Source organism: Stenotrophomonas sp. 05N37 (assembly GCF_056397365.1).
Genome location: NZ_JBFTNG010000004.1, coordinates 168,343 through 226,013, shown reverse-complemented (window position 1 = coordinate 226,013; position 57,671 = coordinate 168,343). Strand labels below are relative to the sequence as shown.

Below are 57,671 nucleotides of genomic sequence, written 5' to 3'. Positions count from 1 at the left end.
AATCTGTTCCTGCAGGACGGTCGCTGGAATGCGGCCTACCTGCCCGGGGCGGCGGCCAAGGGGCCGTTCCTCATCGGTTTTCAGGAGAGCCGGATCGATGGCGCGCTCACCCGGGAGGCGGTGCTGCACGTGGACCTGGAGCATCCGCGCGTGAATGCGACGCAGGGGGAGCCGGTGTTCCTGCCGCAGGGGGGCAACACGCCGTATCTCGAACATATCGCCGGCGTGCTGCGCGGCATTCACGATGGGCACGCCTTTGGCGCGGCGATGTTTGCCGCGCTCGATGCGCACGGGCTGATCCAGCCACTCACGCTCGACGTGCAGATCGATCCGCAGCACCGGGTCGGCATCAACGGCCTGCACGCCATCGACCGTGACCGCCTGGCGCTGCTGGACGGTGCCGCATTGGCCGACCTCAACCGTGCCGGCTATCTGGAAGGTGCGTACCTGATGCTGGCCTCGCTGCACAACATGCGCCGGCTGATCGCCGAGAAGCAACGGCGCCTGCGCATGGCCGACGCCGCCGTCGCTGCCGGCAGGAACTGACCGGTGCTGGACGGCGTAGCCATGCGGACACTGGACGGCGTTGAGCCCACTGCGTTGCCGCTGGAGGCGCTGGTGGCCGCCGGGGAGCCGGTGGTACTGCGCGGGATCGCGCGCGACTGGGCACTGGTGCAGGCCGGGCTGCGCTCCACGCACGCGGCCATGGCGTATCTGCGCGGCTTCGAGGCGGGCGTGCCGGTGCCGTATTCCTTCGGCGGCCCGGAGATCGACGGGCGTCCGTTCTACACCGAGGATTTCACGCAGTTGAACGTCGAGGTGCGCCGCGGGCTGCTGACGCAGGTGCTGGATGCAATTGCAGACACCCTCGAAGACCCACGGCCGCCCACCTACTATGTCGCGTCGCTGCTGATCGACCAGGCGCTCCCCGGATTCGCGCAGGCCAACGACGCCGGCCTGGCCGGGCAGGGCATCGAGGCGTCGGCGAGCATCTGGATCGGCAACCGGGTGACGGCCTCCTGCCATTTCGATACCCCGCAGAACCTGGCGTGCTGCGCCGTGGGCCGGCGTCGGTTCACCCTGTTCCCGCCCGAGCAGATCGACAATCTGTATCCGGGTCCGCTGGAACCCACCCCGGGCGGGCAGGTGGTGAGCGTGGTGGATATCGACCACCCGGACGTCGCGCGCCATCCACGATTCGCTGACGCGCTGGCAAGCGCGCAGACCGCCGTGCTGGAACCGGGCGATGCGATCTTCATCCCGAGCATGTGGTGGCACCACGTGCGCAGCCTGGAGCCGTTCAACGTGCTGGTGAACTACTGGTGGCGCACGTCGCCGCGTTTCCTGCCTTCACCGTTGCCGGCGCTCCAGCATGCGATGTGGGCGCTGCGCGATCTGCCGGCGCGCGAGAAGCAGGCCTGGGCAGAGATCTTCACGTACTACGTGTTCGGTCCCGGCGATCGCGCAGGGCAGCATCTGCCCGACGCCGCCCGGGGTGAGCTGGCGCCGTTCGACGAGACGCAGGCACGGCGCACGCGCGCCCAGTTGCTGGCTCGACTCAATCGCTGATGGGAGCATCGCTTTGAACGTGGCGAACACAACAGAAGGGCGGATCCGCAAGGTGGTCATCGCCGGGGGTGGCACGGCGGGCTGGCTGGCCGGCTGTGCGCTGGCCCACCAGTTCCGTGACCAGCTGGAGATCACGCTGGTGGAATCGGAGCAGATCGGCACCGTGGGCGTCGGCGAATCGACCGTGCCCCCGATCCGGGCGTTCCATCGCTTTCTGCAGATCGATGAGCAGGCGTTCCTGCGCGCGGTCGCCGGCACGTTCAAGCTCTCGATCTCGTTCGAGAACTGGCGCCGCCCCGGCGATCGTTTCATCCATCCGTTCGGCACGATCGGGCAGGGGACGTGGGCCACGCCGTTCCACCACTTCTGGCTGGACAGCCAGCGCCGCGGCATGCCCTCGGCGCTGGGCGACTTCTGCCTGGAGAGTGTCGCCTCGCGCGGCGACCAGTTCTCGCTGGACACGCAACCGCAGGTCAACTACGCCTATCACTTCGATGCCGGGCTCTACGCGAAGTTCCTGCGAAGCAAGGCCGAAGCGCATGGCCTGCGACGGGTGGAAGGCAAGATCCGCGAGGTTCGGCAACACGCCCATGACGGCGCCGTGGCGGCGCTGGTGCTGGAAGACGGGCAGGTCATCGAGGGCGACCTGTTCATCGATTGCACGGGGTTCCGTGGCCTGTTGACCGAGCAGACCCTGCACACCGGCTACGAGGACTGGCACGACTGGCTGCCCAGCGATCGCGCCGTGGCGGTGCAGACCGAGTCGGTCGCACCGCCGGTGCCATACACGCGCGCCATCGCGCACGAGGCCGGCTGGCGGTGGCATATCGCGCTCCAGCACCGGGTCGGTTGCGGGCTGGTGTTCTCCAGCCGCCACATGTCCGACGACGAGGCGCACGCCAAGCTGCTGCGTGACATCGACGGCCCGCCGCTGCGGGACCCCTGGCTGGTGCCGTTCCGCAGCGGGCGCCGGCTGAAGGCGTGGAACAGGAACGTGGTGGCGCTCGGGCTTGCCAGCGGCTTCATCGAGCCGCTGGAATCGACCAGCATCCACCTGACCATCAGTGCCGTGGTGCGCCTGATCCAGCTGTTCCCGTTCGACGGCATCAGCCCGGCGCTGGTGGCGTTGTACAACGACGTCAGCCGCCAGGAGATGGAGCACGTGCGCGACTTCATCATCCTGCACTACCACGCCAACCAGCGTGACGAGCCCATGTGGGCGGCCTGTCGCGAGATGGCGCTGCCCGAGTCGCTGGCGCTCCGGCTGCGCGCCTGGCGCGAACGCGCACACGCCTGGCAGGACCCCGGTGAACTGTTCCGCGTGGACTCGTGGACCAGCGTGTTGATGGGGCAGGGGATCCAGCCGGGTCCGCCGCATCCGCTTGCAAGGGCCATCAATGACGCGGACCTGCGCACGCTGTTGGCGCGGATCCGGCAGCCGGTCCAGCAGGCGGTCGCGGCGATGCCGTCGCAGGCGGCGTTCATCGAACGCTACTGCAAGGCGGCGCCGGGTGTATGGCCACGGGCATCCGCGCTGGCATAACCGGCGCGCACGCTGTTGCACAGAAATGGTAGCGCTACCTTCAGGCATGGGCGGAGTGGAATACATGGATCTGGTTGCCGGAATCGACGCAGGTACGCAAAGTCTGAAAGTGGTGGTCTACGACCCTGCGGGGCGTCGCCTCGTGGCCAGTGCCAGCGCGCCGTTGAGCCTGGCGTCCGCCGCCGATGGCAGCCGCGAACAGTCGCCGGCCGATTGGGTCGCGGCCCTTCACGCCTGCTTCGGTGCGGTGGATCCCAAGGTGCGCGCCCGTGTTGCCGCGCTGGCGGTGTCGGGCCAACAACACGGCTTCGTCCCGGTCGATGCGGCAGGGGAGGTGCTGGCACCGGCCAAACTGTGGTGCGACACCAGCACCTCGGCCGAGTGCGTGCAGATCATGGACGCGGTCGGCGGGGCCGCGCGCACCATCGCGCTGGCGGGCAACCCGGTGCTGACCGGCTACACCGCCTCCAAACTGCCGTGGACGAAGACCCATCGGCCCGAGGCCTACGCGCGGCTCGCCACCATCCTGCTGCCGCACGATTACCTCAATTTCGTGTTGACCGGCCAGCGCTTCTGCGAGTACGGGGATGCGTCCGGCACGGGGTGGCTGGACGTGCGCAGCCGCACCTGGTCCAGCGAGCTGCTGCGCGCCACCGACCCGGCGCGCGATCTTGCCCAGTGCCTGCCGCGCATCGCCGCGCCCGAGGAGGTGTTCGACATCGACCCCGCCACCGCCGCGGCACTGGGGCTGCGCGCGACGGTGAAGGTGGCCGTCGGCGGGGGCGACAACATGATGGCGGCGATCGGTACCGGCTGCGTCGTCCCCGGTCGCCTGGCGATGAGCCTGGGCACCTCGGGCACCCTGTTTGCCTACTCGGACACGCCCGTGGTCGACCCGGACGGGGCGTGGGCCGCGTTCTGCTCGTCCACCGGCGGCTGGCTGCCGCTGATCTGCACGATGAACTGCACGGTGGTCACCGAGCAGGTGGCCGATGCCTTCGCCTTCAGTACGCGCTATGGCGATGGACACCTGCGGGCCACGCCGCCCGGTGCCGACGGGCTGGTGATGCTGCCCTTCCTCAATGGCGAGCGCACGCCGGACCTGCCGCTGGGCAAGGGGGTGCTGGCCGGTCTGGACACGACCAATATGACCCCGGCGCACTTCTATCGCGCGGCCATGGAAGGGGCGACGTACAGCCTCAAGTACGGGTACGACGCCTTTGTCCGCGCGGGCATGCGGTTCGACCGCATCGTGCTGACCGGCGGCGGCAGCAACAGCGCGCAGTGGCGGCAACTGGTGGCCGATATCTTCGGCCTTCCGGTGGACGTGCCCACCCAGTCCGAGGGCGCGGCATTCGGCGCGGCCCTGCAGGCGCTGTGGGCCATGGGGCACGCGCGCGGTGACGCCGCCTCCATCGCCGACATCGTGGACCGGCACGTTGCCCTCGACCCGCTGCAGTCCGCACAGCCGGACCCGGCGCGCACGCCCGCCTATGCCGCGGCCTACGCACGTTTCCTGCGACATCTCGACGCCATCACGCCGCTGTATCGCGGCTGATCACCCTCTTACGCGACCCCCGCACAACGACAGGAAGACGCACCATGAGCAATCAGCCCTTCATCGGCGCCAAGGAATATTTCCCCGGCATCGGCCGCATCCCCTTCGAAGGCCGCGGCTCGGACAACCCGATGGCCTTCAAGGTCTATGACGCGACCAAGGTCATCGGTGGCAAGACGATGCAGGACCACCTGCGCTTCGCGGCCTGCTACTGGCATACCTTCTGCAACGCCGGGCATGATCCGTTCGGTCCGGGCACCCGCCAGTTCCCATGGGAAGTCGGCTCGCCCATGGCGACCGCCGAGGCGAAGGTGGATGCCGCATTCGAGTTCTTCACCAAGCTGGGCGTGCCGTACTGGTGCTTCCACGATATCGACCTGGCGCCGGATGCCGACGATGTCGGCGTGTACGAGAAGAACCTGACGCACATGGTGGGCCTGGCCAAGGCACGCCAGGACGCAACCGGGATGAAACTGCTGTGGGGGACGGCCAACCTGTTCTCGCACCCGCGCTACATGAACGGCGCGGCGACCAATCCCGATTTCGCGGTGGTGGCGCGTGCGGCGGTGCAGGTGAAGGCGGCGCTGGAGGCGACGGTGGAACTGGGCGGCGAACATTATGTGTTCTGGGGCGGTCGCGAGGGCTACGCCTCGCTGGTGAACACGCAGATGAAGCGCGAGGTCGACCACCTGGCGCGGTTCCTCGGCATGGCCCGCGATTACGGCCGCAGCATCGGCCTGAAGGGGAACTTCCTGATCGAGCCCAAGCCGATGGAGCCGATGAAGCACCAGTACGACTTCGACAGCGCCACCGTGGCCGGCTTCCTGAAGGCGCACGGCCTGGACAAGGACTTTAAGCTCAATATCGAGGCGAACCACGCCACGCTCTCCGGCCATACCTTTGAACACGACCTCCAGGTCGCGTCCGACCACGGGCTGCTGGGCAGCATCGATGCCAACCGCGGCAACGGGCAGAACGGCTGGGACACGGACCAGTTCCCCACCGACCTGTACGACACCGTGGGCGCGATGCTGGTGGTACTGCGGCAGGGCGGGCTGGAGGGCGGCCTGAACTTCGACGCCAAGCTGCGCAGGGAATCGACCGACATGGAGGACCTGTTCATCGCCCACATCGGCGGCATGGATGCGTTCGCGCGCGGGCTGGAAGTGGCGCACGGGCTGCTGACCGACTCGCCGTGGGAGCAGTGGCGCACGCAGCGGTATGCCAGCTTCGACAGCGGCGCGGGCAAGGACTTCGAGAACGGCGCACTCGGCCTGCCCGACCTGGTGGCGCTGGCCAGCAAGGCCGGGGAGCCTGCGCAGGCCAGCGGCAAGCAGGAGCGTTACGAGAACCTGCTCAACCAGTACCTGCTGCGCTGAGCGTGAGCGCGCGCAGCGATGACACCGAATCGGGGAGGAGCACAGCAGTGAACCAGGCGATGAGCGGCGGCGAGAACACCCGGCTGATCATATTGATCAGCGTGGTGGCGACGATTGGCGGATTCCTGTTCGGGTTCGACAGCGGCGTGATCAACGGCACCCAGGACGGCCTGCACCAGGCGTTCAGGTCCGGCGAGTGGATGCAGGGGTTCGAGATCGCCTCGATGCTGCTGGGCTGCGCGGTCGGTGCGTTCAGCGCCGGCCGGCTGGCCGACAGCCTGGGGCGGCGCAACGTGCTGATCATCTCGGCGATATTGTTCCTGCTGTCGGCGATCGGCGCGGGTGCGGCGTCGTCCTCGGCCATGTTCATCGTTGCGCGGGTGATGGGCGGCTTTGCGGTGGGGGCGGCCAGCGTGATCTCGCCGGCGTACATCGCCGAAGTCGCGCCGGCGCGCTACCGCGGGCGCCTGGCCACGGTGCAGCAGATCGCCATCATCAGTGGGCTCACCGTCGCCTTCCTGTCCAACTATCTGCTGGCGGCCACCGCCGGCGCCTCGACCGAGGCGCTGTGGGGCGGGCACGCGGCGTGGCGCTGGATGTTCTGGATGCAGGCGCTGCCCTCGCTGCTGTTCCTGGTGTTGTTGCTGACCATCCCGGAGAGCCCGCGCTACCTGGTGGCGAAGCGCCGCAAGGAGGCGGCGCTGGTCGTGCTCACCCGGTTGTTCGGCGCTGCCGGGGCACAGACCAAGCTGGTCGAGATCGACGCCTCGCTGTCGACCGACCACCATCGCCCGCGACTGTCGGACCTGCGCAACACGGTCACCGGCAGGATCCGCCCGATCATCTGGGTCGGCGTCGGCCTAGCCACGTTCCAGCAACTGGTCGGCATCAACGTGGTGTTCTACTACGGCGCGGTGCTCTGGCAAGCGGTCGGCTTCTCCGAAAACGATGCGTTGCTGATCAATGTCCTGTCCGGCGCGCTCAGCATCGGGGCCTGCATCGTCACCGTGCTGCTGATCGACCGTATCGGGCGCAAGCCGCTGTTGTGGGTCGGCTCGGCGGGCATGGCGGTGTCGCTGGCGCTGCTGGTGGTGGCATTCGCCAGTGGTTCGCTGGTGGACGGGCGCCTGCACCTGCCCGGGGGCATGGGCACGCTGGCGTTGGTGGCGGCCAATGCCTACGTGGTGTTTTTCAACCTCTCCTGGGGGCCGGTGATGTGGGTGATGCTGGGCGAGATGTTCCCCAACCAGATCCGTGGCTCGGCGTTGGCCGTGGCGGGTGCCGCGCAATGGACCGCCAACTTCGCCGTCACGGTGACATTCCCCATCCTGCTGGCCGGCATCGGGCTGGCGGCGACGTACAGCATCTACCTGGTGGCGGCGATCCTCTCGGTCTTCTTCGTGCTCCGGTACGTGCACGAAACCAAGGGCAAGGAACTGGAGCAGATGGAAGGATGAACACAATGACGAATCGACGCCTTGCGCGCGCCGGCAGTGGCGTCTTGCTGACCGCGCTGCTGCTGGCACTGGCTGCCTGCGCGAACGATGACACGCCCGTTGCAGCGGCGGTGGCCGAACCGGAGCCGCAGCCGTGGCCGCAGGTGGCCTGGCCGCTGGCCGAGGACGCCGCGCTCGAGAAGCGCATCACCGACCTCATGGCCGGCATGACGGTGGAGGAGAAGGTGGGCCAGCTGGTGCAGGGCGATATTGCCAGCATCACCCCGGATGACCTGCGCAAGTACCGGCTCGGCTCGATCCTGGCCGGGGGCAACTCCGACCCCGGCGGCCGCTACGACGCCGCGCCTGCGCAATGGCTGGCGCTGGCCGATGCGTTCTACGAGGCGTCGATGGATACCTCGCAGGGCGGCAAGGCGATTCCGGTGTTTTTCGGCATCGATGCCGTGCACGGGCAGAGCAACATCATCGGCGCGACCCTGTTCCCGCACAACATCGGCCTGGGCGCCACCCGCAACCCGGACCTGCTGCGCCGCATCGGCGAGGTCACCGCGCTGGAGACCCGTGCGACCGGGATGGAGTGGGCGTTCGCACCCACCGTGGCGGTGCCGCAGGACGATCGCTGGGGGCGCACCTACGAGGGCTATTCCGAATCGCCCGAGGTGGTGGCCAGCTATGCGGGAGCCATGGTCGAGGGCCTGCAGGGCAAGGTCGGCTCGCCTGCATTCCTGGACGGCCGCCATGTGATCGCCTCGGTCAAGCATTTCCTCGGTGACGGCGGCACCACCGATGGCAAGGACCAGGGCGATACCCGGATCAGCGAGGCCGAGCTGGTGCGCATCCACGCCGCCGGCTACCCGCCGGCCATCGCCGCGGGCGCGCAGACCGTGATGGCGTCCTTCAACAGCGTCAATGGAGAGAAGATGCACGGTCACAAGCCGTACCTGACCGATGCGCTGAAGGGCCGCATGCACTTCGGTGGCTTCGTGGTGGGCGACTGGAACGGCCACGGCCAGGTCAAGGGCTGCACCACCACCGATTGCCCGGCAACCATCAATGCCGGCCTGGATATGGCCATGGCGTCGGACAGCTGGAAGGGTTTCTATGAGACCACGCTGGCGGCGGCGAAGGACGGCACTCTCTCCGCGCAACGCCTGGACGATGCGGTGCGCCGGATCCTGCGGGTGAAGATGCGGCTGGGGTTGTTCGAGGCAGGCAAACCGTCGTCGCGCGCGGTCGGCGGCCAGTTCGCGCTGATCGGCGCGCCGGCGCATCGTGAGGTTGCCCGGCAGGCGGTGCGCGAGTCGCTGGTGCTGCTGAAGAACCAGGGCGGTGTGCTGCCGCTGTCGCCGACGCAACGCATCCTGGTGGCCGGTGACGGCGCCAACGATGTCGGCAAACAGTCCGGGGGTTGGACGCTGAACTGGCAGGGCACCGGCACCACCCGCAAGGATTTTCCGAATGCCGACACGATCTACGAGGGCATTGCGCAGCAGGTAAACGCCGCGGGCGGCCACGCCGAGCTTGCGGTGGATGGGAAATACGTGACCAAGCCGGACGTCGCCGTGGTGGTGTTCGGCGAGAACCCGTATGCGGAGTTCCAGGGCGATCTGCCCACCCTCGCGTACAAGCCGGGCGACGACACCGACCTTGCCCTGATCAAGCGGCTCAAGGCCGACGGCATTGCGGTGGTCGCGGTGTTCCTCAGTGGCCGCCCGCTATGGGTGAACCGCGAGATCAATGCCGCCGATGCGTTCGTGGCGGCGTGGCTGCCCGGGTCGGAAGGTGCCGGCATTGCCGATGTGCTGCTGCGCAGGGCGGATGGCAGCGTGCAGCACGACGTCAAGGGAAAGCTGAGCTTCAGTTGGCCGCGCACGGCGACGCAGTACGCCAACAACGTCGGGCAGAAGGGCTACGCCCCGTTGTTCGCGTTCGGTTTCGGCCTGACCTACAAGGACAACGGCGATCTGGCCGCGCTGCCGGAGGTCTCCGGCGTTACCGGCAACGAAGGCGCCGCCGGGGTGTTCTTCGCGCGCGGTGATGCCGGCGCCGGCATGGCCCTGCGGCTGGAGGGCAGCACGGGGCAGGGCGTGACCGTCACCAAGGTGCCGGAGTCCCTCGACGGCGGCCTGTTGGCGGTCACCGGCGTGGATCACCTGGCGCAGGAAGACGGCCGCCGCCTCGCCTGGACGGGCAAGGGTGAGGCGATTGTCGCGCTGCAGTCGCACACGCCGCTGGACCTGCAGCGCGAGAGCAACGGCGACCTGATGCTGTTGACCACGCTGCGGGTGGACGCCGCGCCGCGAGGCGAGGCGTGGCTGTCGGTGGGCTGTGGCACGGGCTGCTCGGCACGTGTTGCCCTCGGGCCGACACTGGCCACGCTGCCCGTGGGCCAATGGACCCGCGTGGGCGTGCCCTTGAAGTGCCTGGCGGCGGCAGGCGCGGACGTCGGCAAGCTGGATCGCCCGTGGTCCATCGGCACGTCGGGAGTGATGACGCTCTCGGTATCACGCGTCGCGCTGGGCGCGTTGAACGAAGCGGAGGCCACCGTCGCATGCCCGGGCGCGTGACCGTGCGTCGTGCGCCATCAGCGCTTGGGCGGGTGCGCGACCGAGTCGCGCACCACCAACCGGTGGGGCATGACGTGATCGGTCAACACGCGCGCTTCGTCGGGCTTGCGGCGGATGGCGCGCAGCAGGATATCGATGGCGGCATCGGCCATCGAGGCGATCGGTTGATGGATGGTGGTGAGCTCCGGCCAGACGGTAGTTGCGGCCGAGGTGTCATCGAAGCCCACCACCGAGAGGTCGCGAGGCACCTCGAGGCCGCGTCGGTGCGCGACGGAAATCGCGGCGGCGCCCATGTCGTCGTTGCTGGCGAAGATCGCGGTCGGTGGCCGGCGGTGCGACAGCAGTTTCTCGGCGGCGGCCAGGCCCGAGCGGTAGGTGTAGTCCCCCTGCTGGACGAGGCCGGGGTCGACCTGCAGCCCGGCGTCCTGCAGGGCGCTGACAAAGCCGTCGTAGCGCCGCGCGCTTGCGCTGAGGTCGTTGCGGCCCCGGATGAAGCCGATGCGGCTGTGGCCCTGCTGGATCAGGTGTTCGGCCAACTCCTTGCCGGCCTGGAGGTCGTCGATGCGCACGCAGGAGATGGCGTTGCCCAGGTGGCCCGGTGCGATCGCGACCACGGGGATGCCGGCCCTGACGAGCTCGGTCACGGCGGGCTGCGACTCGCACAGCGGCGGCGGCAGAATGACGCCATCCACGCGGCCGGCCAGGGCCCGCGCCGCCTTGCGCTCGGCGGCGGGGTCCAGGTCATCCCAGTAGTCGACCACCAGCTGGATGGCAGCGTTGGACGCGACACGCAGCAAGCCCACCAGCAGTTCGCGGAGGTAGGCACCGCTGGGATTGGTGTAGATCAGCGCGATGCGGGTGTGCTGCGCGGCCGCCAGCGAACTGGCCGCCAGGTTGGGCGTATAGCCCAGTTCGCGCACCGCGCGCATCACGCGCTCACGGGTGGCATCGCGCACCTTGCCCTGGTTGATCGCCCGCGACACGGTCATCGGCGACACGCCGGCCAACGCCGCCACCTCGTCGATCGTCACGCCGCTGGTCTTGCGGCGGACCGATTTCTTCGGCTTGTCCACTCCGTGCTCCCGTTCTTCTTTGTGACGCTGTCGCATCCAAAGCACGTCCGGAGCTTACAAGGTTTGCGGTCCGTGCTGCGGCCGCGTTCGGGTGTCGAGCGGTGTCATTGGATACTGGGTGCCGCGATGGTCCTGCTGGGCTGCATGGGCGAGGCACGCGCCGAGGATGGCTACGCACTTTGGATGCGCTACGTCCCGCTCGAACCCGCACTCGCGGCCGACTACCACGCGCGCCTCGCGGACGTAGTGGCGCCCGATCAGAGGCCCACCCAGCGTGCCGCGCGCGAGGAGCTGAGGCGTGGTCTCACCGGGCTTACCGGCAGCCCGCCACGGATGCAGGGTGACGCCAGCCAGGCGTCGCTGGTGCTGGGTACACCGCAGTCGTCAACGTTGATCGCGCCGTTCCGGGCGGAGATTGCATCGCTGGGCGACGAAGGTTACCTGCTCAGGCGCACCCGGATGGGTGGGCGCGACGTCGTGCTGGTGGCGGCGCGCCAGGATATCGGGGTGCTGTACGGCGTTTTCCACCTGCTGCGACTGCTGCAGACGGGCGCGTCACTGGACAGCCTGGACGTGCGCGAGTCACCACGGCTCCGGCTGCGCGTGCTCAACCACTGGGACAACCTCGACGGTCATGTCGAACGCGGCTACGCCGGGCGTTCGCTATGGGAGTGGCAGACGCTGCCGGAGTGGCGCAACCCACGCTACACCGACTACGCACGCGCCAACGCCTCGGTGGGTATCAACGGCACCGTGCTCAACAACGTCAATGCCAGTGCGCAGAGCCTTGCGCCGGCGTATCTCGACAAAGCGGCCACGCTGGCGGACATCTTCCGGCCCTACGGCATCCGCGTGTACCTGAGCGCGCGCTTCAGCGCCCCCATCGAACTGGGTGGGCTCGACACTGCCGATCCGCTCGACCCGGCGGTACAGCGCTGGTGGCGCGACAAGGCCCGCGACATCTACGCGCGCATTCCGGATTTCGGCGGCTTCCTGGTGAAGGCCAATTCCGAAGGGCAGCCCGGCCCGCAGGATTACGGTCGCTCGCATGCCGACGGGGCCAACCTGCTGGCCACTGCACTGGCCCCGCACGGCGGGGTGGTGATGTGGCGCGCCTTCGTCTATGCGCACGATGTGCCTGCAGACCGCGCCACCCAGGCATACGCCGAATTCGCCGGGCTGGACGGTGCGTTCCTCCCGAACGTGATCCTGCAGGTAAAGAACGGGCCCATCGACTTCCAGCCGCGCGAGCCCTTCCATCCGCTGTTCGGGGCCATGCCACGCACGCCGCTGATGATGGAAGTGCAGATCACCAAGGAGTATCTCGGCTTCGCCACGCACCTGGTGTACCTGGGGCCGCTGTACGAGGAAGTGCTCCGTGCCGACACCCGCGGCGGTCGCGGGGGCGCCACGGTTGCGCAGGCCCTGAGCGGCATGGCCGGCGTCGCCAATGTCGGTGCGGACGCCACCTGGAGCGGGTCGCACTTCGATCAGGCCAACTGGTACGCGTTCGGCAGGCTTGCATGGGACCCGCAGCACGCCGCCCGCGCCATCGCGGCGGACTGGGCCGCGATGACATTCGCGCCGGATCCCGAGGTGGTGCAACCCATCGTCGGGATGATGATGGCCTCGCGCGAGGCCGCCGTGAACTACATGACCCCGCTGGGCCTGCACCACCTGATGGCGCGCGGGCACCACTACGGGCCCGGTCCCTGGGTGGACGGCGGCCCCCGCGCGGACTGGACGTCGGTGTATTACCACCGTGCCGATCGCGCGGGCATCGGCTTCGACCGAACCGACCGTGGCAGCAATGCGGTGGGCCAGTACGCGCCCGGGGTGGCTGCCATGTACGGGGACCTGGCGCGGGTGCCGGAGCCGCTGCTGCTGTGGTTCCACCACGTGCCCTGGGATCACCGCATGGCCTCCGGCAGGACACTGTGGAACGAACTGGTCGGGCGCTATTCGCAGGGCGTAAGCCAGGTGCAGGCCATGCAGGCGACCTGGGACAGCCTGCAGGGCAGGGTGGATCGGCAACGATACGCCCAGGTCGCCGCCTTCCTCCGCATCCAGCGGCGCGAAGCACAGTGGTGGCGCGATGCGAGCGTGGCCTACTTCCAGTCGGTGAGCGGGCTGCCGTTGCCGGCGGGCGAAGCCGCGCCGCCACATCCGCTGGCCTGGTACGAAGCCCTGCAGTTCCCCTCTGCGCCGGGGGATGGGCGATGAACAGAACCTGGTGGCTGGGCGGCCTGTTGGCCATCGCCCTGGGGCACGGCGCTGCACCGTCCATGGCGCAGCAACCAACGACGCCGCTGCTGCATCCGCTGTTCCAGGACCACGCCGTCCTGCAGCGCGACCAGCCCATTCCCGTTTGGGGCAACGCGGCCCCCGGCATCACGGTTTCCCTGACATTCGCCGGCCAGGCGCTGACTACCCGCGCGGACGCACAAGGCCACTGGCAGGCGACACTCAGTCCCGCCCCGCCTGGCGGACCCCATGAAATGACGGTGCGGGCAGGGCAGGCCACCCAGAGCGTGCGCGACGTGCTGCTGGGCGATGTCTGGTTGTGCGCCGGGCAGTCGAACATGGAACTTCCCGTGCGACGCACGCTTGACGCAGACAGCGAGCTGGCCGCCGCCACGCGGCCGGACATCCGCCTGTTTACCGTGCCGAAGGCGGCCGCATTGACGCCCCAATCCGCGTTCGCCGCGCCGGTGTCGTGGCAGCCCGCGTCGCCGGGCACGGTCCGCGATTTTTCCGCCGCCTGCTTCTACTTCGCACGCGAGCTGCAGAAGACCGTCCGCGTGCCGATGGGGCTGATCCAGGCGGCGTGGGGCGGGTCGCGGATCGAGGCCTGGACCAGCACCGAGGCCCTGCGCACGCAGGGTGGCATGGCCCCGGCGCTGGACGTGCTCGCGCTGTATGCCAGCGATCCTGCTGCGGCCAATGCCCGATGGGGTCGGCAGTGGCAGCAGTGGTGGACGGGGCGCGAGGGTGCCATCGGCGGCGACACGCCGTGGCAACCCGGCGCAGGCGGCACGGGATGGCAGGACGCACCGCCCGGGCTCGGGGCATGGGAACGTTGGGGCGTGCCGGCGCTTTCCGAGTACAACGGCATGGTCTGGTACCGCACCCGGGTGACCCTGACCGCCGCCCAGGCGGGGCAGGGGGCGCGACTCGAACTGGGCGCCGTCGATGAGACCGACCTGACCTGGGTGAACGGCGTGGCCGTGGGCAGCCAGTACGGCCCGGGTGAGGCGCGGTCGTATCCGCTGCCCGTCGGCCTGTTGAAAGCGGGCGTCAACACGGTCGTGATCAACGTGCTCGACACCTACGGCGACGGCGGCCTGGCGGGCCCTGCACAGGCCCACAGCGTGCGACTGGACGATGGCACGCGGATCGCCCTGGACTCGCCGTGGCAGTACCGTGTGGCCCCCGCTGCATCGACACCGCCACTCGCGCCGTGGCACGCCGCGACGGGCCTGTCGACGCTGTACAACGGCATGATCGCGCCGCTGGGCCGCTATGGCCTGCGCGGCATGGTGTGGTACCAGGGCGAATCCAATACCGGCGACGGCGCCGCTTACGCCGCGCGGCTGCGCAGCCTGCGCGACAACTGGCGCGGGCGTTTTGGCGCCGACATGCCCTTGCTGGTGGTGCAGTTGGCCGGCTATGGCCAGCCGCCCAGTGCGCCCGGCGACAGTGGTTGGGCACAGGTGCGCGAAGCGCAGCGGCGGGTCGCGGCGGACGACCTGCATACCGGGCTCGCGCTGGCCATCGACATCGGCGACGCGTACGACATCCATCCGCCCAACAAACAGGAACTCGGCCGGCGTCTGGCGCGGGCGGCCCGGCATGTGGTCTACGACGATCGGTCCGTCGCCGCGTCCGGCCCCACGCCCCGCCAGGCGTCGCGCACCGAAGCCGGCGTGCGGATCGCGTTCGACAGCGTCACCGGCACCTTGGTCACCACCGGTGCGAAGGGCCCGATCGGCTTCGAGGTCTGCGATGCCGGTGCGCGGCACTGTGCCTATGCCGATGCGGTACTGGACGGGCGTGACGTCGTCCTGCACGGCCCGCCGCCCAGCCCTGACGCACGCGTGCGCTACTGCTGGGCCGATGGCCCGGTCTGTACGCTGCGTGACAGCAGCGGTGCGCCGGCGGGCCCGTTCGAGCTGTCCCTCACCACTGGAGAGGTGCCTTGATGCGTCTGCTGCTCGCCACGCTGGTCGTGCTGTTGTCCACCTCGGTGCAACCGCTGGGCGCCGCGCCCGCGCCACCGGTCTACTTCGACTGGTTCGAGTACGCCGGGCACGATACGGCCTTTGCAACGCCACTGCCCGCCGGGCACTACCGCAACCCGATCCTGGCCGGCTTCCACGCGGACCCGAGCATCGTCAGCGCGAACGGCCGCTTCTACCTGGTCAATTCCAGCTTCACCTACTTCCCCGGCATCCCGGTGTTCGAGAGCGTTGATCTGGTGCATTGGAAGCAGATCGGCAACGTGATCGAGCGTCCCACCCAGGTGGACTTCGATGGCCTGAGCGTGTCCCGCGGCATCTTCGCGCCGGCCATCACGTACCACGATGGCGTGTTCCATGTGGTCACCACGGCGGTCGACAGCGGTGGCAACTTCATCGCCACCGCGCGCGATCCGGCGGGCCCGTGGTCCGACCCGCACTGGCTGCCGGGCGTCGACGGCATCGATCCCTCGCTGTTCTTCAATGACGACGGCACGGTTTACCTGCTCAACAATGATGCGCCCCCGGGCCCGCCGCGCTACGAGGGCCACCGCGCCATCTGGATGCAGCAGCTCGATCTGGCCAACTTCAGGCCGGTAGGCCCGCGCAGGGTGCTGATCGACGGCGGCGTGGAGCCCGCAAAGAACCCGATCTGGATCGAGGGCCCGCACCTCTACAAACGCGATGGCTGGTACTACCTCTCCGACGCCGAAGGGGGCACCGGGCCGCAGCATTCCCAGGTGGTCCTGCGCAGCCGTGATGTCTGGGGGCCGTACATTCCGTATGCGCGCAATCCGATTCTCACCCAGCGCGACCTGCCCGACGACCGGCCGCTGCCGATCACCAACGCGGGGCATGCCGATCTGGTGGAAGGTCCGGACGGCTCCTGGTGGGCGGTGTTCCTTGCCAGTCGCAATTACCAGACGCGGCACTACAACACGGGGCGGGAGACCTATCTGCTGCCGGTGCAATGGCGTGACGGCTGGCCGGTGATCCTGCCGGCCGAGCAGGCCATCCCGTACGCGGTCGAGGCGCCGTCGTGGATGCAGGGCGAGGCATCGCAGGCGCCTGCCACCGGCAACTTCGTCGATCGCGACGACTTCGATGGACCGATACTCGGCACCGGCTGGCTGCGGGTACGGGTCCCCAAACAGGCATGGGCAGACCTGGGCCTGCGGCCGGGCGCCCTGGCCGTGCATCCGCTGGCGGAGAACCTGGACACACTGCGCAACCCGGCCTTCCTCGGGCGTCGCCAGCAGCACCTGCGGTTCGAGGCCAGCACCGCCATGACGCGCCCGGCGACGGGCGTGGCGGCCGGCCTTGCAGCGTTCCAGAACGAGGACTACTGGTATTTCCTCGGCGTGCGCAGCCTCGGCGGGGATCGCGTGGCGATCTTCCTCGAAGCACGCGACGGTAGCGGTGCGACCCGCACCCTGGCCACGCGCGACGTGGCCGCGTCCACGTCACTGGGCTTGAAGATCGGCGGCGACGAGGGCCGCTATGCGTTCGCGTTCGATACCGGCGATGGCCGTGGCTGGCAGACGCTCGCGGGCGACGTGGACGGAACGGTATTGAGTACGGATCGCGCAGGCGGCTTCGTCGGCGCCCTGCTGGGACCATTCGCGCGCGACGAGCGTGCCTTGAGGAGCAAATGATGATGCGTACGCCTTACCTGTGCAGCCGCCGTCGCGCCCCCATCTTCCGTACGTTGGCGCTGTGTGCCGCGATGGCGATGGCCACCGCAGGTCATGCAGCCGATGCGCAGCCGTGGCTGGACACGTCGGCCAGCTTCGAGACCCGCGCCGCGGCGTTGGTGGGGCAGATGACCCTGGAGGAAAAGGCCGCCCAGATGCAGAACGCCGCGCCCGCCATCGAGCGTCTTGGCGTGCCGGCCTACGACTGGTGGAACGAAGGCCTGCACGGCGTCGCGCGGGCGGGGCAGGCCACGGTGTTCCCGCAGGCCATCGGCCTGGCCGCCACCTTCGACGTGCCCTTGATGGGGCAGGTGGCCACTACCATCAGCGACGAGGCGCGGGCCAAGCATCACCAGTTCATCCGCGAGGGATCGCATGGCCGCTATCAGGGGCTGACCTACTGGTCGCCGAACATCAACATCTTCCGCGATCCGCGCTGGGGACGGGGCCAGGAAACCTATGGTGAAGACCCGTACCTCACCGCGCGCATGGGCGTTGCCTTCGTGCAGGGGCTGCAGGGCGACGACCCGGTGTACCGCAAGCTGGACGCCACCGCCAAGCATCTGGCCGTGCACAGCGGCCCCGAGGCCGACCGCCACCACTTCGATGCCCGCCCCAGCAAGCGCGACCTGTATGACACCTACCTGCCGGCCTTCGAGGCGCTGGTGAAGGAGGGCCAGGTGGATGCGGTGATGGGGGCCTACAACCGCGTGTACGGCGAATCCGCCAGCGCCAGCCGGTTCCTGCTGCGCGACGTGCTGCGCCGCGACTGGGGCTTCAAGGGCTACGTGGTGTCGGATTGCTGGGCGATCGTCGATATCTGGAAGCACCACAAGATCGTGCCCACGCGCGAGGCCGCCGCGGCGCTGGCGGTCAAGAACGGGACCGAACTGGAGTGCGGCCAGGAATACGCCACGCTGCCGGCAGCGGTGCAGCAGGGCCTGATCAGTGAAGCGGAGATCGACGCGGCGGTGACGCGCCTGTTCACTGCACGGATGCGGCTGGGCATGTTCGATCCGCCCGAGCGCGTGCGCTGGGCGCGCATCCCTGCGGCGGTGAACCAGGCCCCGGCACATGACGCCTTGGCCCTGAGGGCTGCACGGGAATCGCTGGTGCTGCTGAAAAACGACGGCGTGCTGCCATTGTCACGCACGCTCAAGCGGATTGCCGTGGTCGGCCCCACGGCCGACGACAGCATGGCGCTGCTGGGCAACTACTTCGGCACGCCGGCGGCACCGGTGACGCTCCTGCAGGGCATCCGCGATGCGGCCAAGGGTGTCGAGGTGCGGTACGCGCGCGGCGTGGACCTGGTCGAAGGGCGCGACGATCCCGGTGCGACGCCGCTCATCGAGGCGGCGTACCTGCGGCCCTCGGCCGACTCCCCGGAACGCGGGTTGCGTGGCGAGTACTTCCGCACGCCCGATCTCTCAGGGACGCCCGCGCTGGTCCGCACCGACGCCCAGATCGGCTTCCGCTGGGACCGCGGTTCCCCGACCGACAACCTGTTGGCGCGCGGGGAAGCGGCGCCGGGGCAGGGCATTCCCGGCGATGGTTTCAGTATCCGTTGGCAGGGCCAACTGCTGCCGCCGGTATCGGGCCGCTACCGGATCGAGGCCGCCGCCGACGACGGCTTCCGCCTGTACGTGGATGGCAAGCGGGTGCTGGATCATTGGACCCGCAGCGATCGCCTGCGCAGCGATGGGGTGGACCTGGACCTGCAGGCAGGCCGCGCCTACGACCTGAAACTGGAGTACTTCGATGCCGAGCGTGACGCAGGCGTGCGGCTGGGCTGGCGCATGCCCGGTGCGAAGCCGCCGTTCGAGGAGGCGCTCGATGCTGCCCGCAGCGCGGACGTGGTGGTGTTCGTCGGCGGCCTGACCGGCGACGTCGAGGGCGAGGAGATGACGGTCAACTACCCGGGCTTCGCCGGCGGTGACCGCACCGACCTGCGCCTGCCCGCCACCCAGCGGGCGCTGCTGGAGGCGCTGCACGCCACCGGCAAGCCGGTGGTGATGGTGCTGACCGGCGGGTCGGCGCTGGCGGTGGAGTGGGCCCAGGCGAATCTGTCGGCGATCCTGATGAGCTGGTATCCCGGGCAACGCGGCGGCACCGCCGTCGGCGAAGCGCTGTTCGGCGAGGTCAATCCCGGCGGCCGCCTGCCGGTCACGTTCTACACCGCGGACCAGGCGATGCCCGCGTTTGACGATTACGCGATGGAAGGCCGCACGTACCGCTACTTCCGCGGCACGCCGCTGTATCCGTTCGGGTTCGGGCTGTCCTATACCCGCTTCGACTACGCAACGCTCAGGCTCGATTCGCCCCGCATCGCCGACGATGGCGCGCTCCGGGTGGAGGTGGAGGTGGCCAACACCGGCGAGCGCGCGGGCGATGAAGTGGTGCAGCTGTATGTGCGGCGATTGGCGGCCGGGGCCGGCGATGCGCAGCAGACGCTGCGCGGCTTCCAGCGGGTGCATCTGGCGCCTGGCCAGCGACGCACGGTTGCATTCGCGCTGGACGCGCACCAGGCGCTGCGCCAGTACGACGAGGCGCGCGGCACCTATGTGGTGCCACCGGGGGCCTACGAAGTGCGGATAGGCGGCTCAAGCGCCGATGCCCGCGTGCAGGGCCGCTTCACCGTGGAGGCGGCGCGTGACTGATTCCCGCCACATGGACACCCCCGAGCACACGCTGTCGGTCCGCGAGAAGCTGGGCTACAGCCTGGGCGACCTGGCCGCCAACCTGATCTTCCAGACGCTGATCACCTACCTGGCCTTCTTCTACACGGATGTGTACCGATTGCCGCCCGCTACCGCAGCGGCCATTATTTTCGTGATCGGCCTGCTGGGCGCCTTCGTGTTCACCCCACTGATCGGCATCGCCGCCGACCGCACGGCCACCCGCTGGGGCAGGTTCCGGCCCTGGATCCTCTGGACGGCGATCCCGTTCGGCGTGCTGGCGCTGCTCGCCTTCAGCACCCCGGACCTGGGGCCGCGCGGCAAGGTCATCTACGCGCTGGTGACCTACGGTCTGCTGATGCTCGTGTATGCGGCCAACAACCTGCCGTATTCCGCGCTCAGCGGGGTGCTCACCGGCAGCATGGCCCAGCGCAACAGCCTGTCGGCCTACCGCTTCGTGGCGGTCATGATCGCGCAGTTCATCATCCAGGTACTGCTGCTGCCGCTGGTGCTGATCCTCGGTGACGGCGATCGGGTGCAGGGCTTCGAACGTGTGATGACGCTATTTGCGGTGGTGGGCACCGTGTTCTTCCTGATCACCTTCGCCACCACGCGCGAGCGCATCGTGCCGGCGAAGGAGCAGAGCAGCGGCGTGCTGCAGGACCTGTCCGACCTGCTGCACAACCGGCCGTGGAAGGTGATGCTGGCCCTGACGGTCCTGGTCTTCATCAACCTGGCGCTGAAGGGCGGCACCTACATCTATTACTTCCAGTACTACATGAGCGAGGCCGCCCTGGCGGGCTTTCTTGACCGCTCCGGCTTCAACGCGTTCATCGGGGGATTGAACGCAACGCTCAACGGATGGGGGCTGTCCGGTTTCACCTGGCCGAAGGATCCGGCCACCTCGGCATTCAGTCTGTTCAACGCCTGCGGCATCCTCTGCATGATCCTGGGCATCGGGGCATCGCGCCGCCTCGCCGACCGCTACGGCAAGCGCGATGTGTTCGGCGGCGCGCTGCTGGTGTCCACGCTGTTCCTGCTGGTGTTCTATTTCCTGCCGCCCACGGCAGTGGCCGTGGCCTTCGGCGCGTTCATGCTGCACGGGTTCTGCTACGGCATCACCATCCCCTTGCTGTGGGCGATGATCGCCGACGTCGCCGACTATTCCGAATGGAAGAACCATCGCCGCGCCACCGCGATCATCTTCTCGGCGATGCTGTGCGGGCTGAAAATCGGCCTCAGCATCGGCGGTGCGCTGGTGGCCGGCATCCTGGCCCATCACGGCTATCAGGCCGGCGCCGAACAGCAGGCCCAGCCCGTGGTGGACGGCATCCGCCTGACCGTGAGCGTCTATTGCTCCCTCCCGTTCCTGGCCGCGGTGGCGCTGCTTTTCTTCTACAAAATCGACAAGCGCATGGAGACCCGCATCGAACATGACCTGCATGTGAGACGTCAAGGAAGCACTCTGGAGCACCTCGCGGCACACGCCATCGCCCAACCGCTGGTGACCCACCTCTACACGGCCGACCCTTCGGCCCACGTGTTCGAGGGGCGCCTGTATATCTACCCGTCGCACGACATCGACAGCGGCGCGCCGTTCGACGATGAAGGCGGTCACTTCGGCATGGAGGACTACCATGTGCTGCGGATGGATTCGCCCGAGGGCGAGGCCACCGACTGCGGTGTGGCACTGCATGTCCGCGACGTGCCCTGGGCCGCACGGCAGATGTGGGCGCCGGACGCAGCCAGCCGCGATGGCCGCTATTACCTCTATTTTCCGGCCAAGGACGGGGAGGGCACGTTCCGTATCGGCGTGGCGGTGGCGGATCGTCCGGAGGGCCCGTTCACCCCCGACGCCGAGCCGATGGAGGGAACGTACTCGATCGATCCGGCCGTCTACGAGGATGACGACGGCACGCATTACCTCTATTTCGGCGGCATCTGGGGCGGTCAGTTGCAGAACTACCGGGACAACCGCTTTGACGCCGCGCACAAGGAGCCCACCGGCGATGCGCCTGCGCTTGGCCCGCGCGTCGGCCGGCTGGACCCGTGCATGACCCGGCTGGCAGAGCCCACGCGGGAGGTCATGATCCTGGACGAGCACGGCCAGCCGCTGCGCGCCGATGACCACGCGCGTCGCTTCTTCGAAGGGCCGTGGTTGCACAAGTACCAGGGGCGGTATTACCTGTCGTACTCCACCGGGGACACGCACCTGCTGTGCTACGCCATCGGCGACAGCCCGTATGGACCGTTCACCTATGCCGGGGTGATCCTCACGCCCGTCGTCGGCTGGACCACGCACCACTCCATCTGCGCCTTCGAAGGCCAGTGGTATCTCTTCTACCATGACGCCCTGTTGTCCGGCGGGGTGACCCACCTGCGCTCGGTCAAGTGCACCCCCCTGCACATGGAGGCCGACGGCAGCATCCGGACGATCGATCCCTATGGCGCTTGAAACGGCCTCACCCAAGGATGATGCGGAGGCGCCGCTGTCTGGTGGGCGCCTGTACTGGTTGCGGGCCGGGAGGCTGGAGGTGGCGCTTGCGCCGGACGCCGGTGGCCGTATTGCCCATCTGCGCTACGACGGCGTGGAGTGGCTGGTGGGCGAGGAGGAGGTTGGGGCGGCTGCGATCGGCTGGGGGTGCTATCCGATGGTGCCGTGGGCCGGGCGCATCCGGCAGGGGCGCTTCGTCTTTGAGGGCACGGCGTGTGAGCTGCCGCTGAACTTTGGCGCGCACGCGATCCATGGGGTAGGCTTTTCACGACCGTGGCATGTCGACAGCCTCGGTGCGGATGCCGCGACGCTGTCGCTGGCGCTTCCTGAGGATGCGTATTGGCCGTTCGGGGGTCGTGCCACGCAGGTGATCCGTGTGACGCCCCACTGTCTCGAGCTGCGGTTGGCCGTGCAAGCCGGCGACAAGGCGATGCCGGCGGTGCTTGGCTGGCACCCCTGGTTTCGCAAGCCGGATCAGGTGGTGTTCGCGCCGAGTGCGATGTATCCGCGGGACGGGGAGGGGATTGCAACATTGCCTTGTGTCCGCCCTGTGCCTGGGCCCTGGGATGACTGCTTCCTCAACCGGCAGGAGGTGGCAATGATGTCGGGGGAACAGGTCCTGCGTCTGCGCGCAGACACCGGCCACTGGGTGGTGTACGACGGCGCGGCGCATGCAACGTGCGTGGAGCCGCAGACGGGGCCGCCGGATGGTTTTACGTTGCTGCCGGACCGGCTGGGGCCGGGGCAGATACTGGAGCTGACGTTCGAGCTGCAGTGGGGCGATGGCAGTGGCAACGGCGATGAAGCCCGGTGAAACTCCAGTGATGCGCGCCGCCGGAGAATTCACGGCGGAGGAACTGGACGGCGGCGACCCTGTCAGGACCTCCCCTTGAAGTGAAGCGTCTCTTTCCATGTCCACAAAGCATCTCACCACGATCAATCCGCTGACCGAAGAAGTGCTCGCCACCTATTCCTACATGTCCGACGCCGAGGCTGCTGCGGTCGTCAAGGCAAGCCATGAAGCCTTCATGCAATGGCGTCTGCGCAGTCTCGATGATCGAGCAAACGTCATTGCGGGCATCGCCAAGGCCCTTCGCGAGCGCAAGGAAGAGTTCGCACAGCTGATGACCGACGAGGTCGGCAAGCTCATCGAGGACAGTCGCACTGAAGTCGAGCTGTGCGCTGCCATCTGTGACTACACCGCCAAGCAGGGGACTGTCGTGCTGGCCGATGAGGAGCGCGATGTGGAGGGTGCCACCGGCATTGTGACCCACGCCCCGATCGGTGTGGTGTATGGCATTCAGCCGTGGAACTTCCCGGCGTACCAGGCGATCCGCTATTCCATCGCCAGCCTGATGGCCGGCAATGGCGTCCTGCTCAAACACGCCGAGAGCTGCACCGGTAGTGGCTTGCTGCTGCGCGACATCTACGAAAGTGCCGGGCTGCCCAAGGGGCTGTTCGGCGTGCTGTTGATCAGCCACGACCAGTCCAATGACATCGTGGAAAACGATCTGGTGCGCGCGGTGACTCTGACCGGGAGCGAAGCGGCGGGACGTACCGTCGCAGCCAGGGCCGGTGCGGCCCTCAAGAAGACGGTGCTTGAGCTGGGCTCCAACGACGCCTATCTGGTACTGGACGACGCCGACCTGGATCTGGCCGTGGCAACCTGCGTCAAGGGCCGACTGTTCAACAACGGGCAGACCTGCGTCAACGCCAAGCGTTTTATCGTGACAAAGAAGAACTACGAGGCCTTCGTCAGCGCCTACGCAACGGCCTTCGAAGCGATCCGGATGGGCGACCCGAACGCCGAGAACACCCAGCTCGGCCCCATGGTCTCCAAGGCGCAGCGCGACAAGCTGCACGAACAGGTGACCAAGAGCGTCGCGCAGGGCGCACGTCTGGTGGTGGGCGGTGACGTGCCGGACCGCACCGGCTGGTTCTACCCGGCCACGGTGCTGGCGGATGTGGCACCGGGGCAGGTGGCCTACGAGGATGAGCTTTTCGGCCCTGCAGCGGCCATCATCCGCGCAGAGGATGATGAGGATGCGTTGCGCATCGCCAACGACAGCCGCTACGGCCTGGGCGGGGGCATCTTCAGCCGGGACGTGCAGCGCGCCCGGGAACTGGCGAGCAAGTACTTTGACACCGGCATGGTCTTCATCAACACCTTCGACGTCGCATCGCCAGCGCTGCCGTTCGGCGGTGTGAAGGCTTCCGGCTATGGTCGGGAGCACGGTTCGGAAGGTCTGAAGGAGTTCGTGAACGTCAAGTCGATCAAGATTCCGGCTGCAGCGTGGGCTTGAGTCCGGCATGGGCGCCGCGCGACGCCACATCGCGCGTGCGCATGACGTCCGGTTCGGGGGAAAACGGTTGCTGGACACATGGGTATAGGGGCAGCGCCAAGCGCCTAGCCACGGATGGCTAGACGCGGAGCTAGAGCGCTAGTTGTTCTATAGGAGAGGCGGCTCCCGAGCTACGCTTTACGCCAATCCCTCAGTTTCCTTGGTCCAGTGATAACGAAGATTTATCGGGGCAGAAACGCGTATGTCCGGCCGTCGCAGCGGATGTGCTTATGTAGCTCACCCCATGGCTCGCTTGGAGCGAGTGAGGCGTACGCTCTGTTGAAAGCAAAATGCCAATCGATCAGTGCAACTCATAAAGCGCGGGGAATGGAGCGACGCAAAGGGCGCACTGGACCGCGGGCAGCTTGAAGGGGTGATCGCACACTCCACCTTGGCGAGAATAGCTGCGATGTAAACTCAATCTTCCAAAAGACGGGCAGCGGGATTGGTGGCTGCGCCGGCTGTCTGGAGGTATCCCGCCACACTCGCCCCCCCCCTGTGCTCTGTCACCTGCATGATCGCGGTAGAGAGACACCCCGCCGGCTCGCTTCGGTCACGAACCACGGCCGCAGGCTGTGCTCACCAAAATCACCCCTCCAGCCCGCCGTAGGCCGCCTCGGCAAGAGGGAGGGCTGCTTCGGATCCAAAGCGAGGCATCCATCTGGCGTGCAATTGGGGGCCGGAGGTTCTACGAGGCCAATATTTCGTGAACTGGTCACAACTATAGAAGCAAGCGCGCGGGCAGAAGCTGAGAGTGGTCCAAGGAGCGCCGATGCTGCTAGCGAGGGGCGGAAGCCCCGCTCACGAAAGGATAGCGGGATTCTGCGCAGCTATTCGCGCCCTTGAACATGCGGCAGCAGAGAGCGTAGAGTGACTAAAACGGGGAGGGGGCATGGGAACTCTGTCTGCATCTTCAGCCAAGGAAGAGGGCCTCGGTGAGCGCATAGCTACGTACCGAGTGGCTCTTGATCAAGATGGTAACGAAGCGCAAACGCGCTTTCATGTCATTGACGAGTTCCTCACAAATGAGCTTGACTGGAAGAAGGACGCTATTCGCGTCGAGCCCTATATTGAGGGCGCGGGATTCGCGGATTACGCGTTCTTTAGCTCAGGTCGCTGTCGTGCCGTCCTTGAGGCGAAGAAAGATGCCCTAGAGCTTTGTTCGGTCAAGCAGACTGGCGTGGCGGTCGTTGCCCTTGACGGATCGGCGTTGAAGGGCGCCGCAGATGGAGTCAGTCAAGCTATTGGGTACGCGGCAAGATTCGGCTCGGCCGTGGGCGTCGTCACTAACGGCCGCCAGTGGATCATGTTTCTGGCCTCGCGTAGCGACGGCAAGCCACCGAACGAAGGGCTAGCCGTTGTCTTTCCGACGATAGAATCCATCCTCAACTCATGGGCCCAGTTCTACGACTTCATGTCCGAAGCGGGACTTCAAGAGCACAAGCTTGCAACCTATTTGAGAGAGCGCGAATCGGGTTCAACTTCAGTCCCCGCTTCCTACTTTAGAGCTGTTGACAGAAGTCAGAAGCGCGTTCCACAAGTTTCTGACCTGGCTTTCTCGCTAAGCGAGCTTTTTAGAAAATCGTTCATCAAGATCAACACCAAGTCTAGAGAAGCGCTCATCGAGTGTTTCGTTGAGACTCGGTCAAGCCGCGAGACAGACGTCGCCTTTGAGAAAATCGTCAACGAGCTTATAGATAGGGCACTTCGGCGCCTAGACACAATTGACGTCTCCAATCCCGACAACCTGCAGGGGCTACTTGAGACTTCGGTAGACCTTAGGACCGGTGAATTTGTTCTCTTGGTCGGAAATAAAGGATCCGGAAAAACAACATTTCTTGATCGATTCTTCTCAAAGATTCTTCCTGCCAGTCTCAAGGAGCGCGTCCTTCACTTGAGTGTGGATTTGCTTAAAAGTGAGGGCTCAGACACGCACCTTACAGCCTGGATGTCTGGCGAGCTAATTCGACAAGCGGAGCGACAGCTTTTCGGGCCAACGCCCACGTACGATCAGCTGCGAGGTGCGTTCTGGCCGATGTATAAACGCATGAGTACAGGGGAGCTCGCGCCCTTGTACAAGCGCGACCGCGATGCATTTAGACAGCGGTTTGGAGAGGACCTGGCATCGCTGCGAAGAGATCAGCCGCGCGAGTACCTCCTTGAGCTATTGAAGCGGTCCTTGGTTGGTCAGCAACGCTTGCCGATTCTTGTATTTGACAATGTCGACCACCTTCCTCGCTCCACCCAGGATAGGGTGTTTCAGTACGCGGTGGGACTGTCAACTAGTGTCGCATCCTTTCTCATCTGCCCCGTAACTGACACGACAGTTTGGTCGCTCAGCAAGGCTGGACCACTTCAGAGCTTTCATTCTCGCGCATTCTTTCTGCCCGTACCAAGCTTGAAGGATGTCTTTGCCAAGCGTTTAGACGTTCTGCAAGCCGAGCTTCGAGATACTGAAGAGGGAAAGGGAAAAAGCGCATTAGTCGGTCAGGGAATGCGACTTACGATAAAGGACCTGCAGTCCTTCTGTGCGGCCGTCGAGTCCATATTTGTTTCAACGTCCGACATAACCGCAGTAATCGGAAGGCTGTGCAACTACGACGTCAGAAGAAGTCTTGAGCTCTCCGGCGAAATTCTCTCTTCTCCGTGGATCGGCCTGGAAGAGCTTCTGAGGATGTATGTTGCGAGAGGCGAAGTTCGCCCGAAGAGAACGGCACTTATGACTGCCCTAGTCTTACAGAAGGGTACGCTGTATGACGAAGACAAGCACAATTTTCTGGTGAACATTTTCGCGCGCCCCGCCGGCGCCCTAGCATCGCCCTTTATGTCACTATATCTACTCCGCTTTCTGTCAATGGCAGACGACAAGGCCTCAACCACGCGCGATCGATTCATCAGCGTCTCCCAACTTTGGGACAAGTTTCATTCTCTGGGCGTCCACCGCGAGACCTTTCGCTACTACATCGACAGACTATTCTCGCGCGCGTTGATTGAAGCTTACGATCCATCGGAAAGGGCGCTGCGAGATGAGACGCTCGTTCGAATAAGCCCTGCTGGGGCTGCGCACTCTCGACTCGTTTATAGCGACAACGTATACATATCGCAAATGGCGTTGATTACACCCCTTGCCAATGAAGCGGCCTGCATATCGATTCGTGATGAATCTCAAAAGACCTTTCAGGGGTGGATGAAGATTTGCAATATTCTTCTGACGCAGATGAAGATCGAAGATGCTCGGGTGTTTCCGGCACTGTCCGATGAACTGTTTCCTTGGATCGTTGCCGTGCGTGATGATATCAACCTGCTACACCAACGCATTGAAGAGCGAAAGCCCAGGAAGTGGACGACAAGCCCAAATCGGGCATAGATCGAGCGATCCGCTGCAATTGGATTGGAATTCCCTCTGTCAAGCCGGACTTCAAGGTCGCATCTCGCTACTTCAGTAGGAGCGTCGCAGGATTTTACTCAGTTGCGCCTACCTGGGAATGACCGACTACGCTTGCCGCCGAACGTGTTCGGCCATTGCCATCACCGCGGGCAATGGCATCCCCTGCTTGCCCGCTTCCGCAACAAAGCCTGACTGCAAGCTATGGGCGCAAAAAAGCCCCTGCAGCCCCGCCAACTTAGCCCGCCGTTTGACTATCGCGGCCACTGAGCCAAGGAGCGGGGCGGAGCCAGCTCGCGCCTTCCAGACGCAGGCGACGTATTTCCGCCGCTGCGATCTGGCGGCGCCTGCATCTGCCGCTGGCGGACCAGAAGCAGAGCAGGGCGCGATCAGGCAGACCGTACAGTCTTTCATCGCAGGTGGCCAGCATGGGCTTCCAGTTCGGCGCGGGTGGTCGCCGTCCTCTTGGTCGGCCGCCCACCCGGTTGACCGAGGCACGCCGAGCCCGGCGCATCTTGAAATGTGCAAGCACCTCGCCCTCAACGGGCCGGCTTACAACCCCTATCGCGCGCCTCGCGAGCCTTCCTCGGCTGTCCAGGTCTCTGCCGCCTCGGTCTCGCACGGCTCGTTTGCGCAGCCTGTTTCTCCCGCGGGAAGTGCGGTCATTGCAGTGGCGGATCGCCCAATGGCGACGTTCCCTGAGTCGGTGCAGAACCGCTACACCGGGAATTAACGTGACGGATCACGGCCCGGCGCGGGGTGCAGGGGCGCACAGCCCCTGTACCAAGGCGGGTAGGGGATTCCCCTACGGTCAAGTGGACCGAGAGTTAGATACCATTCCCGCAGGACAAGGGGGCGGTATGGAACTCAGATGGATTCTGATGGCGGTTTTCGCGCTTTCCGGCGATGCAGCTGCCCAGCAGGTGCACAAGTGTGTCGAGAGCGGCCGCACAATCTACCAATCGGACCCCTGCGTGACCGGGCCAGCGGCCAAGTCTTGGAATGCGGCGCCAGAGGCTCCGAATCCGGACCGGCAAGCTCGGCTGGATGCAATTCGGCAGGAGCTCGAACAGCGCAGACAAACTCAGCGTCGAACCTATCGGTACGCACAGAGTGGCGTTCGTGGCATATCGATCAGTAAGCACCGTGATCCTGACCGGTGCGAGTCGGCAAAGGCGCATCGAGCGTCCGTGTTCAAAGCCGCTGGAATTCATAGGTCGTTCGAATTGACCCGCCGGATGGATGACATGGTGTTCGACGCGTGCAAGTAGCCCGGCCCGGGGTGTAGGGGCGCGCAGCCCCTACGATGACGCTCTCATCCAGCAGATTGCCCGAAGTGGCGCTCCCGGAACTCGCCCAGGTCCACAACAACGACCTTCACCATCTGGCGCTGACCAGCTTTTCCCATGCCGGCCTCGGCCTTGCGCCGGGAGGCATATCCGGCCAACCTCAATTCCATCTGATCGCGCCATGCCAGCCCGGCAAGGCGCTCGGGAGTCATCCGGTCGCCATGCGGGCTGAAAAGGTAGTTGCCGCGAAGGCTCCAGCCTGCGAAGGGGCCGCTCAGGTACTGACACATGCATCAATGCTCGCTTTGTCCTTGGGACCCTTGGCAGGCAAGATCGATGCCAGGACCAGTTTGAGCAGGCCGCCGTAGTAGCGCACCCGTGCGATCAGAGACGTTACATAATATACATTATGCGAAATGGCGTATCGGGCCGTTTCCCGGTTCGTGGGCTCCGGCTGGCGCTGGATCAAGCTCTGGATCGGCTCTTGCTTCCCCACTCGTTCCCCCAACAAGGACGAGATCCAAGCATGAGCGAATCGACCTGACCGGCCCTTGGGCCGGTTTCGGCTTTCAGGGCGGCCACATATTCACCCCCGAAGAACACAGCCTCGAGCAGTGCGACATGACCTGGTGGTCGCTTACCTGCAACATTACCCGGGAATGGCGGTTGATGATGGAAGAAGCCCGGCCGCGGCAAGCTCGATCGCTGGCCGCTGGAAAGGGCTGCGCCACAATGGATTCCAGTGTCGTATACCTGCGGGAGTACGTCAGAATTCGCAGAGAACGGCGGCTGGGCGTGGGTGATCCCGGTGCCGGCGCCGATAGATGACCGTGATGGCGATCGCCCTGGCCGCGGTCCTGCTGGGCGCAGTGCACACGCTGAGCAAGACTCACACGCCATGGTCCGCACGGTTCGACGCCAAGAAACCTGGTCCGCTCTAGTTATCGACTCTAGCTTCCCTACTCAATCCGGAACCAAGTGCCATCGGACTTCCAAGTCACTCAAGCCAGGCCCAAAGCGACTCCGGCTTGAGTGGCTTGCTGGAAGAGCGTTGGAATTGGGCCTAAACGGGAACTCTCCCCGTACCAGCGCAAGTGTTGCACTCATCAGCGTCCTTGGATTTTCCGGTCCCTTCGCAGTTGTAGCATTTGCGGGTTTTCGGCGGGTACATGGCATCGTTAAGGTCCTGAGACCAATCGTGCTCTGCAAGGCTGATTGCCTGGTCCGCCTCTTCCTCGGACTCAAACTCACCAAGCTCAATTTCTCTCCCGCCAAGTACTACTTTTGCGCGAAAGAAAGGTGTGATGGTTCGGCGGCCCTCCAGCTCGACTGAATCGCTTTGGTTCTCACTATCGGTCCGAGACATTGTTACCTCCATTGGTATAACCGCGTAGAAGAGGGATCCTGAGATCCCGTTTCCGACTTGCCCGCAATGCACTTTGTCGCTCGATCTTAGGGTTGCTGCGTCCGGCTAACAAGCGCCAAGCTGCGCCGCGCCCGAATGTTCTCTCCCGCAGCCTGCCTATGCGAGTAGGGATTTGCAGGGGCAATCAATTCGCACGACAGGCGGCTGTTCCCATTGCGCGAGGCACGCCCGAGACGGGCGGCTCCTCCTTCGCGTCCGGAAGTCGCGACCTAAACGCATGCAGCGGCCTGTTCTGCGATCCACTCAACACAGCCCCTGCCCCATTCTGCACCCTCACCGCCTACACAACCCGCTCTGCCTGCATACGCCGCAGCCGTTCAACATAGGCCAGTCGTCGACGCGACCCCCGCCTTTCATTGCCGCCCGGTGACTCCGCGGCACATTCCTGCACCCAACCGGGTTCACCCACTAGAATGGCTGCCGGCTTCTCTTGGGCATGGGACATGGACGACCAACGCACGGCAAACGCGATTCATACGATCTGGTGGCAGGTGGCGCTCGGCGGCTTCCTTGCGCTTACCGCCCACAGTGTCGTGGAGGCGGCGTACGCCAGGTACCAACTTCAACAGGTTACTCGGCAGTTCGAGGCGGACCTCAAGGCGATGCCCTCCTCGCTTTTGCCGGACGCGCCGACGCCACCGCGCGAGCGCCTCATGCCATTGCGCCAGAACGAGCGCTGCATACAGGGGCGCCGGTTTGAGCGGGTGCAGAACGGCTGGAGGCAGATCAATGCCCCGTGCTAGGTCGCGCATGCCGCGTGCATTGGCCGCAGACCCACGGGCACGAGCGTGAGCGCTGGCGATACGGGCCGCAGCGCCGCCCGCTGGATACCGCTCGTGGTGTTTCTGGTCATGTTGTTCGGCATTCCGCACAATTCGCCGTGGTTTGGCCTGGTGCTGCTGTATCTGCTGCTGGGTGCGCTGTATGTCGTCGGCGCGATCCTGTGGGTGGCCCTGCGTAGCCGCGGCGCGGCAGCGGCCCTCGGTCGTACGCCGCCGGTGCGCGCGTTGCTTCCTCGCGAGAAGGAGGCGCTTGATTGGTTTGGCCAGCCAGAGCGGGCAATCTGGCGCATGCCGCGCGGGAACGTGGTGGACCTGCTGGCTGCCGTGCGCGCCGCTGGCGCGGCGCCTTCGGTCCACGCGCTGAGCGGTCCGTTCGTGCGGACGGCGAGTGCCGGGGGGTATGAGCGGCGCGATTGCATCGGCGGCGTCGAGGTCCTATTGCTGCCGGGCGCAGAACAGCACCTGCGCGCGGGCAATGACGCGGATGTTCTGCTGTGTGGGCGGTTCGCGGTCGTGCTTGCCCTGAACAACACGTGGCGTATTGATCAGGCGCGCTCGCTGCTGAAATAGGCGCGGCGTGGCTCGCCCGTCAGCCGGTCCAGTCCGCCGCCCCGTGCTCGATATCCACCCAGTCACTGCACAGCAGCTGCGTCCGGGGGATGGCGGTTGCAATGCGTACCGGACCGTCCTTGCCGTTGATCGCGCCCTCGAACTGTCCGTCGCTCATCGGCGCGACCGGGATGCAGAGGCGGACACGCTTGACCGCATCGGTGCCCGGCAGGGTTTCCCATGCTTCCACCTGCACCCTGCCCTTCGGGGTCAGCTCCAGTGCGAGCAGCCGGGCATCGGGCGTGCCCGTGGGCTGCGCCGGGAAGTCCAGCGTGACATCACCGTTCTCGATGCGGATCGTCGGCCGCGACACCTTGCCGGTCGGCCCGACCACATCGAGCGACGTGTCGAGGCTGCCACGGTCGAATACGGCAAGCGGGGCGGCGCCGTCGTTGGTCAGGGTGTAGCGGAAATCGAGCAGGCGGTTCTCGGTGTAGTAACGGAACTGGGCGACCAGGACGGCGAGCGGGCGGCGGCTGTCTGCCGCGGCCTGCGGATGGGGGGCGGAATCGTGCGGCATGGCGGGGGTGACCGTTCCTTGGAGTGTGTGGCCGTGGCTGCAGCCACTGAGGAGCGCAGCGAGCAACAGGGCTGGCAGCGCAGCGTGGCGGACGCGTGCGGCAGTTTGCTGGCGCGGTGTGGGAGGTGCAGGTTGGTGGGAGCGATGCATGCAGGTGCTCAGCGTTCCAGGACGGGCTCGGCGCGGCCCTGCGCGTGGTCCGGCGCGGGCGCCCCACGTTCGGCAGCGGCGTCCATCTGCTGTTGGAACTGGCGGCCTGCGTCGCTGTCCATCAGTCCCTCCAGGGCCTTGCCGAGGGCTGCATCATCGCCGCGTCGGGAGGCGTCGAACAATGCGTCAAGGTGGGCGCCATGCGTGTGCGGGTGGGCGCTGGCCGGCGCGGCATTCGGCTGGCCAGGCGACACCAGGGCGCCAGGGCCGACGCTGTACTCGGTGCGGTCGGGCAGCCCCATCTCGCGGCGGACGGCGTTTTCGGTCAAGGGCGCCGGGTTGGCTTGGGTCGGCGGCGTGGCCGGGTCGTTGTCGAAGTCGAAGCTGGCACCGTCGTGCGGCAGGCCGACCGCCTGGCGCTCCCATTGCCCGACGGCACCGCTGCGGCCGTCGGTGTCGGCGCCCCGGTACATGTCGGGTTGCAGGGTGCCGTTGACCACGTTGTAGGCATGCGACAGCTCGTGCTGGAGGATCACGCCCGGTGCCGGGAAATGATCGCTGTGGAAGCTGGGGTTGTAATGGACCATCGCCGGCGTGCCGGCCCCGGCCACCATCGCCCCGGTTTCCGGATCCGGCTCGAGGAACATGTCATCGTGCATCTGCAGCGGCTGGCCCGGACCGGCCGGATGGCCGCCGGCCGCGCCATTGGTCTCGTTGGTCAGTTCGGCGATGGTGACGGCGTTGCCCTTGCCCACCGGCGGCGCAGCCGCGGCCTGGTCGAGTGCGGCCAGCATCTGGCGCCCGGCCGGCGAGCCGCGCATCTGCTCCAGGTCGGCTTCCACGCGTTCGCGGAAGCTGTCGGACCCGGAAATCAGGATGCTGGACCCAAGCGAGGGGTCATGCGCACCCGGGTCGACGACACGGTTGCCAGCACCCTCGGCGGCCGACACGGTGTCCTCGCCTGCCCTGCCATACACCACGTCCTGGCCACCGCTGTTGTGCACAGTGTCGGTGCCAGCCCCGGCGTAGATGTGGTCGACGTCGGCGCCGCCACGCAGGGTGTCGTTGCCGAGACCGCCCGAGAGAACGTCGCGGCCCTCCTCGCCATCGATGACGTCGTTGCCGCGGCCGCCGTCGAGAACGTCGTTGCCGCGCCCACCCCGGATGCGGTCGTTATCGTCGCCGCCGTAGACGACGTCGTTGCCGGCCCCCGCATCGATGCGATCGTTGCCAGCGCCGCCGGACACGTCATCGCGGCCGTTGCCGGTGAGGATCGTGTCGTCGCCGCGGCCTCCGTCGACGCGATCATTGCCGGAGCCGGTGATGATCACATCGTCGCCATCGCCGCCGCGCACGTCCATGTCCACGCGCACGGTGCCGGCGCTGGCGACGGTCTGCACGTAGAAGGGATCGACGCCCTCGGTCAATGCCGGTGTGGTGTTGCTGGCAATGATGCGGTCGTTGCCGCCGTTGCTGCGCACGCCCAGTTCCTGGTCGCGGCCCAGGGTCAGTTCATAGGCCTGGCCGTTGACGGTCGCGGCCAGCACCCCATCGGGACGCTGGCTCAATCGGATGTCATCGTCCCTGTCGCCGGTGTGCAGGGTCATGACATCGTCGAACTGGTTGCCGCCGGTCACCCGCTCGCGGGTGATGCGGACCTGGTCGTCTCCGGTTCGCCCGTTGTCGTACAGCAGGTCACTACGGGTCGGCTTGCCGTCCGGGGTCATGCCGATCACCGGCGTGCCGATGGGCGAGCCCGCGCCATTGACAGCAATCGGCGGCGGCGGCGGTGGCGGTGCGCCGCCCGCGCCCGAGGTTCCCGTTGCGGTAGAAGCGTCCGTTGCCATCTGCGCATCCCATTCGTCCATGTGATGAGGCGCAATATATACGAGGGCTTGCCGCGGCGTGAAGGACGGGTGTCACGCCGCGCTGGCGAGCCACACAAAAACGGCAGGCCGTAGCACCGGCCTGCCGTCATCGGGTCACGCGGGGCGCGACGATCAGAAGCGGAATTCGCCGCCCACGCTGATCGTGTCCACCTCCACGTCCACGCCGCTGAACTCGCCCTTGCGGCGGTCGTAATTGAGGCTCAGGCCCCAGCGGCGGTTGAAGTCGTACCCCACATTGACGCCGTAGTAGGGCTTGGTCGAGCTTTCGTCATCGACCACGTCGAAGGTGTCCTCGCGGACCTGCGCGGTCATGCGCGCGACGCCCGCACGTGCACCGATGAAGAAGCCGGTGTTGTCGGCGCCGAAGTTCTTCTTCGCCACCACGCCCACGCCGATCGAGACCAGGTCCAGCTCCTCGTCGTAGCCGAGGTCCTTGTTGTACAGGGAGCCGACATGGCCTTCGACACCGATGTTTGGGGTGAACCAGTAGCCGCCGCCGACCACGCCGGAGGTGTCGGACTCGCTGCCGCGGAACCCGTCATAGCGCACTTCGGTATCGCTGCTGCCCAGCTCGGCGCGGAGGAATGCCTGGCCGGCCATGGCGTCGGTGGACAGGGTGGCCAGCGCGATCGCGGCCACCAGGGTCACGTACTTGTTCATTCAGATCCTTCCAAAAAGTGGGTTGCCCCTCTGGGCGGCGCCACTCTGCCTCCTGTTCATGTTTGTGTCAATTGCGTTAAGTGAGGGCGCGCTCGGATGTGTGCCAACGTCGCATACGCGATCAGGGCGACGTCGCAGGCGCGTCCTTGAGCGAGGCGTCCAGAAGCGCTGAATAGACGTCCAGCCGGGTGCGCATGCCGACCAGGACCCAGCCGAGTGCATACAGCAGCACCATCGAAAAGATGAGAAGCCCCAGGACCGGGTTGACGTCGAACCCGCCGGCCCAATCGCCCGGGGTCCACGTCCGGAATTGAAGGTACAGCGCAACCAGTACGGGAAACGGACCCAGCTTCTGCAGCCCGCCGTACATCAGTCCCATGCGGTCGTTCATGGTCTTCTGAAGCGCAAGGACGAACCGCAGTCGCTCTTCCCGCTCAGCGGCGGGGAACGCGCTGAGCTGCTTCACCAGACGCGTCCAATAGGCGAAGTTGGCGTCCATTTCGGCCGCATGCGAGAGCCGCGGGCGGAGGTATTGGCCTCCTTCTCTCTTGAGCATCAGGGACAGGAAAAGAGTGAAGCCGGAGACTTCGATGGCCAGGCAGGCGGTGAGAACCATCAGCGCCCACGACAGCGGCAGCACGCTGACGGGCAGCATCCCTGTGGTCAGTCCTGCCGCAGTGGCGGCGACCCCTGTCCCGAGCGCCCAGCGCTCCAGCCGAGAGGCCTTGGGATGGATGCTCTGCTCGTTGTACTGCTGCACTTGCCTGTACAGCCACGAGAAGGACAGCCCGGGTTCCGGAACTACCTGCATATCCATTGCGGCACATCCTCCTGTCGATGGGCACCCGCCCTGCCCAGTGGGTTGCAGACCCGCCGGCGCACCATCTTACCGGCAGGACGCTGCCAGCGCGCCGCGATCAACACTGCGCCTTAACCGGCCTTGCCTATCCTGCGGGCAGCCGCTGCCGCCCACCGAGGTTTTCGCGCAGGGAGGCGGATGCGGCGCGTTGGACTTGGTCGAACCACTCAAGGAGCATCATGAAAAACCTCAATGCCGTCATCCTCGCAGGCTGCCTGTTCGGCCTGAGCAACAGCGCCTTTGCCGATACGGTCAACCTGACTAACAGTGCCGATGGCGCCACCCGTGACGCGGGCCTGGCCGCGGTGAAAAAGAAGCTGCAGGACGCCTGCGCCGAGCGCAAGGGCACGGCGATCACCGACTCATTCGAGGTCGTCTTCGAGAAGACCAGCGCGAACCCGGACGTGCCCAAGCCGTACTACGTGGACGGCAGGATGCAATGCGATCTTCCGGGCTGATCGGGGCGGCCTTCGCGCCCGGTTCGTCGCGACGGCGCCCCTGATCGCCCCTGCCCTGCTGCTGATATAGTCGGCCGGCATGACGGGCACCCTGCCCGTCCACGTATTACAGGGAGTTGGTCATGGGTCTGGTACAGGCGGTGAAAGGTGCAGTCGGTGGTGTTCTGGCCGACCAGTGGAAGGATTTCTTCACCGTGCCGACGGGCCTGCCGTCCACGGCGGCCCTCTTCGCCGCCGTCCCGCGCGGCACCAATGCCGGGCGCGGCTCCAACACCAGTGCGTCCTCGAACATCATCAGCAACGGGTCGAAGATCGTCGTGCCGGAGGGCTACGGCCTGCTGCTGTTCCAGGACGGGGCGATCACCGGCTTCGTCGCCGAGCCGGGTGGCTATGAATGGCGTTCGGACGATGCCAACTCGCAGTCGATCTTCGCTGGCGATGGGCTGGTCGGGCCGTTGATCAAGCAGAGCTGGGAGCGCTTCAAGTTCGGCGGCCAGCCGGGCTCGCAGCAGGCGGCGTTCTTTGTGTCGCTCAAGGAACTGCCGGACAACCGTTTCGGCACCCAGTCGGAGATCTACTGGGACGACGGTTTCCTGGGCACGCAGGTCGGCGCGCTGACGCGCGGTTCGTACACGCTGAAGATCGTCGATCCGATCCTGTTCGTGAAGAATTTCGTGCCGGCCAGCTACCTGCAGCCGGGCCAGGTGTTCGACTTCACCGATCTGGACAACGCGGCAGCCAGCCAGTTGTTCAATGAAGTGGTGGGCTCGCTCGCGCCGGCCTTCAGCCTGTATACCAACGACCCGGGCAAGGGCAACCGCATCACCAAGCTGCAGCAGGACTCGCTCGGCTTCGCGCAGAGCCTGTCGGCCGCCGTCGAACAGGGGTACCAGTGGAAGTCCGACCGCGGCCTGGCCATCGTCAAGACGGCGATCGTGTCGATCGAGTACGACGCCAACACCCGCGAACTGCTCAAGACCGTGCAGCGTGCCGATGCGCTGGCCGGTTCGCGCGGCAACTCGAACCTGCAGGCCAGTGTCGCCCAGGGCATCCAGTCTGCCGGCGAGAACGGGGGTGCGGCCGGGTTGGTGGGCGTGGGCATGGCGTCGGGCATGTTCGGCGCCGGCGCCCTGCAGCAGCCGGCCACGCCTGCGGCTCCGGCCGCGGATGACCCGGTGGCCAAGTTGAAGAAGGCCAAGGAGATGCTGGATCTGGGCCTGATCACCCAGGACGACTACGACACGCTCAAAGCCAAGGCGCTGGGCCTGTAAGGCCCAGGACGCGCGTAGACCATGTCCGATTCCAGAATTCCGCCGCCGCTGCCGTCGTCGGCGCCGCCCCCGTTGCCGCCTGCGCCGCCCCCGCCCGTGAGCGGCCCGGGCTCGCCACGGGAGGTGCCGCCGTTGCCGGGCACCTTCCCGGTCGATCCGACCACCCTGCCCCCGCCGATTCGTGACGAACTGCTGGCGCCGGACCCGGTCGCCCTCGATACCGCCGCCGAGGAACTCAAGGACGGCGTCAATCGCTGTCCGAAGTGTGGCTCGAGCGATGTCCGGCTCCGGATCGGCACGGACGTGCTGGTCTGCCAGTTCTGCCGCAATGAGTGGCATGGCGCGCTGGTGGAGCAGGAATTCGGGCTGGGTGATGGCATCGACCAGCTGCGGGGCACCGTCATTGCCTCCGGTGCGCGCGATATCGAGGCCGACACCGCCAGCCTGATGAGCTTCAAGTGCACCGGCTGCGGTGCCGAGGTGACCATCAACACCGAGAGCACGATGACCGCCCGCTGCCACTGGTGCCGGCACGTGTTCGGCGTCAACGAGCAGGTGGCCAACGGAGCGGTGCCCGATGCGGTGCTGCCCTTCCGGATCAGCAAGACCGATGCCGTGGCCCGCATCCGGCAGTTCGTGGACAAGCGTCGCCTGTTCGCCTTGAAGGCGTTCAAGCAGGAGTTCACTCCGGAAAACGTGATCGGCGTGTACCTGCCCTACATGATCGTGGACAGCAACGTGAGCGCCGCGGTGGCCGGCAAGGGCGAGATCAAGACGCGGGAGTACACCCGCGGCACCGAGAAGAATCGCAAGACGTACTACGATGCCGATGTGTACCAGGTGGAGCGCCAGGTGGACTTCACCGTGGACGACCTGCCGCTGGAGTCATCGGCCGAGCGCGGAAACCTCGACACGCGCACCAACACCAACAACATCATCAACACCATCCTGCCGTTCGATACCAAGAATGCGCTGAAGTGGAATGCGTCCTACCTGATGGGGTTCACCACGGAAAAGCGCAACCTGGACGTGGAGAAGCTGCGCCCACGGTTGGAAGACCAGTTGCTGTCCATCGCCCGTGCCCAGGTCGAGGGCTCGGTGCGGCGATACGACCGGGGCGTGCGCTGGGAGCAGGAACGGCTGGACGTGCACGGCACGCGCTGGGTGTCGATGTACCTGCCGGTATGGCTGTATTCCTACCACCAGCCGGGCAGCAACGGCGGCATGCTGCACTACATCGCGGTGAACGGGCGTACCGGCGAAACCATGGGCAGCGTGCCGGTGCAGCAGTGGAAGCTGCTGCTCGCCGCGCTCACCACGGGCACGATCATCGAAGCGCTCGTCCTTTTCTTCCTGGTGGCTTCCTCATGAGTGATGACAGTGGGCTCTGGTTGCTGGCCGCAGGTCCGGCCGGCGCGACGGCGCTGTACTGGGCGCTGTACCGCTACTACCGCAATACCGACAAGTCCCACGCATTCGAGCGCGAGACCGAGGTGGAGGCCAAGCCGGTGACCGGCTCGGACCGCCTGGTGGACACGGTGACGGGCACGCAGGAGACCCGCATCCGCGGCGACAACGTGCGTGCCTACCGCAACCGGGTAATGCGCGACAGCAGCTGAGCGTCCGGGTTGCGGGCACGAAAGTGCCGTGCCCGCCCCTTCCCCGGGCGGGCACGGCGTCCCCATGATTCACGGGCGCCGGGATGGCGCCAGCGCTGTTACATCACTGCGCGGCGTCGCTCGGGAGCGTGGCGGCGAGCCGGCGGACGCACTGCTTGGCGTGCCACAGCACCTGCCCCATCGCGCTGGTCTGGTCGCATGCGGCCATCAACAGTTGTGGCGGCTGCACCGGGATGGTCAGCATGAGCACTTTGCCGTGCGAGGCTTCGAGAATCAGCGCGCCGAGCGAGCCGATCGCCAGCTCGCGGCCGAGCGCCTCGGCCAAGGCCAGCATCGAGCTGGTCATTGCGGCCAGGCGGCTGACGGTTTCTTCTTCGCGCCCGACCTGCGCAAGGGCGAAGCCATCCAGGCTGGCGACCACCACGCCCATCAGCCCGTCCACGTCGTGCACGAGGGTGCTCAGGTGTGCGTCGACCTGCGCACGCACCGGGGCGATCGCCGCCATGGGGGAGGCGTCACTCATGGCAGGCCACCAGGGCTTGGCATTCAATCTGGCTCATCAATACATCCATTACGGTAAGAACCTGCATCGGATCGCGCGGATCCACCATCACAATGGGCAACTGCCCCTCATCGCGTTCCAGCCATTGTTCGCAGGCCGCGCGTCGGGTCGGGCTGGCGTCATCCATCCGGGTAATCCCCATCACCACCGGCAGCGGCGTGGGATGGCGGTCGACCGCGTCCAGGTACGGCCTTATCTGCTGGTCCGGTGGCCCCGCATCGGCGTTGACCAGCACGATCGCACCGCTCGCGCCTTCCAGCAGGATCGGCCACAGGAAGTCGAACCGGATCTGGCCGGGCGTGCCGTACAGGCGCAGGCGGTCACCGCCCGGCAGGTCGATGTCGCCGTAGTCCAGGGCCACCGTGGTGAACGGCTTGTCGGCGCTCGGGTCGGTATTGCGCACCTCGGTCGAGACCGCCCTGCCCTGCGCCAGGGCCTGGACCAGCGTCGACTTGCCCGCGCCCATTTCACCCAGCACCACGATCTTGTATTCACGCATTTTCATCGACTCCAGCGGTTGCGCACATCGCGCCACATCCGGGCCAGCGCATTCCCGCCGGCCCGCGCCGCCGGGGCTGCCGTCAGCCTCGCTGCCGGGTCCGTGTCGGTGTGCGCATAGCCAGTCAGATAGGCGGCATTGAAAAAGGCCTGGACCTCCTCACGAGGCACGCCCAGGATCGAACTGCAGGCATCCACGTCGAGTGCATGCTGGATCAGCAGCGCGCAGATGCGGAAATCGTCATGGCGGTGGGCCAGGACGCGGAAGTCGGGCCAGCGCCCCAGCTTCACGCAGCTGTCCCGGCGCAGCGGCGGCAACGGCGCGTGGTCCGCGCAGGCGCCCAGGCCCACCTGCCAGAGCAGCGGGCGCAACGCCACCGGCCGCGCCCGCCGCGCCTGCACGTCGAACAACGCCCGCGCGATGGGGAGCAGCTCCAGGCGCGGCACCGCATCCACCAGGGCCGCCTGGAGCATTGCCAGCGACACCGCGGAGGGCTCGGCCAGCACCGCCTGGCTCTGCTCTGTGTCCAGCCAGCCCAGCAGCTTGCCGTTGCAGATGATGGCGACGCAGTGCACCGGCCCGTGCTGGCGGCGCTCGCCCGTCAGGCGACGGCGCAGGTCCTCCACGAAGGGGGGCGGCACCATCGCCATTGAAGGCAGTGCCGTGCATGCATCGAACGGCGCGGGGCGGCAGCGGCTCATGTCGCGCACCTTGCCGCGGCCGCGGTCGATGAAACGGACAACATCATGGGGGGCTTCGTGTTTGAGCGGAGGCGTGGCAGGCGCCGCAGGGCGGTCACCGTGCGACGGGGCCTAGAAGAACATCCGACACCCTGCGCTGGCGATGCAAAAAGTGCGAAAACGCACCCGGCGCTGGTGTTTTGCAATATGTTGCAATGCTTTACCGCGGCGCGACGCTACAGTGCACCACTGCACAGTGGTGTAGTTCGCCTTTCGCACTAGTTGTATATACAAGAAATATTGAATTGCCGAGAATTTCGGCTCAGAACGAGGTTCGGTGCAGCCGGAAGCGCACCTGCAGGCGTGCGGCAACGTGCCCGCGTCGTTTCCCCTGTTCGCCCGCAAGGAGTTGCACCGTGACCATTCGCGTCATCATCGCTGACGACCATCCCGTCGTGCGCATGGGAGCCCGCGCCCTGCTGGAAAGTGCGGGGCGCTTTCGCGTGGTGGCCGAGGCCGCCACCCCGGACGAGCTGCTGGGCGCGCTCGAACGCGCCCCTTGCGACGTGCTGATGACGGACTTTTCGATGCCCGGCGGATCGTCGCCCGACGGCCAGGCCATGCTGGCCATGATCCGGCGTCGGTATACGGCGCTGCCCGTCGTACTGATGACCATGGTGTCGAACGTGCCCACGCTGCGCATGGCGTTGAAGAACGGCGTGCGCGCGGTGATCGACAAAGTGTCTTCGGTGCAGGACATCCCGCGGGCGATCGACGAAGTGCTCGCCGGTGCGCTGTACATCAGCAGTGGGTTGCGGTCGCAGCTGTGCGCCGACGAGGAGCATGTCGGGTCGCTGTGCGCATGCCTGTCGCCGAAGGAGCTGGAAGTGCTGCGGTTGTACTCCTCGGGGCTGAGCATCACCCAGATCGCCACGCGCCTGGATCGCAGCATCAGTACGATCAGCCGGCAGCGGATCTCGGCAATGAACAAGCTTGGCCTGCGCGCCGAATCGGAGCTGTATGCGTTCGCCAGCGAGCATGGCCTGTCCATGTCGCCATCCTTGGCGCCGCACGCCCGCCTGCATACGGCGGCCTGACGCCCGCCTCGGCCACACCGGCCTGCGCGCGCGGGCACTCCCGGGGCGCCGCACCCGGCGGCGCCCCGGTCACCACGCGTTATTCGGCGGTGATGCGTGCCTCGTCACCGTTGCCATCGACGATCACCCGGCTGCCGACGGACAGGCCCGAGACGTTCTCGCGCAACTGGGTCGTGCTCAGCACGCGGCCCCCATCCAGGCGCACCTTGACCATGTAACGCGTGGCCGGGCCTTCGCCGGCGATCTTCTCGCCCACCACGCCGCCCACCTTGGAGCCGCCAGCGGCCGCGACCGGCACCGCGATCACCCCGGCCTCAGCGTGGCCGGCGTTCGACAGCCCCGTGGCCGCCGCGAGGCCGCCGAGCATGCCCAGGTTCTGCCCCACGGCGCGCCCGAAGCGCGTGCGCTTGGAGGTGTCCTCGCCACGGTTCTGGATGGGCTGCATCTCCTCGATCACGCCAGGCCGCTGCTTGGCCCATGCCGGTGCGGCCATCGTGGCTGAAACCAGCAACGCGGCCAGGACGGCGCGCATGGGCACGCGGAAAAAGTTCTGCATGGGGCGAATCTCCTTGAGTGTGTGTGGGGCCGAACGACGTGCGCGGTCAGCGCCGCGGCTTGGGCCCGACGATGTCGGTGTCGCACTGGGGGCCGTCATGTTCCCAGCGGCGGATGATGCCGTCGCGGTCGGCGACGTAGGTGATGTCGCAGCGGTGTTCGGGAGGGTGTTTGACCTGGTGGTCGATGTATCGGAGGTCGCCCACCGAGCCGTAGACGTTCTCGGTCCAGCCGGGCTTCTTGGTGTTGGAGGTGTAGTAGGTTTCCATCGAGGTATCGTCTTCGTCGATCTCGAGGCGGCCACCGTCCACGCGCAGCTGCACCAGCAGTTCGGACGCGTCTCGGCCGATCCATGCGTCGGCGCGCGCCTTGGCGTCAGCGCCGAGCGTGCCCTCCGCCCTCGACGTGCCGGCCAGGCCGAGGCACAGCAGTGCGCAGGCCATGGCGCGTGGCGTGAATGACAAAGCGTTCATCGGCAAGACTCCCCGTCCTGGTGGGATGCTGGTGCTGCAGCACGCCCACGGTCTAAATGGTTATCTTGGTGAGTCTAGGTACGTGATCGATGGGCGCCTATCGGGATTGATTGGATGTTCGGGTAGGGGTACTCCTACTCGATCTGGCGCCCCGGCGGCGGTGGACGACCTGGCGGCGGGATGACCGCTTCGGTGGGGATCGCTATGCTGCCCTGCCCCCTTTTGAGGAACGTCGCATGCGCACGCTTTACCCGGCGATCGCTCCCTATCGCGAGTTCGCACTGGCCGTCGATGGCCTTCATACGCTGCACGTCGAGGAATGTGGCCGGCCAGACGGCATTCCGGTGGTGTTCCTGCACGGCGGTCCGGGTGCCGGCGTCTCGCCTACCCATCGGCGCTTCTTCGATCCGGCCCGCTACCGCATCGTGCTGATCGACCAGCGCGGCAGTGGCCGCTCCACGCCCTTTGGCGAGCTGCGCGACAACACCACCGCGCACCTGGTGGTGGACATCGAGACGGTGCGCGCGCACCTGGGCATCGAGCGCTGGCTGGTCTTTGGCGGCTCGTGGGGGTCCACCCTCGCACTGGCCTATGCGCAGGCGCATCCGCAGCGTGCCACCGGCGTGATCGTGCGCGGTGTGTACCTGGGACGGGCGGAAGAGAATCGCTGGTTCAACGAGGCCGATGGTGGCGCCCGCTGGGTGTTCCCGGAACGCTGGGCGCGCTACGAGGCGCATATCCCCGAGGCCGAACGCGAGGCGATGATCGCCGCCTACTGGCAACGCCTGGACAGCGATGACCTGGCCACCCGGATCGCGGCGGCACAGGCCTGGCTGGGTTGGGAGGACCACGCCGCCACCCTGGTTCACGACGTCGATGCGGTATCGACCGCCGACCCGCTGGATACGCTGGCCAAGGCGCGGATCGAGGCGCACTACTTCCGCCATAACGCGTTCCTGGCGCACGGGCAGCTCCTGCGTGGCATCGATCGGATCCGGCACCTGCCCGGGGTGATCGTGCAGGGTCGCTACGACATCATCTGCCCGGCCCGCAGCGCGTGGGACCTGGCATGCGCGTGGCCGGAAGCCACGCTGGAGATGGTGCTGTCCGGGCACGGCGCGACCGAACCGGCCACCGCCGATGCGCTGGTGCGGGCCACCGATGCATTTGCGGACCGGATCGCCGGGCCGTCCGCGTAGGCGCCGATACCCGCACTCGCATGGTTCGCCTGCACGGGCGCGTGGCGCGCGCTTAACCTGCGCGGGTGCACGCTGCCAGGCGACTGGAAGGAGCGCGCGACCCTCATGAATCACTTGCTTGGCATTTCCATGCTGGCCGTCGCACTGGCGGCGATGACCGGCGGCTGCACCGCCACCCCCGCGGGCACGACCGGCGCCGGGCCCAAGGCCGCCACCGGCACCGCCACCGCGCATGCCGACGCAGCTGCCGGCGCGGATGCGTACGCCGAGCCCGGCCGCGGGATCGCCGTGCGCAAGGTGCCCGGCACCCATGTCGTGCGTGACTTCAAACGCAGTTACCTGGCCCTGGACGCCTGGAAGCTGTATCCCGCGGCAGGCAGCGTGGGCACGCCGCTGGTGGCGGTGGTGCTGGACGGCTCCAATGCGGTCACGTCGGCGGAGATGCGGGTGGGGCGCAGCGATGCCGCGGCCGATGTCCAGGACTGCCAGGTGCCGCCCGATGAAGCGATGGGCCCGGTCGATACCGTCGAGGTCGGGGGCGTGCCGTTTGCCCATGTCACGCTGGGCGATGCGGCGATGAGCCATTACCTGTCCGCCGACAGCTACCGCGCCGTCCACGGCGGCGCCTGTTATGCCATCGACCTGATCATTGCCGGCACCCGGCCGGACGTCTATGACCCGCCGCGCACGCCGCCCTTCAGCAAGGACGCCGCGACGAAGGTGCTGGCCGCTGCGTTGGCCGCCGTGCACTGGCAGCCCTAGCCGACGCGTCCATGCCGTCAGAGCGCGCAACACTGCTGCGCTGCCCACGCCGATCAGGACGGCAGGCAGCATCGAGACCCGACTGGCGGCCAGCAGTGTAATCGCCGGTTCAATCGCGTCGGTCGGGCGTTCGGCCACGAAATGCAGGGTCGACGCAGCACGGTGGGCAGGCGCCAGCCACACCCTGATCAACACGTGCGGGCTGTTGACCTGCATCGCCATGGCCACGATCAGCAAGACGTGCAGCGGGAACGTCCACACCGCAATGGCGGCGAACGCCGAGCCATCGACGCGTCGACACCGGTCAAAGCCCCGTCGACTGCGCGGAGTGCCTTCTGGCTGGCGGGGTACCCGATACCAGCGAAAACGGCGCGAAGCCCACCATCACCATCACCGGCAGCGCATCCAGCAGCCCGCATCCATCAGGCCCCAGCCCGCAGGCAACTGTCGGCGGCGCGACGGGCGGCAGCGTGGACCAGGGCATTGCCGCGCGCGTTTCGTCCCGCAGGCGCCGGCAGCCACGCTGTCGCGCCGCGCCGCGCCGATGATCGTAGCGGACCGGTGGCGGCCGCGGTCACGGCGCTTGATCCGGCGCCCACGTGCGCTGCGGCATGATCAGCGCGAAGGCAATGACGCGCGTGCGACGCGTCCTGCACCGCAATCAAGGAGATGGCGTGAGCGACTGGTCCCCCCTGCCCCGCGCGTTCTACCAGCGCCATCCCACCCTGGTGGCGCCGGCGCTGTTGAACAAGCTGCTGGTGCGCGATGACGGTCGCGCCGGCCGGATCGTCGAGGTCGAAGCCTATGCCGGCAGCGAGGACCCGGCGGCGCATTCGTATCGCGGCATGACCGCGCGCACGGCGACGATGTTTGGCGAGGCCGGGCACCTGTATGTGTACTTCAGCTACGGCATGCACTGGGGCAGCAATGCGGTCTGTGGCGATGTGGGCCAGGGCTGGGGCGTGCTGCTGCGGGCGTTGGAGCCGGTGCACGGGCTGGACCTGATCCGTGACGCGCGGCCGGCGATACGTCGTGACCGCGACCTGGCCAGCGGCCCGGGGCGGTTGTCGCAGGCGATGGGCATCACCAAGGCGCTGGATGGCGCCGACCTGGTCCGTAACGATCGCGGCGTGCGGATCGTCTGCGACGGCGTCGCCCCGCCGTCCGAACCGGCGGTGGGGCCGCGGATCGGGATCAGCAAGGCGCTGGCGTTCCCCTGGCGCTGGCATGTGCCGGGGCATGCGCACGTGTCGGGGGGCGTGGGCGGCAGGGGCCGCGCCTGATCAGGGCGAAGGCGCGGCAACCGAGCGCATGTCGAGCATGCTGCCCGCCTCCCACTGCCGGCCACCGATCACGAACGGCACGCTGACCCGGGTGCGCCCGATCACCGCGCGCCCGTTGGCCGTGGCCGGCACGAAGAGATGGGTGCGCAGGGCTTCCATCGCGGCGCGGTCGAGGTCGCGGCTGCCCGAGCTTGACGCCACCGACATGCCGATCGCGCGGCCTTCGGCGGACACCTCCACCCGTAGCACCGCCTCGCCCTCGATACCGGCGCGGAACGCGGCGGCCGGATAACGCGGCAGGTGGCTGCGCCAGTAGGCGGCATCGAGCGACGGCGCGACCGGCAGCGTGGCGCCGCGATCCAGCCCGAGTTGCGCGCGCACGGCGGGCTCCAGGCCCGCCGGGCAGGCATCGCTCGCCGCGGGCACGGGTTCCCTGGTGCAGCTATCGGTGTGCCCGCGCCGGCAATCGATCTGGTCCAGCTGGCGGTCCTGCAGGGCCGCGACGCACGCCTGTTCGGGCGTGGCTGGCAGGTGGGTGGGCTGGGCACGGATCGCGCGGATCAGCGCAGCGCAGCCGGCCGCCTCGCCGGCCCGGCACTGCACGGCCTCCGGACTGTCGGCGGTCGGGAGCTCTGCGGCGCTGGCCAGCGTGGCCCAACCGCCCACGATCAACAGGGCCATCGCCCGGCCCCGAGTGTGTCTTTTCATGGCGCTGCTCCGTCCCTGATGGCGGCAGCGATGGTAACTGAATGGGAGTGCCGGGCCGAGGCCGCTGGCCGAGGGCCAGAGCCGTTCAGACAGGCAAATCGTCATTCCGGTGTAAAATTCATCGTTTTAGCAGGAATCATGGCGAAAGCCCCCTACCGACCGCCCGTGCCCGGCCCGGCCTTCATCCGCCTGCTGGCCGGGTTTGCCGATGGCCCCCTGCCTGCCGCCAGCCCGGACATGAGCGACCGCCTCAGCCAGTGGGTGGACTGGAACCGCGCGGTGGCGCTGTCGCGGGCGCTGGATGGGCGGCTGCCTGCACTGGCCGAGGACGCGCCGGTGTTCGACAGCGCCGAGCAGGCCGAATGCGCGCGGGTTCGCACGGTGTTGGCGGGGTCGATCACCGCCGCCGCGGAGGGGCGGCGCGCCACGACCAGCGACGACTATGCCCCGCACCGCCAGCATTGCATGGCCGTGCAGCGCTCGATGCAGGCATCGACCGGGCGCCTGCGTGGTCGCTTGCGCGACATGCTGGGTCATGCCGGGGCGCCGATGGCACGCCTGGCCGAGGTGGACGCGGTGATGGAGCAGACCCTGAGCCCGCGCGAGCAGGTGCTGCTGGGCACGGTACCGACGCTGCTGGGCCTGCATTTTGAACGTCTGCGCGCGGCGGCCTCGCCCGCGCCGGACGACAGCGACAACGCGCAGGCGCTGCCGGCACCCGCCCACGAGGGCTGGCTGGCGCGCTTCCACAAGGATATGCAGGACGTGCTGCTGGCCGAACTGGATGTCCGTTTTCAACCGATCGAAGGCCTGCTTGCAGCGCTTCGCCCCCGATAACTGGGACGCCATGTTCAGAACGAGTCTTTATTTTGTTGTCTTCCTTGCCGGCCTGCTGGCGGCGTGCTGGATCGGTGCCGGTTACCTGGGCAGCAATCCGGTCGGCGCGGCGGTGGCCGCGGTGATCGTGGCCTGTTACTGCGCCGGCGCACTGGAGCTGCTGCGCTATCGCCAGGCGACGCTGGGGCTGGGCCGCGCCGTCGCGGACACTGCGGCCGCCGCATCGGACCTGGGCGCATGGTTGCAGCGGGTACCGGCCGGGTTGCGCAACGCGGTGCGGCTGCGCGTGGAAGGCGAGCGCGTCGCGCTGCCGGCGCCGGTGCTGACCCCTTACCTGGTAGGGCTGCTGGTGCTGCTGGGCATGCTCGGCACCTTGCTGGGCATGATGGCCACCCTGCGCGGGACCGGGCTGGCGCTGGAGAGCGCGGCCGACCTGCAGGCCATCCGTGGCTCGCTTGGCGCGCCGGTCGAGGGCCTGGCGGTCGCGTTCGGTACATCGATCGCCGGCGTGGCGACCTCGGCGATGCTGGGCCTGCTGGCCGCGCTGGTGCGCCGCGAGCGGTTGCAGGTGGTGCAGGCGCTGGATGCGCAGATCGCCAGCCAGTTGCCCGCGCATTCCAGCCACTGGCAGCGTGCCGAGGGGCTGCGCATGGCGCAGGCCCAGGCCGAGCTGATGCCGGTGCTGGTCGAACGCCTGCATGCGATGACCGTGGCCATCGAGGAACGCAGCCACCAGGCCCAGCAGCAGCTGCTGGAGAGCCAGGCACGCTTCCATGCCAAGGCCGATGCCGACCATGCGCAACTGGCCGCGTCGGTCGAGCTGGCGCTGAAAGACAGCGTGGCCGCGAGTGCGCGTGCGGTGGGCGAGGCGCTGCAGCCGATCCTGCAGGACACCCTGGCGGCGATCACCCGCGACACCCGCGCGTTGCAGCAGCACGTCGGCGATGCCGTGCAGCAGCAGTTGAGCGGCGTCCATGCCGGGTTCGAGGCCAATCAGCTGGCCAACGCCGCTACCTGGCGCGACGCGCTGGCCGCGCAGCAGCAGGCCGAGCAGCAGTCGCGCAGCGCGCTGCACGACATGCTGGAGCAGCTGGCGACCCGGCATGACGCACGCGCCGCCGGCCTGCTCGATGCGCTGTCCGAGCGCATGGACGCCAACGTGAGCCATTGGGGCAGCGCGCAGCTGGCCCAGCAGGAACGCCAGCAGGCGCTGGCCGACGACCTGCGCGCCAGCCTGGCCGACTTCACCGAACAGCACGGCCGCCACGCCACCGGCCTGGCCGATGCGCTGGCCAGCCGCCTGGACGCCACCGCCGCCCGCTGGGCGGCCACCCAGCAGGCGCAGCAGCAGGCCAACGATGGCCTGGTCGCCGCACTCGACGCCGCGCTGCAGCGTTTTGCCGAGCAGCACGACACCCGCGCCACCGACCTGGCCGATGCCCTCGCCAGTCGCCTGCAGGACAGTGCCACGCACAACGCCGCGGCCTGGCGCGACGCACTCGCCCAGCAGGAGGCCAGCACGGCCCTGCTGGCCGAGCGCAACCAGGCGGCGCTGTCGGCGGCCGCCGCGAGCTTCGATACCCATGCCACCGCGCTGGTGGCGGCGATGCAACAGTCGCAGCAGGCCCTGCAGGACGCCCTGGAATCACGTGACGCGCAGCGCCTGGCCAGCTGGAGCGCAGCGTTCGACACGCTCACCGGCACACTCGGCCAGCAGTGGACGCAGACCAGCGCCGCGGTGGCGCAGCGCCAGCAGGACATCTGTGATGCGTTGGCGCGGACCGCGCAGGACATCAGCGCGCAGACCCAGGCCCACGCCAGCGAGACCATCGCCGAGATCTCGCGGCTGGTGCAGGTCGCCTCCGAAGCGCCGAAGGCGGCCGCCGACGTGGTGGCCGAGCTGCGCCAGAAGCTGTCGGACAGCATGGTGCGCGACACGGCCATGCTGGACGAGCGCAGCCGCCTGCTGGCGACGCTGGAAACCCTGCTCGATGCGGTCAACCATGCCTCCACCGAGCAGCGCACGGCCGTGGATGCGCTGGTGACTACTTCGGCCGACCTGCTGGAACGCGTGGGCAGCCGCTTTACCGAGCACTTGGCGGCCGAGACCGACAAGCTTGGCGCGGTGGCCGCGCAGGTGACGGGCAGCGCAGTCGAGGTGGCGAGCCTGGCCGACGCGTTCGGCGATGCGATGCAGGTGTTCGGCAGCGCCAGCGCCGGCCTCGGCGAGCGCCTGGAGCAGATCGGTGGCGCACTGGATGCCTCCTTGGCGCGCAGTGATGAGCAGCTGGCCTATTACGTGGCCCAGGCGCGCGAGGTGATCGACCTGAGCGTGCTCTCGCAGAAGCAGATCATCGACGAACTGCAGCAGTTGGGCAGCCGCCGTGGCGCGGGCAAGGCCGCCGGCGCATGAGCGATGAAATCGAGGTCGACGGCGAATCCGGCGCGCCGATCTGGGCCGCCTTCGGCGACCTGATGTCGGTGCTGCTGGGCGCGTTCGTGCTGATCCTGGTGGGCGTGGTGGCGCTGCAGCTGGAGCTGTCCACGCGGCTGGACCATGAGGTCAAGCAGCGCCAGGCCGAGGCCGCACGGCGCAAGACGCTGGAGCAGGCGTTGGCGGTACCGCTGGCGGCCGGCCGGGTGACGCTGGTGGATGGCCGCATCGGCATTCGCGGCAGCGTGTTGTTCGCGTTGAACTCCGACCAGCTCCAGCCCGAGGGGCGCGAGCTGCTCAAAAGCTTGGCGCCGCCGCTGGCCGAGTACCTGTCCTCGCGGGAAGAGATCCTGATGGTCAGCGGCTTCACCGATGACCGGCAGGTGCGCGAGGGCAATCGGCAGTTCGCCGACAACTGGGCGCTGTCGGCCGAGCGGGCACTGACCGTGACCCGGGCGTTGATCGCCGAGGGCGTGCCGTCCTCGGCCGTGTTCGCTGCGGCGTTCGGTGCCGAGCAACCGGTCGGCAGCAATGCCGACGAAGAGGGACGCGCCCGCAACCGGCGCGTGGAGATGGCTCCGATCCCGCGGCCGAAGGCCACGGTGGCCACCGATGCCCCGTAAGCCGGTCGACCCGCGCACGCGGATCGCGGCGTGGCGCGAGGACCCGACGCACCGCCACGACCCGGTGGGCCTGGCGATGCTGCATGCGTTGCAGGCCCGTGCCCTGCAATACCAGGGCCCGGCGCGGGAGCTGCTCGAGCAGCGCCTGGTGGCGCGCGTGGCCGAATACGCCGGCCGGCTGCCGCGCGGCCGCAAGGGCGCGCCGATGCCTGCGGCCGCGCGGCCAGCGCCGCTGGCCGCGCTGGCCGCCGAGTTGGCCGCACGCGCAGTGCCCACCGATGCCGCCAGCGCGTACCCCGCGCTGCCGGCGATCGAGGAATTCCGTGCGCTGTGGGCCACCGTGCGCAGTCGCGGCCAGGTGCGCCAGTCGCTGGCCGCCGCCCCCAGTGACGGCGGCCCGCTGAACTCGGCGGTGCTGGTGCAGCGGGCCATCACGCTGATGGGCGAGACCTGCCCGGAGTACCTGAAACACTTCCTGGCCTACCTGGACAACCTGTCCTGGCTGGACCAGCTGCAGCCGCGCAACGCGGCCCCGGCCAAGGACGTGGGCCGCGTTCCCAAGCCGCGCCGCAGCCGCACGCCCAAGGGCTGATCCGCCGCGCCACCCGGTGCCGGCGTGCCGCGGCTATACCAACGTATATCCGAACGAACCCACGGGACGCTAGGCCGGAGGGCTGCGTCTGCGGACAATACGCGCACCGGCCCGGCGCACCGCGTCGCGCCGCTCCCCTTCTTCCGCCACCGGAGGTCCCCATGGATCCCGATCCTGCCGGGCGCCGCGCGCCGCTGCTTCCTCCCCTGCCCTGTTCGACCCCGGCGCCTGGCCGGCGGCCTGCGCGCGACTGAGTCCGGGCAGGCCGGCCGGGCGTTGCCTGCCCGGAGGCTGTCCGATGCACTACAAGATCCTCTACATCACCCAGCGCCGCCTGATCGGTGAGCGCAACGTGGCTGCGTTGCGCAGCCAACTGCTGGCGCACGGCGCGCCGCTGTTCGCCCGCGCCCTGGTGCTCGGCTCGGAACGGGTCATTGCCGATGCGCTGAGCCTGTTGCCGATCACCGAGCGCATCCGCGTGTTGCGGCACCTGCCCGCCCCGCTGCGGGCGGCGATGCAGCCGCTGTGCACGCAAGGCAGCCCGCACCCGCTGCGCCCTGCCAGCCCGTTCGTCACCGCCTGCGCCCAGCACGCCTGAACCCTGCATGCGCTGCCGCGCCCGAGCGTGCGCGGCAGTGCCCGCCTTTTCGAGGAGTTTGCCCATGACCCTGCTGCATGCATGGTTCGATGCCTTCCTGCGCAGCCGTCGTGCTGCGAGCCTGTTCCGCCGCCGTGCCCTGCCCGATGCCGGCGCGGGGCGCGGCGCGGCATCGGCGATGCCGGACGATGTCAGTGCCGGCCTGCTGCGCCTGGCGCACGCGCCGCTGGCGGCGGCGCTGGCCGGACTGGACGCGCACCCGGATGGACTGAGCGCGGACGAGGCGCGTGAGCGGCTGGCGCGGCTCGGCCCCAACGAGATCGATCACGAAAAGCCGCTGCCGTGGTGGCGCCACCTGTGGCAGTGCTATCGCAATCCGTTCAACCTGCTGTTGAGCGTGCTGGCGATGGTGTCCTGGCTGACCGAGGACATCAAGGCCACCGTGGTCATCGGCACCATGGTGGCCTTGTCCACGCTGATCCGCTTCGTCCAGGAGGGCCGCTCCAACCGGGCTGCAGAACGCCTGAAGGCACTGGTTGGCAACAATGCCCGGGTGCTGCGGCGTGCGCCGGGCACCGAGGCCGCCGAGCTGGCCGACACCTGCGTTGGCGCGCACCTGCACAGCCGGCGCCCGGCGCAGCAGCGCTCGCTGCCGATCCGCGAGCTGGTTCCCGGCGACCACATCGTGCTGTCGGCGGGCGACATGATTCCCGCCGACTGCCGCGTGCTGGGCGCCAAGGATCTGTTCGTGGCACAGGCGGCGATGACGGGCGAGTCGCTGCCGCTGGAGAAGTTCGCCGAGCCCGACCCGCAGCAGGCCCACCTGCTGGACCAGCCCAACCTGTTGTTCATGGGCACCAACGTGGTCTCCGGCTCGGCCACTGCCGTGGTCCTGGCCACGGGCAACCGTACCTGCTTCGGCACCATCGCCCAGCGCAGCACCGCCAGCGAGCGCGCGCCGACGGCCTTCCAGGCCGGGGTGAACAGTGTGAGCTGGCTGCTGATCCGTTTCGCGCTGGTCATGGTGCCGTTCGTGCTGCTGGTCAACGGCGTGACCAAGGGCGACTGGCCGGAGGCCTTCCTGTTCGCGCTGTCGGTGGCGGTCGGGCTGACCCCGGAAATGCTGCCGATGATCGTCACCTCCACGTTGGCCAAGGGCGCGGTACTGCTGTCGCGGCGCAAGGTGATCGTCAAGCGGCTGGATGCGATCCAGAACTTCGGCGCGATGGACGTGCTGTGCACGGACAAGACCGGCACGCTCACCCAGGACCGCATCGCGCTGGAGCGGCATACCGATGTGTTCGGCAATGATTCGCAGGACGTCCTGGCCTTCGCCTACCTCAACAGCCACTTCCAGACCGGGCTGACCAACCTGCTCGACCGCGCGGTGCTGGAGCACGTCGAGCTGCAGACCGAGCTGCGCCTGGCCCAGGACTACCGCAAGGTGGACGAGATTCCGTTCGACTTCGAGCGCCGCCGCATGTCGGTGGTGGTGTCCGAGCGCGAGGACCACCATGAGCTGATCTGCAAAGGTGCCGTGGAGGAAATGCTGGCGGTGTGCAGCCACGTGCGCGAGGACGGTCGCGACCTGCCCCTGGATGCGGCCCGCCTGGCGCGCGTCCGCCAGACCACCGAGGAACTCAACGAGCAGGGGCTGCGCGTGGTGGCGGTGGCGATGAAGGAGACCCCGGCAGACCGCCAGGTGTACTCGAAGGCCGACGAGCACGCGTTGACGTTGCTGGGCTATGTGGCCTTCCTCGACCCGCCCAAGGAATCCACCGCGCAGGCGTTGCAGGCATTGGCCGCACACGGGGTGGAAGTGAAGGTGTTCACCGGTGACAACGAACTGGTCACCGCACGGGTGTGTGCCCAGGTCGGGCTGCCGGCCGAGACCATCGTGACCGGGCCGCAGCTGGAACGCATGGACGAGGCGGCGGTCTGCGCGGCGGCGCTGCGACATCGGGTGTTCGCCCGCCTCACGCCCTTGCACAAGGAACGACTGGTGCGCGCATTGCGTGCGCACGGCAAGGTGGTGGGCTTCCTGGGCGACGGCATCAACGATGCCCCGGCGCTGCGCGCGGCGGACATCGGCATCAGCGTGGACAGCGCGGTGGATATCGCCAAGGAAGCCGCCGACATCATCCTGCTGGAGAAGAACCTGATGGTGCTGGAGGACGGCGTGATCCAGGGCCGGCGCACCTTCAGCAACATGCTCAAGTACATCCGCATGACCGCCAGTTCCAACTTCGGCAATGTGTTCTCGGTGCTGGTGGCGTCGGCGTTCCTGCCGTTCCTGCCGATGCTGCCGCTGCAGTTGCTGGTGCAGAACCTGCTGTACGACGTGTCGCAGATCGCCATTCCGTTCGACAACGTGGATGAGGAACTGGTGCGCCAGCCGTTGAAGTGGAACCCGGCCGATATCGGGCGTTTCATGGTGTTCTTCGGCCCGATCAGCTCGATATTCGACCTGAGCTGCTTTGCGCTGATGTGGTACGTCTTCGACGCGCGCACGGTGGCCGACCAGAGCCTGTTCCAGTCGGGCTGGTTCGTGGTGGGCCTGCTCACCCAGACCCTGATCGTGCACATGATCCGCACCCCCAAGGTGCCGTTCGTGCAGAGCATCGCCGCCCCGCCGCTGCTGCTGATGACCGGCCTGATCATGGCCATCGGCGTGCTGCTGCCGATGAGTCCGTTGGCCGGCTATTTTAAGCTGCAGGCACTGCCGGCGGGCTACTGGCCGTTCCTGGTGGCGATCCTGTTCGGCTACGCGGTCCTGACCACGCTGCTCAAGAAGGTGTACATCCGCCGTTACGGGTGGCAGTGATGGATTTCAATCCGCACCTGCCGGCCTTCAACGCCGGTGCCACGATCAGCACCCTGATCAGCCTGTCCACCGCCTTCGTGCTGGGCGCGGCGATCGGCCTGGAACGGCAACTGCGCCAGCGCACCGCCGGGCTGCGCACCAACACGCTGGTCGCGGTGGGCGCGGCGGTGTTCGTCGACCTGGCCGTGCGCTACCACGCCCTGCATGGCGGGCCGCCCTCGCCGCTGCATGTGGTGGCCTATGTTATTTCCGGGGTAGGTTTCCTCGGTGCCGGCGTGATCATGAAGGACGGCACCCAGGTCTCCGGGTTGAACACCGCCGCCACCCTGTGGGGTTCGGCGGCGGTCGGGGCGTGTGCCGGGATCAAGCTGCTGCCGGAAGCCGTGCTGGCCGCGCTGTTCGTACTGGCGGCCAACACGCTGCTGCGGCCGGTGGTCAACCGCATCCAGCGGCAGCCGCTGGAGGAGGCGTTCAGCGAGGCCACGTATGCGGTCACCGTGGTGTGTGAGCGCGATCGCCAAGCCGACGTGCTGGACCGGCTGCTGCTGCTGCTCGAGCAAGCGCACTACCCGGTGCGTGCGGTGGAGCCGCGTCCGTTCGGCGAGCGTGAGGTGCAGATCGAGGCCGTGCTGTATGCGACGGCGGTGGCGGCCGACGAACTGGACGCGGTAATGGCCACGTTGTCGGCCACCGACGGCGTATTGCAGGCGTTCTGGAATGCCACCCTCGACGAGTGACACGAGCGGCGCACCGCGCCGATGCTATGCTCCGCGCGCCGCACCATGCGGCGCTCCACCGGCACCACTGGGAGGTGTCCCGATGCCCGCTTCGCCTTCGCGACGTACCCTGGCCCTGCTCGGGCTGGGCCTGGTGATGGCGGCGATCTTCGCCGCCGATACGCTCACCGACTATGCGGTGGCAGCCGCATGCTTCTATGCCGCGGTGATTCTTGCCGCGTCGCGGATTCTCGGCCCACGCGGGCTTGTCCTGCTTGCGGCGGCCTGCGTCGCGCTGACCGGGGTGAGCTTCTTCCTGACCCGCTTCGGTACCTACCGGATCGGCCTGGTGAACTCGGCGATCGGCATGCTGGTGATCGTCATCACCACCTACCTGTCGTTGAAGATGGAGGCGGCCAAGGCGGCCGTGCAGGAGGCCCAGGCGCGGTTGCTGCGGGTGGCGCGCGCGTCCACGGTGGGTGAGCTGACCACCTCGATCGCGCATGAAGTGAACCAGCCACTGGCCGCCATCGCCAGCAGCGCCGAAGCCAGCCAGCGCTGGCTGGCGCAGGATCCGCCGAATGTGGACAAGGCACGCCAGACCCTGGCGCGCATCCTCGCCGATGCGCACCGCGCCAGCGACGTGATCGCGCGGATCCGGGGGCTGACCCGCGGGGCGAGCCCGGAGCGCCGCGGCTTCGATCTCAACCAGGCGGTGCTGGAAATGCTGGCACTGTCGCGCAGCGAGCTGGAACAGCACGCGGTTATCGTGACCACCCAGTTCGACGACGAACTGCCACTGGTGCTCGGCGACCGCGTACAGGTGCAACAGGTGATCGGCAACCTGATCCTCAACGCGGTGGACGCGATGGACGGGATTCCGGCCGCTGCCCGCCGCCTGACCCTGCGCAGCCTGCGCGTGGATGGCGGGCGTGTCGCCTTGAGCGTGCGTGACCATGGCAGTGGCCTGCCGCTGGAGGCGCCGGAGCGCGTGTTCGATGCCTTCTGGACCACCAAGGCCGGCGGCCTGGGGCTGGGCCTGAGCCTGAGCCGCAGTATCCTGGAAGCCAACGGTGGCCAGATCCGGGCCGAACCCGCCGAAGGCGGCGGCGCGCATTTCGTGTTCGAACTGCCGATCGATGACGGGGTGGCGCATGGCTAAGCCCCTCGCCCCCGCCGCTGCGCCGGCCCCGATCGTCTACGTGGTCGACGACGACCAGTCGGTGCGTGCCGCACTCGAGGACCTGTTGGCGTCGATGGGGATGCAGGTGCGCGCGTTCGACTCGATCGCCGCGTTCCTGCAGCACCCGCGCGAGGACGCGCCGGCCTGCCTGGTGCTGGACGTGCGCATGCCCGGCCAGAGCGGCCTGGAGTTCCACCGGCAGATGGCCAGCCATGGCCTGGCCCTGCCGGTGGTGTTCATCACCGGCCACGGCGATATCGCGATGGGCGTCGCCGCGATGAAGGAAGGCGCCATCGAGTTCCTGACCAAGCCGTTCCGTGACCAGGAACTGCTGGATGCGATCCACCTCGGTATCGAACGCGATCGCCTGCGCCGGCGCGACGACGAGGCCGTGGATGCACTGCGACAGCGCTGGGCACTGCTCAATCCCGGCGAGCGTGCGGTGGTCGATGGCGTCGTGCGTGGGCGGCTCAACAAGCAGATCGCCGGCGAACTGGGGGTCAGCGAGATCACCGTGAAGGTGCGCCGGGCCAATGTCAT

The 57,671-nt window shown here is 67.4% G+C and carries 47 protein-coding genes and 1 pseudogene (2 of these 48 only partly in view); 36 read left to right on the top strand and 12 right to left on the bottom strand.

Annotated features, from left to right (window positions below; all coding sequences use genetic code 11):
* The 7 genes from AC1DGC_RS13835 to AC1DGC_RS13805 form a co-directional block, all read left to right on the top strand.
* Positions 1–546 carry the 3' portion of a SapC family protein gene (locus AC1DGC_RS13835; RefSeq protein WP_478048127.1) on the top strand. 213 nt of this gene lie to the left of the window's left edge, so only the last 546 of its 759 coding nucleotides appear in the window; its start codon lies off the left edge, out of view; its stop codon occupies positions 544–546.
* 21 nt (positions 547–567) lie between these two features.
* Positions 568–1,569: a cupin-like domain-containing protein gene (locus AC1DGC_RS13830; RefSeq protein ID WP_478048126.1), complete on the top strand. Its 1,002-nt coding sequence runs from the start codon at positions 568–570 to the stop codon at positions 1,567–1,569.
* Positions 1,570–1,582: 13 nt separating this feature from the next.
* Positions 1,583–3,112, top strand: a complete 1,530-nt coding sequence (locus AC1DGC_RS13825; RefSeq protein WP_478048125.1) for a tryptophan halogenase family protein — start codon at positions 1,583–1,585, stop codon at positions 3,110–3,112.
* Positions 3,113–3,176: 64 nt separating this feature from the next.
* The gene (xylB, locus tag AC1DGC_RS13820) at positions 3,177–4,670 is read left to right on the top strand and encodes a xylulokinase (protein WP_478048124.1); all 1,494 of its coding nucleotides are present in this window, start codon (positions 3,177–3,179) and stop codon (positions 4,668–4,670) included.
* 44 nt (positions 4,671–4,714) lie between these two features.
* Positions 4,715–6,049: a xylose isomerase gene (xylA, locus tag AC1DGC_RS13815; RefSeq protein ID WP_449334301.1), complete on the top strand. Its 1,335-nt coding sequence runs from the start codon at positions 4,715–4,717 to the stop codon at positions 6,047–6,049.
* A 2-nt stretch (positions 6,050–6,051) separates the two neighbouring features.
* Entirely contained in the window at positions 6,052–7,506 is a 1,455-nt protein-coding gene (locus AC1DGC_RS13810; protein ID WP_394162002.1) for a sugar porter family MFS transporter, read from the top strand.
* Positions 7,503–10,073, top strand: coding sequence for a glycoside hydrolase family 3 protein (locus tag AC1DGC_RS13805; RefSeq protein WP_478048123.1), 2,571 nt, complete (start codon positions 7,503–7,505; stop codon positions 10,071–10,073). The genes AC1DGC_RS13810 and AC1DGC_RS13805 overlap by 4 nt, the downstream gene beginning before the upstream one ends.
* A gap of 17 nt (positions 10,074–10,090) precedes the next feature.
* Here AC1DGC_RS13805 and AC1DGC_RS13800 read toward each other — a convergent pair whose 3' ends face one another.
* Positions 10,091–11,146, bottom strand: coding sequence for a LacI family DNA-binding transcriptional regulator (locus AC1DGC_RS13800; protein ID WP_394162006.1), 1,056 nt, complete (start codon positions 11,144–11,146; stop codon positions 10,091–10,093).
* 126 nt (positions 11,147–11,272) lie between these two features.
* On the opposite strand from AC1DGC_RS13800, the gene AC1DGC_RS13795 reads away from it, so the two are divergent.
* From AC1DGC_RS13795 to AC1DGC_RS13750, 10 genes and pseudogenes are all read left to right on the top strand, one after another.
* A complete protein-coding gene (locus AC1DGC_RS13795; protein ID WP_478048122.1) occupies positions 11,273–13,369 on the top strand; it encodes an alpha-glucuronidase family glycosyl hydrolase in 2,097 nt (698 codons plus the stop codon).
* Positions 13,366–15,348, top strand: a complete 1,983-nt coding sequence (locus AC1DGC_RS13790; protein WP_478048121.1) for a sialate O-acetylesterase — start codon at positions 13,366–13,368, stop codon at positions 15,346–15,348. Before AC1DGC_RS13795 ends, AC1DGC_RS13790 begins: the two co-directional genes overlap by 4 nt.
* Positions 15,348–17,039, top strand: coding sequence for a glycoside hydrolase family 43 protein (locus tag AC1DGC_RS13785; RefSeq protein WP_478048120.1), 1,692 nt, complete (start codon positions 15,348–15,350; stop codon positions 17,037–17,039). Before AC1DGC_RS13790 ends, AC1DGC_RS13785 begins: the two co-directional genes overlap by 1 nt.
* A gap of 71 nt (positions 17,040–17,110) precedes the next feature.
* Entirely contained in the window at positions 17,111–19,735 is a 2,625-nt protein-coding gene (locus tag AC1DGC_RS13780) for a glycoside hydrolase family 3 protein (RefSeq protein WP_478048195.1), read from the top strand.
* A gap of 10 nt (positions 19,736–19,745) precedes the next feature.
* Positions 19,746–21,215: pseudogene (locus AC1DGC_RS13775) on the top strand (MFS transporter); the annotation flags it as partial.
* Complete coding sequence (locus AC1DGC_RS13770; RefSeq protein WP_478048194.1) at positions 21,192–22,208, top strand: glycoside hydrolase family 43 protein; 1,017 nt, start codon at positions 21,192–21,194, stop codon at positions 22,206–22,208. The pseudogene AC1DGC_RS13775 and the gene AC1DGC_RS13770, both read left to right, overlap by 24 nt.
* Positions 22,198–23,061 (top strand): aldose epimerase family protein, encoded by an 864-nt coding sequence (locus AC1DGC_RS13765; protein WP_478048119.1) that lies wholly within the window; start codon positions 22,198–22,200, stop codon positions 23,059–23,061. Before AC1DGC_RS13770 ends, AC1DGC_RS13765 begins: the two co-directional genes overlap by 11 nt.
* A gap of 97 nt (positions 23,062–23,158) precedes the next feature.
* Positions 23,159–24,550, top strand: a complete 1,392-nt coding sequence (locus tag AC1DGC_RS13760; protein ID WP_478048118.1) for an NAD-dependent succinate-semialdehyde dehydrogenase — start codon at positions 23,159–23,161, stop codon at positions 24,548–24,550.
* 931 nt (positions 24,551–25,481) lie between these two features.
* On the top strand, positions 25,482–27,956 hold the full coding sequence (locus AC1DGC_RS13755; RefSeq protein ID WP_478048117.1) for a hypothetical protein: 2,475 nt from the start codon (positions 25,482–25,484) through the stop codon (positions 27,954–27,956).
* A 446-nt stretch (positions 27,957–28,402) separates the two neighbouring features.
* Positions 28,403–29,245, top strand: a complete 843-nt coding sequence (locus AC1DGC_RS13750; protein ID WP_478048116.1) for a DUF4124 domain-containing protein — start codon at positions 28,403–28,405, stop codon at positions 29,243–29,245.
* A 44-nt stretch (positions 29,246–29,289) separates the two neighbouring features.
* On the opposite strand, the gene AC1DGC_RS13745 is transcribed toward AC1DGC_RS13750, so the two are convergent.
* Entirely contained in the window at positions 29,290–29,553 is a 264-nt protein-coding gene (locus tag AC1DGC_RS13745) for a DUF3653 domain-containing protein (RefSeq protein WP_478048115.1), read from the bottom strand.
* 1,579 nt (positions 29,554–31,132) lie between these two features.
* On the opposite strand from AC1DGC_RS13745, the gene AC1DGC_RS13740 reads away from it, so the two are divergent.
* Together AC1DGC_RS13740 and AC1DGC_RS13735 are read left to right on the top strand one after the other, a co-directional pair.
* Positions 31,133–31,432 carry a hypothetical protein gene (locus AC1DGC_RS13740; RefSeq protein ID WP_478048114.1) on the top strand — a complete coding sequence of 100 codons (300 nt, stop codon included), beginning with the start codon at positions 31,133–31,135 and terminating at the stop codon, positions 31,430–31,432.
* Positions 31,433–31,525: 93 nt separating this feature from the next.
* Positions 31,526–32,041, top strand: a complete 516-nt coding sequence (locus AC1DGC_RS13735) for a hypothetical protein (RefSeq protein ID WP_478048113.1) — start codon at positions 31,526–31,528, stop codon at positions 32,039–32,041.
* Positions 32,042–32,060: 19 nt separating this feature from the next.
* Here AC1DGC_RS13735 and AC1DGC_RS13730 read toward each other — a convergent pair whose 3' ends face one another.
* From AC1DGC_RS13730 to AC1DGC_RS13715, 4 genes are all read right to left on the bottom strand, one after another.
* On the bottom strand, positions 32,061–32,600 hold the full coding sequence (locus AC1DGC_RS13730) for a hypothetical protein (RefSeq protein ID WP_478048112.1): 540 nt from the start codon (positions 32,598–32,600) through the stop codon (positions 32,061–32,063).
* A gap of 158 nt (positions 32,601–32,758) precedes the next feature.
* Positions 32,759–34,477 carry a M91 family zinc metallopeptidase gene (locus AC1DGC_RS13725; RefSeq protein ID WP_478048111.1) on the bottom strand — a complete coding sequence of 573 codons (1,719 nt, stop codon included), beginning with the start codon at positions 34,475–34,477 and terminating at the stop codon, positions 32,759–32,761.
* Between the two features lie 273 nt (positions 34,478–34,750).
* Entirely contained in the window at positions 34,751–35,299 is a 549-nt protein-coding gene (locus AC1DGC_RS13720) for a porin family protein (RefSeq protein ID WP_394162044.1), read from the bottom strand.
* Between the two features lie 121 nt (positions 35,300–35,420).
* Entirely contained in the window at positions 35,421–36,116 is a 696-nt protein-coding gene (locus AC1DGC_RS13715; RefSeq protein WP_478048110.1) for a hypothetical protein, read from the bottom strand.
* 221 nt (positions 36,117–36,337) lie between these two features.
* On the opposite strand from AC1DGC_RS13715, the gene AC1DGC_RS13710 reads away from it, so the two are divergent.
* The 4 genes from AC1DGC_RS13710 (at position 36,338) to AC1DGC_RS13695 (ending at position 39,506) form a co-directional block, all read left to right on the top strand.
* Positions 36,338–36,616: a hypothetical protein gene (locus AC1DGC_RS13710; RefSeq protein ID WP_394162048.1), complete on the top strand. Its 279-nt coding sequence runs from the start codon at positions 36,338–36,340 to the stop codon at positions 36,614–36,616.
* Between the two features lie 122 nt (positions 36,617–36,738).
* Positions 36,739–37,887, top strand: a complete 1,149-nt coding sequence (locus tag AC1DGC_RS13705) for an SPFH domain-containing protein (protein WP_259202731.1) — start codon at positions 36,739–36,741, stop codon at positions 37,885–37,887.
* Positions 37,888–37,908: 21 nt separating this feature from the next.
* Complete coding sequence (locus AC1DGC_RS13700; RefSeq protein ID WP_478048109.1) at positions 37,909–39,258, top strand: TFIIB-type zinc ribbon-containing protein; 1,350 nt, start codon at positions 37,909–37,911, stop codon at positions 39,256–39,258.
* Entirely contained in the window at positions 39,255–39,506 is a 252-nt protein-coding gene (locus AC1DGC_RS13695; protein ID WP_259202734.1) for a hypothetical protein, read from the top strand. The genes AC1DGC_RS13700 and AC1DGC_RS13695 overlap by 4 nt, the downstream gene beginning before the upstream one ends.
* A gap of 103 nt (positions 39,507–39,609) precedes the next feature.
* Here the strand turns inward: AC1DGC_RS13695 and AC1DGC_RS13690 are convergent, their stop codons facing one another.
* The 3 genes from AC1DGC_RS13690 to AC1DGC_RS13680 are packed head-to-tail and all read right to left on the bottom strand — an operon-like array spanning position 39,610 to position 41,217.
* Positions 39,610–40,029 carry a roadblock/LC7 domain-containing protein gene (locus AC1DGC_RS13690; RefSeq protein WP_394162056.1) on the bottom strand — a complete coding sequence of 140 codons (420 nt, stop codon included), beginning with the start codon at positions 40,027–40,029 and terminating at the stop codon, positions 39,610–39,612.
* The gene (locus tag AC1DGC_RS13685) at positions 40,022–40,567 is read right to left on the bottom strand and encodes a GTP-binding protein (protein ID WP_478048193.1); all 546 of its coding nucleotides are present in this window, start codon (positions 40,565–40,567) and stop codon (positions 40,022–40,024) included. The genes AC1DGC_RS13690 and AC1DGC_RS13685 overlap by 8 nt, the downstream gene beginning before the upstream one ends.
* Positions 40,568–40,569: 2 nt before the next feature.
* A complete protein-coding gene (locus AC1DGC_RS13680; RefSeq protein WP_478048108.1) occupies positions 40,570–41,217 on the bottom strand; it encodes a hypothetical protein in 648 nt (215 codons plus the stop codon).
* Between the two features lie 446 nt (positions 41,218–41,663).
* On the opposite strand from AC1DGC_RS13680, the gene AC1DGC_RS13675 reads away from it, so the two are divergent.
* On the top strand, positions 41,664–42,344 hold the full coding sequence (locus AC1DGC_RS13675) for a response regulator (protein WP_394162061.1): 681 nt from the start codon (positions 41,664–41,666) through the stop codon (positions 42,342–42,344).
* A 79-nt stretch (positions 42,345–42,423) separates the two neighbouring features.
* Here AC1DGC_RS13675 and AC1DGC_RS13670 read toward each other — a convergent pair whose 3' ends face one another.
* On the bottom strand, positions 42,424–42,900 hold the full coding sequence (locus AC1DGC_RS13670; protein ID WP_478048107.1) for a hypothetical protein: 477 nt from the start codon (positions 42,898–42,900) through the stop codon (positions 42,424–42,426).
* A gap of 46 nt (positions 42,901–42,946) precedes the next feature.
* Positions 42,947–43,372: a hypothetical protein gene (locus AC1DGC_RS13665; protein WP_478048106.1), complete on the bottom strand. Its 426-nt coding sequence runs from the start codon at positions 43,370–43,372 to the stop codon at positions 42,947–42,949.
* 236 nt (positions 43,373–43,608) lie between these two features.
* On the opposite strand from AC1DGC_RS13665, the gene pip reads away from it, so the two are divergent.
* The 3 genes from pip to AC1DGC_RS13650 all read left to right on the top strand — a co-directional run bounded on the left by pip (position 43,609) and on the right by AC1DGC_RS13650 (position 46,616).
* A complete protein-coding gene (gene pip, locus AC1DGC_RS13660; RefSeq protein ID WP_478048105.1) occupies positions 43,609–44,571 on the top strand; it encodes a prolyl aminopeptidase in 963 nt (320 codons plus the stop codon).
* 105 nt (positions 44,572–44,676) lie between these two features.
* A complete protein-coding gene (locus AC1DGC_RS13655; RefSeq protein ID WP_478048104.1) occupies positions 44,677–45,333 on the top strand; it encodes a hypothetical protein in 657 nt (218 codons plus the stop codon).
* A gap of 674 nt (positions 45,334–46,007) precedes the next feature.
* Positions 46,008–46,616 carry a DNA-3-methyladenine glycosylase gene (locus tag AC1DGC_RS13650; protein ID WP_478048103.1) on the top strand — a complete coding sequence of 203 codons (609 nt, stop codon included), beginning with the start codon at positions 46,008–46,010 and terminating at the stop codon, positions 46,614–46,616.
* Here AC1DGC_RS13650 and AC1DGC_RS13645 read toward each other — a convergent pair whose 3' ends face one another.
* A complete protein-coding gene (locus tag AC1DGC_RS13645) occupies positions 46,617–47,324 on the bottom strand; it encodes an energy transducer TonB (RefSeq protein ID WP_478048102.1) in 708 nt (235 codons plus the stop codon).
* Between the two features lie 138 nt (positions 47,325–47,462).
* On the opposite strand from AC1DGC_RS13645, the gene AC1DGC_RS13640 reads away from it, so the two are divergent.
* From AC1DGC_RS13640 to AC1DGC_RS13600, 9 genes are all read left to right on the top strand, one after another.
* Positions 47,463–48,161, top strand: a complete 699-nt coding sequence (locus tag AC1DGC_RS13640) for a DUF3348 domain-containing protein (protein ID WP_394162073.1) — start codon at positions 47,463–47,465, stop codon at positions 48,159–48,161.
* A gap of 10 nt (positions 48,162–48,171) precedes the next feature.
* Positions 48,172–50,574, top strand: a complete 2,403-nt coding sequence (locus tag AC1DGC_RS13635; RefSeq protein WP_478048101.1) for a DUF802 domain-containing protein — start codon at positions 48,172–48,174, stop codon at positions 50,572–50,574.
* Complete coding sequence (locus AC1DGC_RS13630; protein ID WP_259202760.1) at positions 50,571–51,218, top strand: OmpA family protein; 648 nt, start codon at positions 50,571–50,573, stop codon at positions 51,216–51,218. The genes AC1DGC_RS13635 and AC1DGC_RS13630 overlap by 4 nt, the downstream gene beginning before the upstream one ends.
* The gene (locus tag AC1DGC_RS13625; RefSeq protein WP_478048100.1) at positions 51,208–51,810 is read left to right on the top strand and encodes a DUF2894 domain-containing protein; all 603 of its coding nucleotides are present in this window, start codon (positions 51,208–51,210) and stop codon (positions 51,808–51,810) included. Before AC1DGC_RS13630 ends, AC1DGC_RS13625 begins: the two co-directional genes overlap by 11 nt.
* 298 nt (positions 51,811–52,108) lie before the next feature.
* Entirely contained in the window at positions 52,109–52,408 is a 300-nt protein-coding gene (locus tag AC1DGC_RS13620; RefSeq protein WP_259202762.1) for a hypothetical protein, read from the top strand.
* A 64-nt stretch (positions 52,409–52,472) separates the two neighbouring features.
* Positions 52,473–55,232, top strand: a complete 2,760-nt coding sequence (mgtA, locus tag AC1DGC_RS13615) for a magnesium-translocating P-type ATPase (protein ID WP_478048099.1) — start codon at positions 52,473–52,475, stop codon at positions 55,230–55,232.
* Complete coding sequence (locus tag AC1DGC_RS13610; protein WP_478048098.1) at positions 55,232–55,969, top strand: MgtC/SapB family protein; 738 nt, start codon at positions 55,232–55,234, stop codon at positions 55,967–55,969. Before mgtA ends, AC1DGC_RS13610 begins: the two co-directional genes overlap by 1 nt.
* An 82-nt stretch (positions 55,970–56,051) precedes the next feature.
* Complete coding sequence (locus AC1DGC_RS13605) at positions 56,052–57,110, top strand: sensor histidine kinase (RefSeq protein WP_478048097.1); 1,059 nt, start codon at positions 56,052–56,054, stop codon at positions 57,108–57,110.
* Positions 57,103–57,671 carry the 5' portion of a response regulator transcription factor gene (locus tag AC1DGC_RS13600; protein WP_478048096.1) on the top strand. Its footprint extends 67 nt past the window's final position, so only the first 569 of its 636 coding nucleotides appear in the window; its start codon is at positions 57,103–57,105; its stop codon lies beyond the right edge, outside the window. The genes AC1DGC_RS13605 and AC1DGC_RS13600 overlap by 8 nt, the downstream gene beginning before the upstream one ends.

Bases quoted from the DNA above. Each gene is read 5' to 3' on its own strand.
- AC1DGC_RS13705 (WP_259202731.1), top strand. From the start codon at position 36,739: ATGGGTCTGGTACAGGCGGTGAAAGGTGCAGTCGGTGGTGTTCTGGCC.
- AC1DGC_RS13610 (WP_478048098.1), top strand. From the start codon at position 55,232: ATGGATTTCAATCCGCACCTGCCGGCCTTCAACGCCGGTGCCACGATC.
- AC1DGC_RS13805 (WP_478048123.1), top strand. From the start codon at position 7,503: ATGAACACAATGACGAATCGACGCCTTGCGCGCGCCGGCAGTGGCGTC.
- AC1DGC_RS13690 (WP_394162056.1), bottom strand. From the start codon at position 40,029: ATGAGTGACGCCTCCCCCATGGCGGCGATCGCCCCGGTGCGTGCGCAG.
- AC1DGC_RS13680 (WP_478048108.1), bottom strand. From the start codon at position 41,217: ATGGCGATGGTGCCGCCCCCCTTCGTGGAGGACCTGCGCCGTCGCCTG.
- AC1DGC_RS13755 (WP_478048117.1), top strand. From the start codon at position 25,482: ATGGGAACTCTGTCTGCATCTTCAGCCAAGGAAGAGGGCCTCGGTGAG.
- AC1DGC_RS13765 (WP_478048119.1), top strand. From the start codon at position 22,198: ATGGCGCTTGAAACGGCCTCACCCAAGGATGATGCGGAGGCGCCGCTG.
- AC1DGC_RS13635 (WP_478048101.1), top strand. From the start codon at position 48,172: ATGTTCAGAACGAGTCTTTATTTTGTTGTCTTCCTTGCCGGCCTGCTG.
- AC1DGC_RS13760 (WP_478048118.1), top strand. From the start codon at position 23,159: ATGTCCACAAAGCATCTCACCACGATCAATCCGCTGACCGAAGAAGTG.
- AC1DGC_RS13630 (WP_259202760.1), top strand. From the start codon at position 50,571: ATGAGCGATGAAATCGAGGTCGACGGCGAATCCGGCGCGCCGATCTGG.
- AC1DGC_RS13695 (WP_259202734.1), top strand. From the start codon at position 39,255: ATGAGTGATGACAGTGGGCTCTGGTTGCTGGCCGCAGGTCCGGCCGGC.
- AC1DGC_RS13710 (WP_394162048.1), top strand. From the start codon at position 36,338: ATGAAAAACCTCAATGCCGTCATCCTCGCAGGCTGCCTGTTCGGCCTG.
- AC1DGC_RS13790 (WP_478048121.1), top strand. From the start codon at position 13,366: ATGAACAGAACCTGGTGGCTGGGCGGCCTGTTGGCCATCGCCCTGGGG.
- AC1DGC_RS13730 (WP_478048112.1), bottom strand. From the start codon at position 32,600: ATGCCGCACGATTCCGCCCCCCATCCGCAGGCCGCGGCAGACAGCCGC.
- AC1DGC_RS13795 (WP_478048122.1), top strand. From the start codon at position 11,273: ATGGTCCTGCTGGGCTGCATGGGCGAGGCACGCGCCGAGGATGGCTAC.
- AC1DGC_RS13620 (WP_259202762.1), top strand. From the start codon at position 52,109: ATGCACTACAAGATCCTCTACATCACCCAGCGCCGCCTGATCGGTGAG.
- pip (WP_478048105.1), top strand. From the start codon at position 43,609: ATGCGCACGCTTTACCCGGCGATCGCTCCCTATCGCGAGTTCGCACTG.
- AC1DGC_RS13640 (WP_394162073.1), top strand. From the start codon at position 47,463: ATGGCGAAAGCCCCCTACCGACCGCCCGTGCCCGGCCCGGCCTTCATC.
- AC1DGC_RS13830 (WP_478048126.1), top strand. From the start codon at position 568: ATGCGGACACTGGACGGCGTTGAGCCCACTGCGTTGCCGCTGGAGGCG.
- AC1DGC_RS13725 (WP_478048111.1), bottom strand. From the start codon at position 34,477: ATGACCCCGGACGGCAAGCCGACCCGTAGTGACCTGCTGTACGACAAC.
- AC1DGC_RS13780 (WP_478048195.1), top strand. From the start codon at position 17,111: ATGGCGATGGCCACCGCAGGTCATGCAGCCGATGCGCAGCCGTGGCTG.
- AC1DGC_RS13645 (WP_478048102.1), bottom strand. From the start codon at position 47,324: ATGAAAAGACACACTCGGGGCCGGGCGATGGCCCTGTTGATCGTGGGC.
- xylA (WP_449334301.1), top strand. From the start codon at position 4,715: ATGAGCAATCAGCCCTTCATCGGCGCCAAGGAATATTTCCCCGGCATC.
- AC1DGC_RS13655 (WP_478048104.1), top strand. From the start codon at position 44,677: ATGAATCACTTGCTTGGCATTTCCATGCTGGCCGTCGCACTGGCGGCG.
- mgtA (WP_478048099.1), top strand. From the start codon at position 52,473: ATGACCCTGCTGCATGCATGGTTCGATGCCTTCCTGCGCAGCCGTCGT.
- AC1DGC_RS13685 (WP_478048193.1), bottom strand. From the start codon at position 40,567: ATGCGTGAATACAAGATCGTGGTGCTGGGTGAAATGGGCGCGGGCAAG.
- AC1DGC_RS13715 (WP_478048110.1), bottom strand. From the start codon at position 36,116: ATGGATATGCAGGTAGTTCCGGAACCCGGGCTGTCCTTCTCGTGGCTG.
- AC1DGC_RS13785 (WP_478048120.1), top strand. From the start codon at position 15,348: ATGCGTCTGCTGCTCGCCACGCTGGTCGTGCTGTTGTCCACCTCGGTG.
- AC1DGC_RS13625 (WP_478048100.1), top strand. From the start codon at position 51,208: ATGCCCCGTAAGCCGGTCGACCCGCGCACGCGGATCGCGGCGTGGCGC.
- AC1DGC_RS13745 (WP_478048115.1), bottom strand. From the start codon at position 29,553: ATGTGTCAGTACCTGAGCGGCCCCTTCGCAGGCTGGAGCCTTCGCGGC.
- AC1DGC_RS13670 (WP_478048107.1), bottom strand. From the start codon at position 42,900: ATGCAGAACTTTTTCCGCGTGCCCATGCGCGCCGTCCTGGCCGCGTTG.
- AC1DGC_RS13720 (WP_394162044.1), bottom strand. From the start codon at position 35,299: ATGAACAAGTACGTGACCCTGGTGGCCGCGATCGCGCTGGCCACCCTG.
- AC1DGC_RS13665 (WP_478048106.1), bottom strand. From the start codon at position 43,372: ATGAACGCTTTGTCATTCACGCCACGCGCCATGGCCTGCGCACTGCTG.
- AC1DGC_RS13605 (WP_478048097.1), top strand. From the start codon at position 56,052: ATGCCCGCTTCGCCTTCGCGACGTACCCTGGCCCTGCTCGGGCTGGGC.
- AC1DGC_RS13700 (WP_478048109.1), top strand. From the start codon at position 37,909: ATGTCCGATTCCAGAATTCCGCCGCCGCTGCCGTCGTCGGCGCCGCCC.
- AC1DGC_RS13750 (WP_478048116.1), top strand. From the start codon at position 28,403: ATGGGCTTCCAGTTCGGCGCGGGTGGTCGCCGTCCTCTTGGTCGGCCG.
- xylB (WP_478048124.1), top strand. From the start codon at position 3,177: ATGGATCTGGTTGCCGGAATCGACGCAGGTACGCAAAGTCTGAAAGTG.
- AC1DGC_RS13740 (WP_478048114.1), top strand. From the start codon at position 31,133: ATGGACGACCAACGCACGGCAAACGCGATTCATACGATCTGGTGGCAG.